This is a genomic window from Pseudomonas sp. H1_F01, from assembly GCF_054681425.1.
The window spans coordinates 5330394-5388064 of sequence record NZ_CP162823.1 but is presented as its reverse complement, the minus strand read 5'-3'; the positions used below and the strand labels follow the sequence as shown (position 1 = coordinate 5388064).

Below are 57671 nucleotides of genomic sequence, written 5' to 3'. Positions count from 1 at the left end.
CGATGGTGCCACCGGTGGGCTGGTAGAAGCCGGTCAGGCAGTTGAACACGGTGGTCTTGCCCGCGCCGTTCGGCCCGATCAGCGCAACGACCTGTTTCTCTTTCACGGTCAGGGCTACGCCATTGACCGCCAGCAAGCCGCCGAAGCGCATGCTTAAATTTTCAACTTTCAGGATCTCGCGGCTCATTTGCGCAGCTCCATGTGGGGGCGTTGCATAGGCAGCAGACCTTGAGGACGCCAGATCATCATCAGCACCATCAAGGCGCCGAACATCAACATGCGGTATTCGCTGAATTCACGCATCATTTCGGGCAGCAGGATCATCACGATGGCTGCCAGGATCACGCCCAGCTGCGAGCCCATCCCGCCCAGCACCACGATGGCGAGGATGATCGCCGACTCGATGAAGGTGAAGGATTCCGGCGTCACCAGGCCCTGGCGTGCGGCGAAGAAACTGCCGGCAAAACCGGCAAACGCAGCACCGAGGGTGAAGGCCGACAGCTTGATGATCGTCGGGTTGAGACCCAGGGCACGGCAGGCGATTTCGTCTTCACGCAATGCCTCCCAGGCGCGGCCGATCGGCATGCGCAGCAGGCGGTTGATGACGAACAGCGCGGCCAGGGCCAGCAACAGGGCAACCAGGTAGAGGAAGATCACCTTGTTGATCGAGTTGTATTCCAGGCCGAAGTACTCGTGGAAGGTCTGCAGGCCTTCGGCGGCTTTACGTTCGAAGGTCAGGCCGAAGAACGTCGGTTTCTCGATGTTGCTGATGCCGTTCGGGCCACCGGTGATGTCGGTCAGGTTGCGCAGGAACAGACGGATGATCTCGCCAAAACCCAGGGTCACGATGGCCAGGTAGTCACCGCGCAAGCGCAGGACCGGGAACCCCAGCAGGAAACCGAAGGTGGCGGCCATCATCCCGGCGATCGGCAGGCAGATCCAGAAGCTCAGGCCGAAGTAGTGGGACAGCAGCGCATAGCTGTAGGCGCCGACGGCGTAAAAGCCGACATAACCCAGGTCCAGCAGGCCGGCCAGGCCTACCACGATGTTCAGGCCAAGGCCGAGCATCACGTAGATCAGGATCAGCGTGGCGATGTCCACGGCGCCGCGGGAGCCGAAGAACGGCCAGACCAGTGCCACGACGATCAGGCCCAGCACGATCCAGCGCTGGGTCGATGGCAGGGTGAGGAAGTTGCTGGCCTTGGCGGGGATCACCGGCAGGCCGGGCGACGACTTCCACATGGCGCTGATCTGCGTGCTGAACAGCACCCGCAGGAACATCAGCAGCGAACACACGGCGATGGTCGCCAGGATGGCCGGGCTGGTGCCATGCACTTCCAGGTTGATGCCGACGATGGTCAGTTTAAGACCCAGTACCGGGTAGGCCACGGCCCAGACCAGCAGGGCGCTGAAGAGCGCCGATTTGAGATGCCTAGTCATACTTTCTCAACCTCCGGGCGGCCCAGGATGCCGGTCGGCCGGAATAACAGAACCAGAACCAACAAGCCGAATGCCACGACGTCCTTGTACTGGTCGCCGAAGATGTCGGCGCCAAAGGCTTCCGCCACGCCCAGCACCAGCCCGCCGAGCATCGCGCCGGGAATGCTGCCGATGCCGCCCAGTACCGCGGCGGTGAAGGCTTTCAGGCCGACGAGGAAGCCGGCGTTGGGGTTGATCACGCCGTATTGCATGCTCAACAGCACCGCGGCGATGGCCGCCAGGGCCGCACCGATGACGAAGGTCAGGGCGATGATGTTGTTGGTGTTGATGCCCAGCAGGTTGGCCATCTTGATGTCCTCGGCACAGGCGCGGCAGGCGCGGCCCAGGCGGGAACGGGAGATGAACAGCGTCAGGCCGAGCATGGCGACCAGGGTCACCACGAACACCACGATTTGCATGTAGGAAATCAGCACTTCATGTGCCCCACCTGGCCCGATGGCAAAGTTGCCCGGAATCAGGTTGGGTATGGATTTGTCCTTGGAGTCTTGCGAAAGCAGTACCGTGTTCTGCAGGAAGATCGACATGCCGATGGCGGAAATCAGCGGGATCAGACGGTTGCTGCCGCGCAGGGGGCGGTAGGCGATCCGTTCGATGCTGTAGCCATAGGAGCTGGTGACGACGATGCTCGCGATGAAAGCCGCGGTCATCAACAGCGGGACACTGTCGAGTCCCATCATGCTCAGCCCGGCGATGGCGATGAACGCCACGTAGGAGCCGATCATGTACACCTCGCCGTGGGCGAAGTTGATCATTCCAATGATGCCGTAAACCATCGTATAGCCGATGGCGATCAGGGCATACGTGCTGCCAACGGTCAGGCCGTTAACCAGCTGCTGGAAGAAGTGATAGATGTCAGGCATTACAGCGCTCCTAAAAACCTGATACGCATTTCACTGGTGGAGTCATTTTCCCGCCCGGGTCCCGTGGATCTGCATCCACTTCGAACACGAGGTTTGCCAGCGAACCGCTGATGACGGTTTTGAGATTTTCAGGTGGGGAGACTGGCGGATCACGCCAGCGCGGCCCAATACATTTAAAACAAAGCCCACGGCACGCCGTGGGCTTTATTGGCAGTCAGTCAGACCAGGCCTTACTGAGGCGAAGCTTCGGTTTTAGGTTTGCCGAAGTGCCACTCGTAGACCACGAACTTGAAGTCCTTCAGGTCGCCCTTCGCGTCGAAGCTCAGGTCACCGGTTGGGGTCTTGAAGGTGCCGGCGTGGATGGCTTCAGCCACTTTGGCCGCGTCTTCGCTCTTGGCTGTGGTGATGGCCTGGGCAATCACCTGGACAGCGGAGTAGGACGGGAACACGAACGGACCGCTCGGGTCTTCTTTCTTGGCCTTGAACGCGTCAGCCAGGGCGACGTTGGCCGGATCCTGGTCGAAGGATTTCGGCAGGGTCACCAGCAGGCCTTCGGAAGCGTCCTTGGCGATTTGCGAGATGGAGTCGTTACCCACGCCTTCCGGACCCATGAACTTGGCCTTCAGGCCTTTTTCCTGGGATTGACGCAGGATCAGGCCCAGCTCCGGGTGGTAGCCGCCGTAGTAGACGAAGTCGACGTTGGCTTGCTTGAGCTTGGCGATCATCGAGGAGAAGTCTTTGTCGCCGGCGTTCACGCCTTCGAAGACGGCAACCTTGACGCCTTTGCCTTCGAGGGTTTTCTTCACGGCGCTGGCGATGCCTTCACCGTACTGCTGCTTGTCGTGCAGGACCGCAACGATCTTCGGCTTGACGTGGTCGGCGATGTAGTTGCCGGCCGCAGGGCCTTGGGCGCTGTCCAGGCCGATGGTGCGGAAGATCATCTTGTAGCCGCGAGCGGTGATGTCCGGGCTGGTAGCGGCCGGGGTGATCATGACCACGCCTTCGTCTTCATAGATGTCCGAAGCCGGCTGGGTGGAGCTGGAGCACAGGTGGCCGACCACGAACTTGACGCCGTCGTTGACGACTTTGTTCGCGACCGCGACCGCTTGTTTTGGATCGCAGGCGTCATCGTATTCAACGGCGACGAGTTGCTTGCCGTTGACGCCGCCCTTGGCGTTGATCTGTTCGATGGCCATTTTGGAGCCACTGAACTGCATGTCGCCGTATTGGGCTACAGGGCCGGTTTTTGGGCCGGCGATGCCGATCTTGATGGTGTCGGCGGCGAACGAATGGCTGGCAACCCCGGCCAGAACCATAGCGGCAAACAGTTTGGAAATCTGCTTAGTAGCCTTAGTCATAGTGCTCCACTCATGCTGTTGTAGTTTTTATAGTCCTGGCGCCGTAGCAGCAGAACCGGGTCAGATATCTTGGATATCCTCGCGGAAAATGCCCCCGGCAACTGTACCGGTACAGTGTAGAGCGCCGATTGTTGGCAAGGGAAGCTGGCGCTTGGGGGCAAAACCTGAGGGTGTCGCTTAATTGAAAGAAAAAGACAGAATAGCGGCGGGGTTTTGTCCGGTCATATCGGCAATCCTTGGCTTTCCTGCGCTTTTCAATCGGTACTGCAGTTACTACCGGGTTTTTCTGCCAGAGCACCGACGTTATCATTCGCGCCGATTTCTTTTCCGGACAGGTCCCATGAGTCAAGAACCTAGCACCCTCTATGCCAAGCTGCTTGGTGAAACCGCATCCATCACCTGGAAAGAGCTGGAGCCGTTCTTTGCCAAGGGTGCCCTATTGTGGGTCGATCCGGCACTGGATTTGATCGCAGCCGCCGAGGCCGTCGCCCAGGACGAAGGTACCAAAGTCGCCGCCTGGCTGGCCGCCGACCAGCTCGCCAAGCTGTCTGAAACGCGGGCGCTGGATTTTCTGGAACGCGATCCGCAGCTTTGGGCGGTGGTGGTTTCGCCCTGGATTATGATCCAGGAAAGGGCGTCGAACTGATCGATGCACCAAGTTGGTTCGTGTTCGGGTGGGCAAGAAAGTGTGTAGGTGAGTAGCGTGATGGCGTCCTGCCGTGGCGAAACGCCACAGGGGAGGGTGACGTATACGTAACGGGAACAGTTTATGGAGCAGCCTTTGGGCTGCTCAATTGTTTCTGGATGTTGTCCAGGTGCGGGATTCAGGACCGCTATCGCGAGCAGGCTCGCTCCCACATTGGGTCTGTGTTCACAAATCCCTGTGGGAGCGAGCAGGCTCGCGATTGGAGGCAACACGGTGCTGCGCCGGCCTCAGTAAGTCCTGCCAGTATGGTTATTAAGGGAAATAACCTTGGTCTTGCCAATGCGGTGACGGTAGATCTCGCGCAGGTACTTGATGGCTTTTTTCACGCAGTCGCGGGACAGGCGGATGTCGTTGATCGAGACGAACTTGTCCTTGTCGTTGATCAGCTCGCGATACTTCTTCTCGTACATCGGCTTGATCGCGTACCAGTTGGTGTCGAGGATCTTCGCCGGGTTTTCGAATTCGTTGAGCAGGTCGTCGATCCGTTCTTCGTCGAAGTCTTCATTGATGATGAAGTCCAGGATCGAGTTGTCCAGGGTGTCGTCGAAGCGGTACGGGGTGCGGGCGAAGCAGCGTTTGATGAAGGCCACGATCAGGGTCAGGAAATCATCCGACAGGCACGGGCTCTTGGCGATCAGGGTGGTCAGCGACAGGTTGGCCGACGCGCCGATCACCAACGCGTAACGCTTGAGCGTGGTGTTGGGGAACAGGCTGTTGAGGTGGGTCTTGAGCCGGTTCAGGTCCATGTAGGACAGCTTGTAGTCCTTGGGCAGGGAGACGATGGACACCACCGACGAGCAGTTCTTGAAGAAGTGCAGGTCATGCAGGGCCGCGGCGTCGTAGCCGGAATTCTTGTACTGCTCCAGCGACGCCCGGTAGCGCTTGGATTCGATCGGCAACAGACTGATGCCTTCGATGGCCTGGGTGACTTTGTTGAAGTGCGGCAGGTCGATGGAACGGAAGAACAGGTCGTCGATGTTCAGGCGCGGCGGTTCTTTCTCGAACACCTTGAATTTGTCGCCGCTCGGCGCCGGGGTTTCCGGGACGACGGACTCGGCGTAGGCAATCGCCACCGGGCCGGCCAGACTCATGAACAGGTCGTTGGCGTCCAGGCGGATGGTTTCGCCAATGTCGATGCCGGCACGGCGGAAGTAGTTCTGATCGTAGTCGGTGGTAACCGCCTGGGCCGTCAGGATGTTGAAGATCTGCTGGGAGATGTACTGGTTGGCGTGCTTCTCCATGGCATTGACATCAATGTTCTGGATGTTGCCGTCATCGCTTTCTTCGGCATAGCGCATGATGTCGTTGGAGATCAGCATCATCGCGTTCCATGGGCGGATACGGCCCATCACGCTGGCTTCGCTGCTGTCTTCGTTGGCGAAGTTGTACGAGAAATCCCATTCTTCCGACAGGTACTTGCACAGCAGGCGTCCGGCGTTGATGTGCAAGGCCTCGGACATTTCGCTGCGATGGTCGGAAATATTCGGCAGTACGCAGATGCCGCTGGTGAAAATCGGTTCGAAGACGAAGGAGTGACCGCTCTTGCTGTCGTGTTCGTCCATCGGCTTGGTGTCGAACGTCTTGTTCATGTACGAGTATTGCTGGGCCAGGCCGAACTCCGAGGCCATGCCTGAACCGGTACCGCCGCCAGCACTGAAGATCGAGAAGTACAGGCGCGACTGGTTGGCCTTGATGCCGCAGCTGTCGATCAGGTACGAGTGGATCATTTTCCAGTCGGGGCTGGAGAAGCGCTGGGTGTCCTTGTTCAGGATGATCTTGGCCAGATACTGGCCCAGGATCGGCGCGTTACCGGCGCCACCGGCATGGACTTCCGACAAGTCCATGATCTTCATCTTGCTGTAGTCGCGCAAAAAGCCGCTTTTCTCGCCCTTGCGCGAAAAACGGATACGCCCGGCGATGTCCTTGTCCAGGTCGCCGAGCATCACCAGCGGTTCCACCAGGAACACCGGTTTGCTGGCCTTGCTGGTGCCAAGACGCAGGTTGTTGCGGATCCACTGCGCGGGGCTGTAGCCCTTGTCGCTGTAAGCCTTGTCTTCAGCATTGAATTCGTTGAGGTAGAACTTGCGGGCGTTGTACACCAGCTCCGCCACGTCCAGGGCGATGTTGGAACCGCAGCGCCCCAGGCCGATCAGGCACACCGACGGGAATTCCTGCTGGGCGCGGTCGCTCTCGTCTTCCACCAGATGGGGCGGTCGCGGGAACACCGCGTCGCGCAGGCCATCGAGGTTGTCGAGGATCCGGTCGGTGTTGGTTTCGGTGAAATACAGATACTGCTGAGTCGACAGGGGACGCGAGCTGCTCGATGGTTTCGAGACTTCAGGGCCGTTGGCGGCCGGGCTCAGGGTCAGATCGGATACCGCAGTGGCTGTTTTTTTGGAAGTCATTGTGCGCCATATGCCTGAACTGGTTGGCTCGACGAGCGCTGTCATCGAGCCATCGCGGATGGGAGCTCGCGTCCTGGATGGCGCGAAGGTCGGCCCCGAGCGTCCAGGGCTATAGCCTGGGCGCCGCTCGAGAGATTCTTTCCTGATAGGTTGAATCGGCCATCGGCAGGCGATCTTTAATCAAGAATGGGCGAAATGATGGCAATTGTTACAGGAAATTGACCGTTATCAAGAAACGCGCCGCTCGCCATGGGTGGGTATCAGCCTTGCGAATGATTGGAGACAGTCCGCGCACCGCTGTCTAGATTGCAGATTCCGCTAATGCTCCATAACAATAAAAGAGACGGACCCATGCAGAACTCGACCCAAGCGGCGAATGCCTGGCGCATTCTGTTCCTGTTGTTCCTGGCCAACCTGTTCAACTTCTTCGACCGCACCATCCCGGCGATCATCATCGAGCCGATCCGCATGGAGTGGAGCCTCAGCGACTTCCAGATCGGCATCATCGGCACCGCTTTCACCATCGTCTACGCCATTGCCGGGTTGCCATTGGGACGCATGGCCGATACCGGTTCGCGCAGCAAGTTGATGGGCTGGGGCCTGGCGATCTGGAGCGCGCTGACGGCGGTCAACGGTCTGGTGGGCAGTTTCTGGGCGTTCCTGCTGGTGCGCATGGGCGTCGGGATCGGCGAGGCGAGTTATGCGCCGGCGGCCAACTCACTGATTGGCGATCTGTTCCCGGCCCATCGCCGGGCGCGGGCCATGGGCATCTTCATGCTGGGCCTGCCGATTGGCTTGCTGCTGGCGTTCTTCACCATCGGCGCGATGGTCAAGGCCTTCGACAGCTGGCGCGCGCCGTTCTTTATCGCGGCTGTGCCAGGCTTGGTGCTGGCGCTATTCATGTTCTTCATCAAGGAACCCAAGCGCGGCGCGGCGGAAACCGTGCAGGTGTCCCAGGAAAAGATCGACCGGCCAATCCGTCGGGTATTGGCAATTCCCACTTTCCTGTGGCTGGTGCTGGCCGGGTTGTGCTTCAACTTCGCAACCTATGCCTGCAACTCCTTCCTGGTGCCGATGCTGCAACGCTATTTCCTGATGCCGTTGCACGAGGCGGCGGTGGCGACCGGGATCATGGTGGGTGTGACCGGGCTGTTCGGCTTGACCCTCGGCGGCTGGATCGCCGACAAGATTCATCAGCGCGTGCCCAGTGGTCGCTTGCTGTTCGCCGCGTTCAGCCTGGTGATCTCGACGCTCACCACTGCCTGGGCATTGCATGCCGGGCGGATTGAAATCGGTGTGTTCGTCGCGGTGTTCAGTGTCGGCTGGTTGTTCGCCTATACCTTTTATACCTGCGTGTACACGGCGATCCAGGACGTGGTCGAGCCGCGCCTGCGGGCCACGGCGATGGCGCTGTTCTTCGCTGGCCTGTACTTGCTCGGTGGCGGCCTGGGGCCGGTGGTGGTGGGTGGCTTGTCCGACTACTTCGCCCGCACGGCCATGGCCGCGGCCGGGGTCGACCAGATGACCGAAGCGTTCAAGGCCATCGGCCTGCATGACGCGATGTACCTGATTCCGGTGGCACTGTTCCTGACCATGGTGTTCCTGTTCCTGGCGTCACGTTGCTTTGTGCGCGATGCCAAGCGGATGAAGGACGGGATGAGCGCGGTGGTGCTGCCCGAAGGTGTCGTGGCGACTGCCTGATATCCATCTGTGGGAGCAAGGCTTGCCCGCGATGAAGGCGATGCGGTCTTTCAGAAAACCGAGGCGCCTGTTTCGCGAGCAAGCTTTGCTCCCACAAATCCCTCGCCACAGGTTCTTGTGCATTCTTGCTAGCGGACCTTCTCATCTCGCCCGCGCAGCAAGCGATTGGGCATCGCCAGCGCCGCGGCCAACCCCAGCAGCGACACCGCCGCGCTGATCGCCAGCAAATGCCGGAACGTCGCCTGCAACTCCTGGCGCAAGGCATTTTGTGCCTCGCCCGGGGCGGCGTTCAGGCCGTCCAGCAAGACGCTGCCGGAATGCCCTTCACCGATCATCGACGAGCTGGCGAGCTGGGCGAAGCTTGAATCCTGCAGCAAGGCCAGCAGCAACGCGGACATCAGTGCCACGCCCACCGCGCCGCCAAGGGAGCGGAACAGGTTGGTGGTGCTGGTGGCGACGCCGATGTCCTGTTGGTGCACGGCGTTCTGCGCACCCACCAGTGAAGTGGGAAACTGCATGCCGGAGGCGATGCCGCTGAGCAGCATGAACAGGCTGCTCAGCCAGAGCGCGGCGGGCGGGGTGAAAGCCATGCCCAGGATAGCGAATGGGAAGAGCAGGGCGCCGCTCAGGATCATCGGCTTGTAGCGCCCCGAGACCGAGGTCCGGCGTCCGGCGAAATACGCGCCGATCGGCAGCCCGATTGCCAGCGGCAACAAGTGCAACGCCGCACTGTCGGCACCGGCGCCGGTCACGCTCTGGAAGCGTAACGGCACCAGCACCGTCAGGGAGATCGCCTGGAAGCTGGTGAAGAACACCGTGCACCAACACAGCACCGCATCGCGGTTGGCGAACAGGTGCATCGGCAACAACGGCTCCCGCGCCCGGCGCTCGTGCCAGGCGAACACCCCCAGCGCTGCTCCTGCGCAACCCAGCAATCCCAGCACTTCACGGCTGTGCCAGGCATGACCCTGGCCGACCTGGGTGATCCCCAGCAGCAGCGCCGTCAGGCCGATGATCAGCAACACGGTGCCCAGGTAATCGATGATCGGCGTGCGTTGCGGCACCGGCAACCCGACCAGGCTGCGTCGGGCCACCCACCAGGCCACCAGTCCCAGCGGCAGGTTGATCCAGAACACCCAGCGCCACGACAGGTACTCGGTCATGTAGCCGCCGAGCACCGGCCCGGCGACGCTGGCCACCGCGTACATGCTGCTGAAATAACCCTGGTAGCGACCGCGTTCGCGGGGCGGGATAATGTCGCCGATGATCGCCTGGCTCACCGAAATCATCCCGCCGGCGCCGATGCCCTGGAAAATCCGCGCCAGCACCAGTTGCTCCATGTTTTGGGCCAGGCCGCAGAACAGCGAGGCCAGGGTGAACAGGCCCATGCCGAACAGCATCAGTGGCCGGCGACCGTAGAGGTCACCGAGCTTGCCGTAGATCGGCACCGCCACGGTCATGGCGACCATGTAGCCGGAAATCACCCAGGCCAGCAGGCTGACGTCGGCAAACTGTGCGGAGATGGCCGGCATCGAGACGGCGACGATGGTCTGGTCCAGCGCACCCAGGAAAATCGCCAGCATCAGGGCTGCCAGCACGCTGCGGATGGCCGGTTTTGGGGCTTGGAGCGTATTGAACTGAGTCAAGGCAGAACCTGCGGGCATCGCGCCGGAGAGGCAAAATGGACGAAACCCGCAGTTTAAGTCGATAGGCGACTATTCGATAGCCTCGTAAGGAAGTCCGACGTAATTTTCCGCGATGGTCTTGCGACCGGCCTCGGAGTCGACGAAATATTCCAGCTCGGCTTCGCTGATGCGCTGGTTGAAGGCATCGTCGTCGAAGCGGTGCAGCATCGAAGTCATCCACCAGGAGAACCGTTCGGCTTTCCAGACGCGCCGCAGGCAGATGGCTGAATACTTCTCCAGCAGATCCACACGGCCGTCGCGATAGACCTTGAGCAGGATGTTGAACAGCGTGCTGACATCGCTGGCCGCCAGGTTCAGCCCTTTGGCGCCGGTGGGCGGGACGATGTGGGCCGCATCGCCTACCAGGAACATCCGCCCATACTGCATCGGCTCGACCACGAAGCTGCGCAGCGGGGCGATGCTTTTCTCGATGGACGGGCCGGTCACCAGGGCTTCGGCCAGGTCGGCGGGCAGGCGGTTTTTCAGTTCATCCCAGAAACGCTCGTCCGGCCAGTCGGCCACTTGTTCCTCGGCGGGCACTTGCAGGTAATAACGGGTGCGGGTCTTGGAGCGCATGCTGCACAAGGCAAAGCCGCGTGCGTGGCGAGCGTAGACCAGTTCTTCGTGGACCGGTGGGGTGTCGGCCAGCACGCCGAGCCAGCCAAACGGGTAGACGCGTTCGAAGACCTTGAGTTTTTCCGCAGGAATGGACTGTCGCGCCACGCCGTGGAAACCGTCGCAACCGGCAATGTAGTCGCAGTCCAGGCGCCAGGTTTCCCCTTCATGCTCGAAGGTCACGAAAGGGGTTTCGGTTTGCATGTCGTGGGGCTGGGCATTGCTGGCCAGGTACAGGGTCCGGGCGCCGGCGGCTTCGCGGGCGGCCATCAAGTCGCGGGTCACTTCGGTCTGGCCGTAGACCATGACATTTTTACCACCGGTCAGGCCCTTGAGGTCGATGTGCACCCGCCGATCGTTGAGCACCAGTTCAAAACCGTCATGGGGCAGGCCTTCGGTGTCCATGCGCTGGCCAACGCCAGCCTGGCGCAGCAGCTCGACCATGCCTTGCTCCAGCACACCGGCGCGGATGCGGCTCAGTACGTATTCCGGGGTCTGGCGTTCGAGGATGACAGTGTCGATTCCTGCGTTGTGCAGCAACTGGCCGAGCAGCAGGCCAGAGGGGCCGGCACCGATAATAGCGACTTGGGTCTTGAGGGTTTTCATTGTTGTTATGACTCGCACGAAGCACGCGACCAGGGTCGGTGTTGATTATTAGAAATCGAGTGCCTACATTTTTCGCTTGCGGACCTGTCAGTTGAAGGGGAAAACTGAGCCGATACCTGTTCTTTTTACCAATTGGTGCGATTATCGCCCGCAACCCCAGGCCCGGATCCACGTTATGAAAAAACCTGACCTGCCTTCGATCCCGGTGTTCAAGCTCTATGGCGAGAGCCAGGAATGGCCGACGCCGGACTTGTTGCACTGCGAGACCATCTCCAAGCGCAGTCGCGAGCATCAATGGGAAATCAAGCCTCATCGGCATGCCGATCTGTGCCAGTTGTTGTTTGTCTTCAAGGGCCAGGCGGAACTGGAAATCGAGGGCCGGCGCACGCTACTCACCGAACCGGCCGTGCAGATCCTGCCGCCGCTGTCGGTCCACGGCTTTCGTTTTTCCGAGGATGTGGAAGGTTACGTGGTGACCCTGGCGGCGCCGCTGGTCACGCACCTGCAAGCGCAACTGGGGCATTCGGTCAACGTCCTGGCCCAGGCCGAAAGCTACCCCGCCCTTGAGAATGCCGAGTACCTCAACAGCCTGTTCAGCGCCTTGCAGAATGAGTACGTGGGGCATCAACCGGCGCGGGAAATGCTGATGCATGCGCTGGTCAGCGTGATCATGGTCTGGGTCAGCCGCCAGGTGATGCAGCGACACACCCAGGCCCAGCGCCCGCAACGGGCCCGGGAATACCTCAACGGCTTCATTCAGTTGGTGGAAGAAACCTATCGCGAGCACGTCAAGGTCGAAGACCTGGCCCACCGCCTGGGCATTTCCGTGTCGCACCTCAACGGCACTTGCCGGGAACTGGCGGGGCAACCGGCGTTGCAGATCATGCATGAGCGCCAGTTGCTGGAAGCCAAGCGTCTGCTGACCTACACCGGCATGACCATCTACGAGATTTCCGAAATGCTCGGGTTTTCCGACCCGACCAACTTCACCCGGCTGTTCCGCCGACGCGTCGGCATCTCGCCCAAGGCGTTCCGGGACCGGCTCAAGACCGATCAACAGGACGACTGACCACGCCTCAGCGCAGGGCGTTCAGGGTTGCGCTGTGGGGGATGCACCGTTCGAAGTTGCAACTGGCGTATTCACGGGGCAGTTGCCTGGCCTGCTCGACCCGGTAGGCCGCGGTGCCGTACAGCGCAAGCGTGGCGGCGCAGGTGACGAAAATGGCGAGGCGTCTTTTTATTTTAATGTTCATGGCGGTGACCTCTGAACGAATACCCGGGGGTACTACTTTCAGAATAGGTCAGCCGTGGCGAGTTGCCAGCCTGGCAGTGAGTGTGTTTAACCCGATATTCAGAGCACTGATAACCCTTGTGGGAGCGAGCTTGTGGGAGCAAGGCTTGCCTGCGATGCAAACACCTCGGTGTAACTGATAGACCGAGGCGATGCCATCGCGGGCAAGCCTTGCTCCCACAGGTCTGCTCCCACAAACAGGGGTAGGGGGTTTCGGGCGGTTATGCCAGGTGTTCTGGTTTCATCGGGTCGCCCGGCTTGACGTCCAGTTGCTTGCGCACGTCCTCGAACATTTCGTCGTAGTACTTGTGCATCGAGCCGATGCTCGCGGTCTTGGGCAAGCCATACTTCTGGGCGACGCGCGTGGCATGGCGGGCGAAGTCGAAGGCCTGGTCCTTGGCCAGGAAGAACGTCTCGTCCAGGGACTTGTCTTCGACGGTGCCATGCACCCGGAATGACATGCCCGTGCCCTCCTTGCCGTCCTGATCGACCTTGTAGTCGATGAACAGGTTGTAGCTGAAGTCATCCTTGTTCAGCGCATGGCGCTCCATGTGCAGGTGTCCGGGTTCGAACATGGCCATAAGCAACTCTCCTTTGAAGGCATGGGGAGTAGGGCAGACCCTGGATCCGCCCCGCAAGTTTCCTGTTATCGATAAGCGATGCCAGGTGTCGCCGTGCTGATGCGGGTGCCGGCCTTGCCCTGGACGATCGCTTCGATGTCCGAGAGTGAACCGATCACCGCAACCTTGCCAGTGTTGCGCGCGAATTCGCAGGCGGCCTGTACCTTCGGCCCCATGGAGCCGGCAGCGAAGCCGAGCTTTTCCATTTCGTCGGGGTGGGCCTGGGCGATGGCTTTCTGGGTCGGCTTGCCGAAGTCGATGAACGCGGCGTTGACGTCGGTGGCGATCACCAGCAGATCGCTTTCCAGCTGTTCGGCCAGCAGCGCCGAGCACAGGTCCTTGTCGATCACCGCTTCCACGCCTTGCAGCTTGCCGTCGGCGTCGTACATCGTCGGGATGCCGCCACCGCCGGCGCAGATCACGATGCTGCCCTTTTCCAGCAGCCATTTGATCGGGCGGATTTCAAAGATGCGCTTGGGCCTGGGGCTTGCGACCACGCGGCGGAACTTGTCGCCGTCGGGGGCGATGGACCAGCCCTTTTCGGCCGCGAGCTTTTGCGCCTCGCTTTTGCTGTAGACCGGGCCGATGGGCTTGCTGGGCTTCTGGAAGGCCGGGTCGTTGCCATCCACTTCGACCTGGGTCAGGAGCGTGGCGAAGGGGACTTCGAAGTCCAGCAGATTGCCCAGTTCCTGTTCGATGATGTAGCCGATCATGCCTTCGGTTTCGGCGCCGAGCACGTCCAGCGGATACGGCGTGACCGAGGTGTAGGCCGCCGCCTGCAACGACAGCAGGCCGACCTGCGGGCCGTTGCCGTGGGCGATGACCAGTTGGTTGCCAGGGTGGATTTTCGCGATCTGTTCGGTCGCGGTGCGGATGTTGATGCGTTGATTGTCTGCGGTCATGGGTTCACCCCGACGCAGGAGGGCGTTACCGCCCAGGGCAACGACGATACGCATGGTGCTGTCCTTTCAAAAATGGAACGAGAACGCAGTGATGATCGTTCCCACGCTCTGCGTGGGAACTCCGCCCGGGACGCTCCGCGTCCCCTGTGACGCAGAGCGTCACCGGATGCATTCCCACGCAGAGCGTGGGAACGATCACTCTTCAAGCGCCTAGATATCCGCCAACGCCGACACCAGGATCGCCTTGATGGTGTGCATGCGGTTTTCCGCTTGCTCGAAGGCGATGTTGGCCGGCGATTCGAACACTTCCTCGGTCACTTCCACGCCATTGGCCAGGTTCGGATAACGGGCGGCGATGTCCTTGCCGACCTTGGTTTCGCTGTTATGGAACGCCGGCAGGCAGTGCATGAACTTCACCCGCGGGTTGCCCGAGGCTTTCATCATTTGCGCATTGACCTGGTAGGGCAGCAATTGCTCGATGCGCTCGTCCCAGGCTTCCACCGGCTCGCCCATGGACACCCAGATGTCGGTGTGGATGAAGTCCACGCCCTTGACGGCTTCCTTCGGGTCTTCGGTGATGGTGAGGCGGGCGCCACTTTCGGCGGCGAAGGCCTGGCACTGGTCGATGAAGTCCTGATGCGGCCACAAGGCTTTCGGCGCGCCGATGCGCACGTCCATGCCCAGTTTGGCGCCGATCATCAGCAGCGAATTGCCCATGTTGTAGCGGGCATCGCCCAGGTAGGCGTAGCTGATGTCATGCAGCGGCTTGTCGCTGTGTTCGCGCATGGTCAGGGTGTCGGCAATCATTTGGGTGGGGTGGAATTCAGCGGTCAGGCCGTTGAACACCGGCACCCCGGCGAACTTGGCCAGTTCCTCGACGATCTCCTGTTCGAAGCCTCGGTATTCGATGGCGTCGAACATCCGCCCCAGGACCCGGGCGGTGTCTTTCATGCTTTCCTTGTGACCGATCTGCGATGACACCGGGTCGATGTAGGTGACGTGGGCGCCCTGGTCATGGGCCGCGACTTCGAAGGCGCAGCGGGTGCGGGTCGAGGTCTTTTCGAAGATCAGCGCGATGTTTTTGCCTTGCAGGTGTGGACGCTCGGTGCCGGTGTATTTGGCACGTTTGAGGTCGCGGGACAGGTCCAGCAAGTAGTGCAGCTCGCGGTTGGTGTGGTGCATCAGACTCAGCAGGCTGCGGTTGCGCATGTTGAACGCCATGATGTGGATCTCCTCAGGTGTAGGTTATCCCCGGGGCCGGTCTCTGCCGTTGGATGCAGAGCAGTGCCGGCCCAGGCTCAAAGGTTAGTAATCGATCGGGTCGCGGATGATCGGGCAGGTCATGCAGTGACCGCCGCCCCGGCCCCGGCCCAGTTCGCTGGCACTGATGGTGATGACTTCCACACCGGCCTTGCGCAGCAGCGTGTTGGTGTAGGTGTTGCGGTCGTAGCCGATCACCACGCCCGGCTCCACGGCCACCACGTTGTTGCCGTCGTCCCATTGCTCGCGTTCGGCGGCGAAGCTGTTGCCGCCGGTTTCCACCACTCGCAGCGCTGGCAGCTTGAGGGCCGCGGCCACGGTGTCGAGGAAACTGCTGTCCTCGCGGCGCACGTCGATGCCGCCGGGTTTGCTCTCGTCAGGGCGCAGGGAGAAGGCGACGATCTGGCTCACCACTTCCGGGAAAATCGTGACCAGGTCGCGGTCGCAGAAGCTGAACACGGTGTCCAGGTGCATGGCGGCGCGGGATTTCGGCAAGCCGGCGACGATCACCCGCTCCACGGCTTTGTGCTTGAACAGGTTCAGCGCCAATTGGCCGATGGCCTGGCGGGACGAGCGTTCGCCCATGCCGATCAGCACCACGCCGTTGCCGATGGGCATCACGTCGCCGCCTTCGAGGGTGGCGTTGCCGTGCTCCTGGTCCGGGTCGCCGTACCAGACCTGGAAGTCAGCCTGGGTGAACTCGGGGTGGAATTTGTAGATGGCGCTGGCCAGCAGGGTTTCCTGGCGGCGCGCCGGCCAATACATCGGGTTCAGGGTCACGCCGCCGTAGATCCAGCAGGTGGTGTCGCGGGTGAACTGGGTGTTGGGCAGCGGCGGCAGGATGAAGCTGGAGTGCCCGAGGAAGTCGCGGAACATCTGGATGGTCTTGCCACCGAAGCTGTCCGGCAGGTCATCGGCCGAGACGCCACCGATCAGGAATTCGGCGATATGGCGCGGCTCCAGGCTGCGCAGCCACGAACCGACTTCGTTCACCAGGCCCAGGCCCACCGAGTTGGCGGTGATCTTGCGCTGCAGGATCCAGTCCAGGGCTTCGGGGATGGCGACGATGTCGGTCAGCAGGTTGTGCATCTCCAGCACGTCGATGTCGCGCTCGCGCATCTTGGTGACGAAATCGAAATGGTCGCGCTTGGCCTGGTTGACCCAGATCACATCGTCGAACAGCAGTTCGTCGCAGTTGTTCGGGGTCAGCCGCTGGTGGGCCAGGCCTGGGGAGCACACCATGACTTTACGTAATTTGCCGGCTTCGGAATGCACGCCGTATTTCACTTTTTCCGTGGTCATTACAAATCCTCCAGTTAGAACAATCAGCCAACTACAAGGTCAGGAAGCCGTCGTAGAGTCCGTAGGCCGCCACCAGGGCGCCTGCGATCACTGCGGCAAAAATCAGCTTCTCGACAGAGGTGAAAATCGGTTTGCCCAGCTCGTGCTTGGCCTTGGCGAACAGGATCGCGCCGGGGGCATAGAGCAGGGCGGAGAGCAGCAGGTACTTGATGCCGCCGGCATACAGCAGCCACACCGCGTAGATCAGGGCGATGGCACCGATGGCCAGGTCTTTGCGGCGCTCGGCCAGGGCGTTCTCATAGGTCTCGCCGCGCACCGCCAGCAGCACTGCGTAGGCCGCCGACCACAGGTACGGCACCAGGATCATCGAGGTGGCGAGGTAGATCAGTGACAGGTAGGTGCTGGCCGAGAACAGGGTGATGACCAAAAACAGCTGGACCATTGCATTGGTCAGCCACAGGGCGTTGGCCGGTACGTGGTTGGCGTTCTCCCGGCGCAGGAACTCGGGCATGGTGTGGTCTTTGGCGGCGGCGAACATGATCTCGGCGCACAGCAACACCCAGGACAGCAGGGCGCCGAGCAGCGAGATAATCAGGCCGACGCTGATCAGCACCGCGCCCCAATGCCCCACGACATGCTCCAGAACGGCGGCCATGGACGGATTCTGCAACTTCGCCAGTTCAGGCTGGGTCATGATGCCCAGGGACAGCACGTTCACCAGTACCAGGAACAGCAGCACGGTGATGAAGCCGATGACGGTGGCCTTGCCCACGTCGGTGCGTTTCTCGGCGCGGGCGGAAAAAATACTCGCGCCCTCGATGCCGATGAACACCCACACGGTGACCAGCATCATGTTGCGCACCTGGTTCAGCACGCTGCCCAGGTCTGGGTTCTTCAGGCCCCAGATATCAGCGGTGAAAATATCGAGCTTGAACGCGAATACGGCGATCAGCACAAACAATACAAGCGGTACGACCTTGGCGATGGTGGTCACCAGGTTGATGAATGCCGCTTCCTTGATGCCTCGCAATACCAGGAAGTGCACGGCCCATAGCAGGACCGATGAGCCGATCACCGCTGCGACGGTATTACCTTCACCAAACACCGGGAAGAAGTAGCCCAAGGTGCTGAACAGCAGCACGAAGTAGCCGACGTTGCCCAGCCAGGCGCTGATCCAGTAACCCCAGGCGGATGAGAAACCCATGTAGTCGCCGAACCCGGCCTTGGCGTAGGCGTACACCCCGCCATCCAGATCGGGTTTGCGGTTGGCCAGGGTCTGGAACACGAAGGCCAGGGTCAGCATGCCGACGGCGGTAATCGCCCAGCCGATCAGCACTGCACCGACATCGGCACTGGCCGCCATGTTTTGTGGCAAGGAAAAGATTCCCCCGCCGATCATTGAGCCGACCACCAGTGCAACCAGCGCACCCAATCGAAGTTTTCCGGGCGTATCAGACATTTGCGAGACTCCAGTGCAGGAGAAGAGAGTCAATAGACTAAGTCGATTTGAAAGTTGAATATCTGATCTGGATCAGTGCATGACAACATTCCATTGTTAATGAAGGAGTTAACACCGTCCGTTGGCGTCTTGAAGTTGCTCGAAAGGCCCGTTTCAGGGCATTTGGCAAAGGGTTTGTGAAGGTTTTCTTGCCGCAGGATTATTCACGCTAGTTGATTTCCGTTGAGTCGCAACTATTTTGTAGGCTGCATTCGTGACAAAAAAATAACGGGCGTCATGGTCTTTTTAATTACGCTCTTGGAGAATGGTCGAGTCATAAGCCTTTGGACTTTGTGTGGATGACGTTATTCAAAAACGTTATGTCGCTTTATTTACTTAATTTAATAGTGAGAAAAAATGCCGCAGCCGATTGAAAAGTTGCCACTGGGCGCACTGATCGCCCTGGTGGTGGGGTCAATGATCGGCGGCGGGATTTTTTCCCTGCCGCAAAACATGGCGGCTCGGGCCGATGTCGGTGCGGTGCTGATCGGCTGGTCGATTACTGCCGTCGGCATGCTGACCCTGGCCTTCGTGTTCCAGACCCTGGCCAATCGCAAGCCGGAATTGGACTCGGGCGTGTACGCCTATGCCAAGGCCGGGTTCGGCGACTACATGGGCTTCTCGTCTGCCTGGGGCTACTGGATCAGCGCCTGGATGGGCAATGTCGGCTACTTCGTCTTGCTGTTCAGCACCTTGGGCTACTTCTTCCCGGTGTTCGGCCAAGGCAACACGCCGGTGGCCATCGGCTGTGCGTCGTTATTGCTGTGGGCGGTGCATTTCCTGGTGCTGCGCGGGATCAAGGAGGCGGCGCTCATCAACCTGGTGACCACCGTGGCCAAGGTCGTGCCGCTGTTGATGTTCGTCGTCATGGCCGCCGTGGCCTTCAAGGCCGAGATTTTCACCCGCGATATCTGGGGCGCGATGAGCCCGGACCTGGGCAGTGTGATGGACCAGGTGCGGCACATGATGCTGGTGACGGTGTTCGTGTTCATCGGCATCGAAGGCGCCAGCGTCTATTCGGCACGGGCAGAGAGACGTGTGGACGTAGGGCGTGCGACGGTGATCGGGTTCCTCGGGGTATTGGCGCTGCTGGTGCTGGTGAATGTGTTGTCCCTGGGGGTCATGAGCCAGCCGGAACTGGCGCAGTTGCAGAACCCGTCCCTGGCCGGTGTCCTGGAGCACATTGTCGGGCCTTGGGGTGCGTTGCTGATCAGCCTGGGGCTGGCGGTTTCACTGTTGGGAGCCTTGCTGTCCTGGGCGCTGTTGTGCGCTGAAATCCTCTACGCCACCGCCCGGGACAAGACCATGCCGGCGTTCCTGACCAAGGAAAATGCCAACCACGCGCCGGTCAACGCGCTGTGGCTGACCAATGGCATGATCCAGCTGTTTTTGCTGATCACTCTGTTTTCCGCAGGCACCTACACCAGCCTGATCTACCTCGCCTCGTCGATGATCCTGGTGCCATACCTGTGGTCGGCGGCCTATGCGGTGCTGCTTTGCGCCCGGGGGGAAACCTACGAACAGGGCTCGGCCCGGCGCATGAAAGACCTGTTCATCGGTGGTGTGGCGCTGTGCTACGCGGTGTGGTTGCTGTACGCCGGCGGCGTGAAATACCTGCTGCTGTCGGCGTTGTTGTATGCGCCCGGGGTGATCCTGTTTGCCCAGGCCAAGCGCGAGCAGCGCCAACCCTTGTTCACCCATGTGGAAAAGGGGATTTTTGCTTGCGTGATGTCAGGGGCGGGCATGGCGGCGTATGGGTTGTACAGTGGGTTTTTGGAATTGTGAGGCTTACCGCGATGTTGAGGTGTCTCCTGTGGCGAGGGGGGTTATGTGGGAGCAAAGCTTGCTCGCGAAACAGGCACCTCGATTTCTGAGAGACCGCATCGCTTCCATCGCGGGCAAGCCTTGCTCCCACATCAACGCGTCACCAACGTGCTCTATGCGCGCCCAGCTCCGCCGCTGGCAAGGTCCATTGCAGCGGCGTCCCGGTGATTTTCAAGGGCACCTGCAGGCGATGGGCCGGTCCCCATGGGGTCTGTTCGACCACCAGGCCCTGATCATCCTCGGCCTCGGCTCGCAATGGGCTCGAATCCCCGACGCCACGCTCGATCAACAGCTTTGCCGTGCGTGCCAGTGACAAGCGTGCCGAGCCGCCGTGACCGCTTGCCAGGCGCCGGGACAACAACACCAGGGCGCTGGTCGCCAGCAGATAGCCGGTGCCGTGATCCAGCGCTTGCACCGGCAGTGGTGTCGGTTTGTCGGTGTGTTTCCAGCCCATGCCGGCTTCGGCGATGCCGCTGCTCATTTGCACCAGGCTGTCGAAGCCGCGCCGGTTCAGCCACGGACCGCTCCAGCCATAGGCATTGAGGCTGACGTCGATCAGGCCGGGGGCCATCTGCCGGCGCTGCTCGGCGCCGTAGCCCAGGCGTTCCAGGGCGTCGGCACGGTAGCCGTGCAAGAGGATGTCGGTGTCCTTGAGCAATGCCTCGAACGCCGCGCGATCTTCGGCCCGATGCAAGTCGAGGCGGGCGCAGCGTTTGCCCAGGGTGACTTCCGGCACCACGCCGGGTTCGTTCCAGGTCGGCGGGTCGATGCGCAGCACGTCGGCCCCCAGGCCGGCGAGGAAGCGGCTGGCGACGGGGCCGGCCAGCACGCGGGTCAGGTCCAGCACCTTGAGCCCCGCCAGTGGCTGGGTCACGGAGCCGAGCCAGGGTTTGCGCTGCTCTCCAGTCGTCTCACTCAGGTGCACCAGCGGCTCGGCATTGACCGCCAGGCCTTGGGGATGGGCCTGCCACGCTTGCCACGAACGCATCTCGGCGGCGCAACCGCCAGCGTCGACCACGGCCTGCTCCAGCTCGGCCTTGTTCCATCGGGCCACCCTGGCCGCCATGTCGGCGCGGTCGGTACAGGTGCCGAGAACTTTTTCCGCCGCAAGGCGATGATGCGGTGCGTTGGTGTGCAGGCGAATCCAGCCGTCGGCGCTGGCGTAGTCGCCGGCCACCGGGTCCCACATCGGCGGCACGCTCCAGCCGATGGGGCGCAGGGAGGTGGAGAACCAGAACGACGCCAGGCGCCGGTCGACCTCGACAGGCGCCTGGCGAGCGGTTTGTTGCTGGATGAGTTCGGCGGTCGCCTGCCCGGCCACGGCGATGCAGGCGCTGGCCAGCTCCGTGACGGCGAAGGCCGAGGGCAGCGCGCCGTCGCCAGTGAAGGTGATCGGGGTCGTGGGCAAACCGAGTGCGGTTTGCATGGACGTGAGCAGATCTGACATCGAAAGCCCTCCAGTACGAGAGGGCGATCATAGTTCAAAAATCCGTTGGGGGCCGCTTTGCGGCCCAGCGGGAACAAGCTCCCTCGCCACGAGAGCCCTTTGCCTGTTCCGGGCGCGACCAGATCCACAGATTGCCCAGGCCCATGCCGGCGAGTGCGAGGTAAACCGGCCAGGCGTGGTCGAGCAGCACCAGCATCAAGCCCGCGCAGAGCAGCATGCTGGTGGTGGCACCGACCTTGGCCCGGCGCGGGATGACCTTGCCGTTGCGCCAGTTGTGCAGCATCGACCCGAACAGACGATGGTTCTCCAGCCAGGCGCTCAGGCGCGGCGAACTGCGGGTCGCGGCCCAGGCGGCCAACAGGATGAACTCGGTCGTCGGCAAGCCGGGCACGACGATGGCGACCAGGCCGATGGCCAGGCTGGTGTAGGCGAGCAGGGCGAAGAGCAGTTGGGTGAGTTTTGAGGGGCGGTTCATCAGCTTGCGTTCTGGCATGCGAATTTGCGGTGTGATCACTGATTGTTATTCGCTGATATCCCTGTGGGAGCGAGCCTGCTCGCGATAGCGGTATGTCAGTCACATTGATGCTGACTGATCCAACGCCATCGCGAGCAGGCTCGCTCCCACAATGGAAAGTACGGACACTTCAGGCCAGTTCGGCCGCATAAGCGCGTTCCAGGAGCACCGTAAACCGGTTGAAGGCGTCCAGTGCGCCTTGGTCCGCCTCGGCTTCCTGTTGTTCGCTGAAGGCCAGGCCGTCGAGGGTGCGGGTGAAGGATTTCCAGCCTTCGGCGCGCCCTCCGGCAGGTTCTGCCAGGTGCCGGGCGCCGAAGGTCTCGCTCAATCCCAGGCCCACGGCACGCTTGATCAAGAACGCGGCGCCGAGCTTGGAGCCCTCGGAGACGAACAGCCAGCCCAGGGCTTCGGCCTGGGTCGGGTTTTTCACCGCACCGGCCACTGGCGCAGGGACTTCGGTGTCCAGGTCTGCCAGATCCGCCTTGGCCGCCTCTGCCCGGCACCGGGCCGGGAGGTCGGGGATCAGGGCGGACAGTTCGGCGTCGTTGTACAGCGCCACCAGTTCCGACTGGAACAGGTACTGAGCGACGACGAAACGGGCGAAGCTGGCCGGGGTTTCGAACGGGGCGTGGGCCTTGACCAGCGCGTCGAGCCGGCTGTGGGGCTCGTGGGTGATCTGGTTCAGACGTTGGGAGCGTGAAGCGGGATGTTGTGTGGTCATGAAAAAAATCCTTCGAATTAGACCGGTGTGGCAAGGGGTGTGGGAGCAAAGCTTGCCCGCGAAACAGGCGCCTCGATCTCTGAAAGACCGCATCGCCTGCATCGCGGGCAAGCCTTGCTCCCACATGACTCTCCTCATCACAGGTATTTGTTTTGCCTGGCAAATCGAGTCAGATATCCCAGATCAGGTTCACCGCGAAGTTACGCCCTGGTGCCGTCAGGCGATCGAGATTGGCGGGGCTCAGCACCGCCGCTTCGCCGACGCTGTCGTAGCCGCGCACGTCGTCCCACAGCCAGTACTTCTTGTCGGTGAGGTTGTAGAGGCCGCCGCTGACGGTTACGTCGTCGGTCACCTTGTAGAAACCGCTCAGGTCGAGGATGCCGAAGCCCGGTGTCTTGAACTGGCTGCTCACGCCATCGGGCGAGTTGAAGTTGCTGTCGTCGACGCGGTCCTTTTTCTTGACCAAGGTCCAACTGAGCAACGTGCCGTAGCGGTCCTGGTCGTAGCCCAGGCCGAACACGCCGGTCAGCGGGTTGACGCTGTTGAGCGGCTCGCCGGTGTCGTTGTTGCGACCGTACGCGTAGGCCACCGAGCCTTGGGTGTACAAGCCCTTCGGTGCGCCAAACACGTCCAGTTCCAGGCGTCCCCTGGCCTCGGCGCCCTTGATGGTGGCGTGCTGGATGTTGTTGCTCTGGAAGGTCAACTGGTCGGCGCCGGGGGTGATGGCATCTTCGTTGATGAAGTCGCGGTACTTGTTGTAGAACACCGCCACGTCGAACGAGCCGGAATCGAAACGGCCGCGCAGGCCGGTCTCGTAGCTCTTGCTTTTTTCCGGTTCCAGATCGGGGTTGGGTTCTACGCTATAGCCGGCGCCGGGGTTGTCGAAACGACCGTACAGGGCCTTGGCGGTCGGGGTGCGAAAGCCTTCGGCGTACTGGCCGTACCAGGTGTACTCATCGCTCAGGGCGTAGGTCACGCCGAACTTCGGTGAGACGCGGTGCCAGGTCTTGTTCTTGCCGCTGACGTCACCGCCGCCGCTGGGGTCCACGGTGTTGAGGAATTCCTCGGTCAGGTGCGGCTTGAGCCGGGTGTAGTCGTAGCGCAGGCCAGGTGTGAAGGTCCATTTGTCCCAACTGATCTGGTCCTGGGCGAACAGGCTGTAGGTGTTGATGGTCGGGTCCGGGAAATCGCTGGCTTTTGCCAGCACGTCCCGGGTGCTGATGGCGCCTACCGCGGAGCAACCGACGCCGACCGCCAGGCACACGCCATTGCCGCTGCGCGAGCCGGTGACTTTCTGCTGCTTGAGGGTGGTGCCGTAAGTCAGCGCGTGATCGGTGTCGGCGACGCTGAAGGCCTTTTCCAGTTGCGCGTCGAAGACCCACTGTTTCTCTTCATAGAGGGTCTCCCGGGTGCGCAGGACCCGGCGGGTGATGGGGAAGTAGAATTCGGCGGTGCTCTGGTCGGTCTTGGCGACCTGGTGATTCAGGCTCCACTTCATGTGATCGGCCAGCAGGCTGTCGAGGGCGAAGCTGTGCTCCAGGCCGAAACGCTCGCGGGTGATGGTGTCGTTGCCGGTGCGCCACTGGTACATGCCGCCGGGCAGCACAGAGGCGGGGATGGCCGGTTGACCGTTGGCGTAGGGGCCGCCGTAGGCGCTTTTCAGGTCGCTGTCGCGGTCGTCCTTGTATTTCTCGTAGACCAGGCCAAGGCGTGATTCATCGCTGTAGTTCCAGCCGAGCTTGGCCAGCACGTTGTTGGCGCGCACGTCTTCGGGGTTGGCGGCGGTGCGGTCCAGGCCCGTGCCGTTGTGGCTGCCGTAGGATTCGGTTTCATGACCGTCGCGTTGGCTGTAGTGCAACAGGCCGTCGAACTGCCCGCTGCGGCCAGCGACGGTGGCGGACTTGAGCCAGCTTTCGTCGGCGGAGCTGTAGCCGGTCTTCAGGCGGGCGCCAACGTCTTGGCCCGGCTTGATGATGTCATCTGGATCGAGAGTGAAATAGCTGACGGCACCACCAATGGCATTGCTGCCGTACAGCACCGAGGCCGGGCCGCGCAGGATTTCCACGCGCTTGATGATTTCCGGGTCGACGTAGTTGCGCTGGGTCTTGGCGTAGGGGCCGTTGAAGAAGCCGCCGGGGATCTCCACGCCGTCGACCTGGGTCAGGATCCGGTTGCCGTCGATGCCGCGGATATTGTAGCCGCTGATACCGCCGCGCTGGCCCGCGCCGCCCACCGATACACCCGGCTCATAGCGCACCAGGTCCTTGAGGGTATTGACGTTGTTGCGGTCCAGTTCCTGGCGGTCGTGGACGGTGACCGTGCTCGGCACGCTGGTGATGTCCTGTTCCTGGCGGGTGGCGCTGATGGTCACCTGTTGCAACTCCAGCGCGCTGCCGGCACTGCGTTTTTCCAGGACGATGCTGTTGTCGCCCAGCTTGCGGTAGCTCAGGTTGGTCCCCACCAACAGGCGCTCCAGGGCTTTTTCAGGTGGCAGCGAGCCGTTCACCCCAGGCGAGGCTACGCCTGCAGCCAGTTCCGCCGGCATGCCGACTTGCCAGCCGGTGACCGCAGTGAATGCATTCAGGGCCGAGACCAGTGGCTGCCGGGCGATGGCAAAGCTGTAGTCGCCCATGTTGCGTGCAGCGGGTTGCACGGTGGTGGCGGCCAGGGCGAGCGGCGCGGCGCCGGCCATCAGCAGGGCGGCGGTGAGCAGTGACAGCGTGCAAGAGGGGGCAAGGAACCGGCAAGTAAGACGAGAGGACATCGATAGCGCTCCGTGTCGCATCTGTTATAGGTGCAGATTCACATCGTTGGATGCGAATCAATTGCATTGGCTATAACGAGACGAATCAACGGAGCCTATCGAGTAAAAATAATTCTCATTTAGTTCAGGATCACCAGCGCCGGGAACTCCTGGAGCCGAGCCGAGGTGATATGGGCCAGCGAACGGACCACCTCCAGCGGCTGGTCGAGGCGGTAATTGCCAGTCACAGCAACGTTGGCCAATTGTTCGTTACCGTTGATGATCCAGCCAGGGTAATAGCGTCGCAGCTCGGCCAGTACCTGGTTTAATGGCCGGTTTTCGAACACCAGCCGACCCTGGACCCAGGCCAGGTCGGTGTTGGCATCGAGCCGGGCCGGACGGTCGAAGCCGTTGGGGCCGATGCGGATGCTTTCGCCGGCTGACAGCCGCACATGGGTGTCGTTGCGGGTGGCCCGCAGGTCCACGTCGCCGCGCTGCACCTGGACCTGGGCCACGCCGTCGAGGTAACGCACGGCGAACGTGGTGTCGCTGACGCTGGCCATGACCGGGCCGGCATCGATTTCCAGCGGCAGGCTACGGTTGCCCGGGACTTCGAAAAACGCCTCGCCCTTGTACAGACGCGCCACCTGCCGCTGCTCGTTGAACGTGCTGGAGAAGGCCGAATCGGTGTTGAGCAGGACCTTGGAGCCGTCCTCCAACTGCAAGCGCTGGCGCTCACCGACCACGGTCAGGTGGTCGGCCTGCAAGCGCAGGGGCAGGTCGCTGAAGTTGAACAGGCCGAGAAACAGCACTGCGGCAGTGGCCAGGGGCTTCCAGTGGGCGCGCAGGCGCGACAGCGCGGTGACCTTGGGCGTGGCTTCAAGTTGGCGGGCACTTTCCATCACCTGCGGGCCGTTCCAGATCGCCTGGGCCCGGGCGAACGCCTCGCCATGGCGTGGATCGGCCGCCAGCCAGGCGTGGAACTGCCGCGTCTGTTCCTCGCTGGGGTTGTCCAGCAGGATCAGCCAGTCCAGCGCCTGTTCCATGGCATGGGCGGTTTGCTGTGTCGCAGTGGGCTCGGCAGAGCGGTGATTGTCCGTCACAGTCGGTTCTCGGTATTTAGCGGCACGGGCTCAAGCTACAAGCTGTACGCAGCAAGTGGCAAGCGTGTGCGCAGCTTATGGCCTGAAGCGTGGAGCGGGTCACTGCTCGCCGTGGCTACGTTCAGCCACACCCACACAGATCGCCATGATCAATTTCAGTTCCTTTTGCACGGTGCTCAGGGACACGCCCAGGCGTTCGGCGATTTGCTGGTAACTGTGGCCATGCAGGCGGCTGAGAATGAAGATCTGCTGCTGTCGCGAACTCAGGGCCTGGAGGCTGACGTTCAGGCGCTCGAGCAGTTGTTGGGCATGGGCGGCGTCCTCGGCGCTGCTCTGGGGGGCGACGACGTTGTGGACGACCTCCGGCGGTACGTCATCCAGCAAGGTTCGCGACTGGATGCGTCGGGCACGCAGATGGTCCAGCGCCAGGTTGCGGGCGGTCTGGAAAACAAAGGGTTCGAGGTGCTCGACCGTGCGTTCGCCCAGTGCGCGGGTGACGCGCAGGTAGGTTTCCTGGAGCAGGTCTTCGGCGGTACTGGGGTTGCTGACCATGCGCTCGAGGGTGCGCAGCAGCGGCGTGCGCTGGGCGAGGAAGACGTGATGAAAGCGCGATTGACTCACGGTAGGGCCCGATCTGGTTCGAGTAGATGATAATGCTTATCATCTGCTGGGCAGGTCAAGCCTTCATTTCATCACGCCGAAACCCTGTGTGGAGCGCAAACCTGTGGGAGCAAAGCTTGCTCGCGATAGCGATTTCAAAGCCAGCACAGATGCTGCATGTGACGGTGTCATCGCGAGCAAGCTTTGCTCCCACAGGCCTGCTCCCAGGGTTTGCTCTTACAGGCCCGCTCCACATTGGCCAGCAATGAGTTACTCGGCGTTACACAACGCCAGGCAGTTATCCAGCATGCGGTTGGAGAAGCCCCATTCGTTGTCATACCAGGCCAGTACCTTGAGCAGCTTGCCGCTGGCCTTGGTGTGGTTGGCGTCGAAGATCGACGACAGCGGGTTGTGGTTGAAGTCACTGGAGACCAGCGGCAGGGTGTTGTAGCCGAGGATCTTCGAATGCTGGCTGGCATGGCGCAGCAGTTCGTTGACTTCTTCGGCCGACGCTTCGCGCTTGAGCTGTACGGTCAGGTCGACCAGGGACACGTTGATCACCGGTACACGCACCGCCATGCCGGTCAGCTTGCCCGCCAGTTCCGGCAGCACCAGGCCCACCGCCTCGGCGGCGCCGGTCTTGCTCGGGATCATGTTCTGCGTGGCCGAGCGGGCGCGGTACGGGTCGCTGTGGTAGACGTCGGTCAGGTTCTGGTCGTTGGTGTAGGCATGGATGGTGGTCATCAGGCCGCTTTCGATGCCCAGCTCGCGGTGCAGTACCTGGGCCACTGGGGCCAGGCAGTTGGTGGTGCACGAAGCGTTGGAGATGATCTGGTGGGACTGGCGCAGGATATCGTGGTTCACACCGTACACGACGGTGGCATCGGCGCCCTTGGCCGGGGCCGAGATGATCACCTTGCGGGCGCCGGCGCTGATATGCGCGGCTGCCTTGGAGCGATCGGTGAACAGGCCGGTGCATTCGAACACGACGTCGATTTTTTCAGCCGCCCAAGGCAGTTCGGCCGGGTTGCGGATGGCGCTGACCGAGATGCGGTCGCCATTGACCGTCAGGCTTTCGTGATCGTGCTGCACGTCGGCATCGAACGTGCCGTGGACGGTGTCGAACTTGAGCAGATGAGCATTGATTGCACTGTCACCCAGGTCGTTGATGGCGACGATCTGCAGGTCGCGACGATAGCCTTGGGTATACAGTGCACGGAGGACGTTGCGGCCGATGCGGCCAAAACCATTGATTGCGATTCTAAGAGTCATTAACTGCGCCGCCGTCGATTTGTTGTTGGAATTACAAGATTATTCGCATAAAAATAGAAAACAAGCCTTTTTAGTGGCAATATTTTGTTTTATCTACAACGAGTGACCTGAATCAACTGGTCCGAATGGTCAAAAATCGTCTGTCGCCTCGCCTTTTACACAGCGTGCAGCGGGCTTTTGATCAGCATAGACAATCAGGTCGCCACACCCGTTAGCCTGGAGTTCTACACATGCATCCCCGCGTTCTTGAGGTCACCGAACGGCTTATCGCCCGCAGCCGCGCCACGCGTCAGGCTTACCTTGCATTGATCCATGGTGCTGCCAGCGACGGTCCGATGCGCGGCAAGCTGCAGTGCGCCAACTTCGCTCACGGCGTGGCTGGTTGCGGCACCGAAGACAAGCATCACCTACGGATGATGAACGCCGCCAACATCGCCATCGTGTCGTCCTATAACGACATGCTCTCGGCCCACCAGCCCTACGAAACCTTCCCGGAACAGATCAAGAAAGCCCTGCGCGAAATCGGCTCGGTCGGCCAGTTCGCCGGTGGCACGCCAGCGATGTGCGATGGCGTGACCCAGGGCGAGGCGGGGATGGAACTGAGCCTGCCGAGCCGCGAAGTGATCGCCCTCTCAACGGCGGTGGCGCTGTCCCACAACATGTTTGACGGCGCACTGATGCTCGGCATCTGCGACAAGATCGTCCCGGGCCTGATGATGGGCGCGCTGCGCTTCGGTCACTTGCCGACGATCTTCGTGCCAGGCGGGCCTATGGTCTCGGGCATTTCCAACAAGGAAAAAGCCGACGTCCGCCAGCGCTACGCCGAAGGCAAGGCCACCCGCGAAGAGCTGCTGGAATCGGAGATGAAGTCCTACCACAGCCCCGGCACCTGCACCTTCTACGGCACCGCCAACACCAACCAGTTGTTGATGGAGGTGATGGGCCTGCACTTGCCGGGCGCCTCGTTCGTCAATCCGAACACGCCATTGCGCGATGCCCTGACCCGTGAAGCGGCGTTCCAGGTCACGCGCATGACCAAGCAAAGCGGCAACTTCATGCCCATCGGCGAAATCGTCGACGAACGCTCGCTGGTCAACTCCATCGTTGCGCTGCACGCCACTGGCGGCTCTACCAACCACACCCTGCACATGCCGGCCATCGCCATGGCGGCGGGCATCCAGCTGACCTGGCAGGACATGGCCGACCTCTCCGAGGTGGTGCCAACCCTGAGTCACGTCTACCCGAACGGCAAGGCCGACATCAACCACTTCCAGGCGGCGGGCGGGATGTCGTTCCTGATCCGTGAATTGCTGGAAGCCGGTTTGCTCCACGAAAACGTCAACACCGTGCTCGGTCACGGCCTGAGCCGCTACACCCAGGAACCGTTCCTCGAGGACGGCGAGCTGGTGTGGCGCGACGGCCCGATCGAAAGCCTCGACGAAAACATCCTGCGCCCGGTGGCTCGCGCGTTCTCGTCTGAAGGCGGCCTGCGGGTGATGGAAGGCAACTTGGGCCGTGGGGTGATGAAGGTCTCCGCCGTGGCCTTGGAAAACCAGGTTGTCGAAGCGCCTGCGATGGTGTTCCAGGATCAACAGGACCTGGCCGACGCGTTCAAGGCCGGCCTGCTGGAGAAAGACTTCGTCGCGGTGATGCGTTTCCAGGGCCCGCGCTCCAACGGCATGCCGGAGTTGCACAAGATGACGCCGTTCCTCGGCGTATTGCAGGACCGTGGCTTCAAAGTGGCGCTGGTGACCGACGGGCGCATGTCTGGCGCATCGGGGAAAATCCCGGCGGCCATTCATGTCAGCCCCGAAGCTTATGTCGGTGGTGCGTTGGCCCGGGTGCAGGAGGGCGATATCATCCGTGTCGATGGCGTCAAAGGCACCTTGGAATTGAAGGTGGACGCCGAGGAATTCGCCGCGCGCACGCCGGCCAAGGGCCTGTTGGGCAACAACATCGGCACTGGTCGCGAGCTGTTCGGTTTCATGCGCATGGCCTTCAGCTCGGCGGAGCAGGGCGCCAGCGCCTTCACCTCTGCCCTGGAGACGCTTAATTGAAACTGGCTTTGGTCGGTGATATCGGTGGGACCAACGCACGCTTTGCGCTGTGGAAAAACCACACCCTGGAAAACATCCAGGTGCTGGCAACGGCGGATTATGCCTGCCCGGAAGATGCAATTCAGGTGTACCTCAGTGGCCTGGGCCTGAAGCCGGGCGCCATCGGTTCGGTGTGCCTGTCGGTGGCCGGTCCCGTGAGCGGCGATGAGTTTCGCTTTACCAACAATCACTGGCGCCTGAGCAACCTGGCGTTCTGCCAGACCTTGCAGGTGGAGAAGCTGTTGCTGGTCAACGACTTCTCGGCCATGGCCCTGGGCATGACTTGCTTGCGTCCCGATGAGTACCGGGTCGTGTGCGAAGGCACCCCGGAGCCGTTGCGCCCGGCAGTGGTGATCGGCCCGGGCACCGGGCTGGGCGTCGGTACGCTGCTGGACCTGGGCGAGGGGCGTTTCGCGGCGTTGCCGGGGGAGGGCGGCCATGTCGACCTGCCCATGAGCAGCCCGCGGGAAACCCAGCTGTGGCAGCACATCTACAACGAAATCGGCCACGTCAGCGCCGAAACCGCCCTGAGTGGCAGCGGCTTGCCTCGGGTGTACCGGGCCATTTGCGCAGTGGACGGCCATGTGCCGGTGCTCGACACCCCCGAATCCATCACTGCCGCTGGCCTGGCTGGCGACCCGATTGCCCTGGAAGTGCTCGAGCAGTTCTGCCGCTGGCTGGGGCGCGTGGCCGGCAACAATGTGTTGACGCTGGGCGGGCGTGGCGGTGTCTATATCGTCGGGGGCGTGGTCCCGCGGTTTGCCGATTTCTTCCTCGAAAGTGGTTTCGCCCGTTGCTTCGCCGACAAGGGCTGCATGAGCGATTACTTCAAGGGCATTCCGGTCTGGCTGGTGACCGCGCCGTACTCGGGCCTGATGGGCGCGGGTGTGGCGTTGGAGCAAAGTTAAGACCGCGTCGCTTGCATCGCGGGCAAGCCTTGCTCCCACAAGATGTGCTTGATCTTGCGGGGAGCACTGTGGGAGCAAAGCTTGCTCGCGATAAGGTCCGAACAGGCGATAAAAAACTCGATGTCCATCAGGCATAATCGCCCCCATCCAAACAACAAGGACGAGGCCCGTGAGTTCAGTGAACAAATCGATTTTGTTGGTCGACGACGACCAGGAGATTCGCGAACTGCTGGACACCTACCTCAGCCGTGCGGGGTTCCAGGTGCGGACCACACCCGACGGTGCCGGGTTTCGCCAGGCGCTGAACGATGCACCGAGCGACCTGGTGATCCTTGATGTGATGCTGCCCGATGAAGACGGCTTCAGCCTTTGCCGCTGGGTTCGCCAGCACCCACGCCAGGCCCATGTGCCGATCATCATGCTCACCGCCAGTTCCGACGAGGCCGACCGGGTCATTGGTCTTGAACTGGGCGCCGATGATTACTTGGGCAAGCCTTTCAGCCCACGGGAATTGCAGGCGCGCATCAAGGCGCTGCTGCGTCGGGCGCAATTCGGCCAGGAACGCTCCGGCGGTGAAGTGCTGGCCTTCGATGAATGGCGGCTGGACATGGTCAGTCATCGGTTGTTTCACACCGACGGTGAAGAAGTGATTCTCTCCGGTGCCGATTTCGCCCTGCTCAAGTTGTTTCTCGATCATCCCCAGGAAATCCTCGATCGCGACACCATCGGCAATGCGACCCGTGGTCGTGAGCTGATGCCCCTGGACCGAATCGTCGACATGGCAGTCAGTCGCCTGCGCCAGCGCCTGCGTGATACCGACAAGCCGCCACGGCTGATTCGCACGGTGCGTGGCAGCGGTTATCAGCTGGCGGCCAGTGTGGTTGCCAGCAATGGTCATTGACTGGATCAAAAAAGTCGCCCGACGGGTACCGGTACCGCGCTCGTTGCTGGGGCGGATGCTGTTGCTGACCTTGCTGGTGGTGCTGTTCGCCCAGACCCTGTCCAGCCTGATCTGGGTCTCGCAACTGCGCGCCACCCAGCTCGAAGGTCTGGTCACCAGTGCCCGCAGCCTGGCTCATTCGATGACCGCCAGCGTCAGTTATTTGCGTTCGCTGCCAGTGGCGTATCGGCCATTGGTGCTGGACCAGTTGCGCAGCATGGGCGGCACGCGGTTTGTCGTGACGCTCAACGATAAGCCCCTGGGTATGGATGTGCTGCCGATCACGCCGCGCAAACTGGCGGTGCTCAAGGCAGTGGACGACGTGCTGCGCCGGTCCCTGGGCAATAGCGCCGACATCTCGGTGAATTTTGTCAGCCCCGACGACCTGCGGATCTTCAATGCCGGGCTCAAGCTCGATGAGCTGCCCCGTTCGTGGGCTCACTACGCCTTGACCCTGGAACCGGTGAACCCGCCGGTGCTGGTCACGCAGATCCAGATGGCGCCGGGGGAGTGGCTGTACATCGCCTCGCTGCTGCCCGAACCCTACACCAGCCTCGAAGAGCAGGACCTGCCCAAGCAACAGGTCGGTTTCATCGTGCTCACCAGCAGCTTGTTGTTGCTGTTCATCGGTTTGCTGGTGCACTGGCAGAGCCGACCGCTCAAGCGTTTGGCCCGGGCCGCGCGGGACATGTCCCTGGGCGCCGAAGTGGAGCCGGTGGCCGAGGGCGGTGGTAGCGAAGTGGTGGAGGTGGGGCGTGCGTTCAATGCCATGCGCGAACGCATCAGCCGTTACCTGACGGAGCGCAGTCAATTGTTCAGCGCGATCTCCCACGACTTGCGCACACCGATCACCCGATTGCGGCTGCGAGTCGAGCTGCTGGAAGACGAGAGCCTGCAGGCCAAGTTCGGTCGTGACCTGGATGAGCTGGAACTGCTGGTCAAAGGCGCGCTGCAATGCGTCAAGGACACCGACATCCACGAAAACATCGAGCCGGTGGACCTCAACCATGTGCTCGATTGCCTGGTCGAACCTTACCTGGCGCCCAACGGCAACGGCCGGGTGACCCAGGATGGCCGGGCGCTGGCGCCATATCCCGGCAAGCCGCTGGCCCTCAAGCGCTGCATCGGCAACCTGATCGACAACGCCTTGAAATACGGCCAGAACGCCCACCTGCACATCGATGACGATGAAACTGCCTTCATCCTGCACGTCGACGACGAAGGCCCCGGCGTGCCGGAACAGCGCCTGGAGCAGGTCTTCGAACCGCACTTCCGCCTCGCCGGGCAGCAGCAAGGCTATGGCCTGGGCCTGGGCATCGCCCGCAACATCGCCCACAGCCATGGCGGGGAAGTGAGCCTGCAGAACCTTCGCGAGGGCGGATTGCGGGTGACGTTGCAGTTGCCCCGCAGTGTGGAGTAGCCAGCCGTGTTGACTGATCGTTCCCACGCTCTGCGTGGGAATGCAGCCCGGGACGCTCTGCGTCCCATCTAAAGCCGAACGCGGAGCGTCCGTTGATGCATTCCCACGCAGAGCGTGGGAACGATCATCAAAGTAAATGTCACAGCTTGGTGACATAACTCGCCCCTTTCGTTACCTGCCCCTCGCCATCCCTTGTTTAGACTCCCTGCGTCAAAACAACAAAAAAGGTACCACCCAATGGACACCTTCCAACCGGCCTTCAGCAGTTGGCTGAACGCCCCTGGCCACCAGCAATGGCTTGCCGACGAAGGCTTGCGGCTGCTGGCGTTCGCCAAGGCGTCGAAGCTGGCGGACGGCTTCGGCAACCTGGACGAGCGCGGCCACCTGCCGGCCGATGCCCGGGCCGAGACCATGAACACTGCGCGCATGACCCACAGCTTCGCCATGGCCCACATCCAGGGCCTGCCGGGGTTTGCCGAGCTGGTGGACCACGGCGTCCAGGCGCTGAGCGGCTCCTTGCGCGACGCCGAGCACGGTGGCTGGTTTGCCACGACGCGGCCTGATGAAGACGGCGCGGGCAAGGCGGCCTACCTGCATGCCTTCGTTGCCCTGGCGGCCAGTTCCGCGGTGGTGGCCCAGCGTCCCGGCGCCCAGGCGTTGCTGGACGAAGCGGTGCGGATCATCGATGAGCATTTCTGGAGCGAGGAAGAGGGGGCACTGCGCGAATCCTTCAACCGCGACTGGAGCGAGGAAGAGGCCTATCGTGGCGCCAACAGCAACATGCACGCCACCGAAGCCTTCCTCGCCCTGGCCGATGCCACCGACGACCCACGCTGGCTGGCTCGCGCCCTGCACATCGTCGAACGGGTGATCCACACCCATGCCGCCGCCAACGACTACCTGGTGGTGGAGCATTTCGATCGCCACTGGCAGCCGCTGCGCGAATACAACCAGGACAACCCTGCCGATGGTTTTCGTCCCTACGGCACCACCCCAGGCCACGGTTTCGAATGGGCGCGATTGCTGCTGCACCTTGAAGCGGCGCGCGTCCAGATCGGCATGCTGACCCCGGGCTGGCTGGCCCAGGATGCGCAAAAGCTCTTCGACCATAACTGTCGTCACGGCTGGGACGTCGATGGTGCGCCGGGCATTGTCTACACCCTGGATTGGGACAACCGCGCCGTGGTTCGCCATCGCCTGCACTGGGTTCACGCCGAAGCGGCGGCCGCTGCCAGCGCCTTGCTCAAGCGCACCGACGAGGCGAAGTACGAAGCCTGGTACCGGCGCTTCTGGGAGTTCTGTGACAAACATTTCATCGACCGCTGCAACGGCAGTTGGCATCACGAACTCGATCCGCAAAATTGCCCCAGCGCCGATATCTGGCCGGGCAAGCCGGACCTGTATCACGCCTGGCAGGCGGTCCTGATTCCGCGCCTGCCCTTGGCACCAAGCATGGCCTCAGCCCTGGCGCGGTTATCCAGTCCTTCGCCTGTGTAACCATGTCGTGACATTTGCACGTCCCTTCGTTACCTGCGAAGGGATTCCCTCTGATTAGAATCCATGCAGCGCAAGCACCAGACTTGCATGCATAACAACAAGAAAGGTAATTCTAGATGAATGCGATTTCTCGCCTCGCTACTGTCATTTCTCTTGCTTCCTTGCTTCCCGTCGCAGCATTCCCTGTCACTACCCTTGCCGCCGAATCCAAAGGTTCCGTGGAAGTCGTCCACTGGTGGACGTCGGGTGGCGAAAAAGCCGCGGTCGATGTGCTCAAGGCCCAGGTAGAAAAAGACGGCTTTACCTGGAAGGACGGCGCTGTCGCCGGTGGTGGCGGTTCCACTGCCATGACCGTGCTCAAGAGCCGTGCCGTGGCCGGCAACCCACCGGGCGTCGCCCAGATCAAGGGCCCGGACATCCAGGAATGGGCGTCCACCGGGCTGCTCGACACCGACATCCTCAAAGATGTTGCCAAAGCCGAGAAGTGGGACGGCCTGCTCGACAAGAAAGTCTCCGATACCGTGAAGTACGAAGGTGACTACGTCGCCGTGCCGGTGAACATCCACCGCGTCAACTGGCTGTGGATCAACCCGGAAGTCTTCAAGAAAGCCGGCATCACCAAGAACCCGACCACCCTCGAAGAATTCTACGCGGCCGGCGACAAGCTCAAGGCAGCGGGCTTTATTGCGCTCGCCCACGGTGGCCAGCCTTGGCAGGACAGCACCGTATTCGAAGCCGTGGTGCTCTCGGTCATGGGCGCTGATGGCTACAAGAAAGCCCTGGTCGACCTGGACAGCAAGGCGCTGACGGGGCCGGAAATGGTCAAGGCGCTGACCGAACTGAAGAAAGTCGCGACCTACATGGACGCCGACGGCAAGGGCCAGGACTGGAACCTTGAAGCGGCCAAGGTCATCAACGGCAAGGCCGGCATGCAGATCATGGGTGACTGGGCCAAGAGCGAGTGGACCGCGGCGAAGAAAGTCGCCGGCAAGGACTACGAGTGCGTGGCCTTCCCGGGCACCGACAAGGCCTTCACCTACAACATCGACTCCCTGGCGGTGTTCAAGCAGAAGGACAAGGGCACTGCGGCTGGCCAGCAGGACATCGCCAAAGTCGTGTTGGGCGAGAACTTCCAGAAAGTCTTCAGCATCAACAAAGGCTCGATCCCGGTTCGTAACGACATGCTCGGCGACATGGCCAAGTACGGTTTCGATTCCTGTGCCCAGACCGCTGCCAAGGACTTCCTGACAGACGCCAAGTCCGGCGGCCTGCAGCCAAGCATGGCGCACAACATGGCGACCACGCTGGCCGTACAGGGTGCGTTCTTCGATGTGGTGACCAACTACATCAACGACCCGAAAGCCGACCCTGCCGATGCCGCCAAGAAACTCGGCGCAGCGGTTCAGTCTGCGAAGTAATTAGCGCCGCTTCCCTTATGGGAGCGAGCCTGTGGGAGCAAAGCCTGCTCGCGATGAACGATAACGCGGTCATTGGAAAGACCGAGGTGCCTTCATCGCGAGCAAGCTCAGCTCCCACACAAGCCCGCTCCCACACAGGGAATGTTTTGTAGTCCTTTTCTCTTGTACTGGATCTTCCCATGAGTTCTGTTGCTGTGTTCAGCAAGGCCTCGCCGTTCGATGCATTGCAGCGCTGGCTCCCGAAACTGGTGCTGGCGCCGAGCATGTTCATCGTCCTGGTGGGCTTCTATGGCTATATCTTGTGGACGTTCGTCCTGTCGTTCACCACGTCGACGTTCCTGCCGAACTACAAATGGGCAGGCCTGGCGCAATACGCGCGGCTGATGGACAACGACCGCTGGTGGGTGGCGAGCAAGAACCTGGCGCTGTTCGGCGGCCTGTTCATCGGTATCACCCTGGTGATCGGCGTGTTGCTGGCGGTGTTCCTTGACCAGCGCATTCGTCGCGAAGGTTTCATCCGCACCATTTACCTGTACCCGATGGCGCTCTCGATGATCGTCACCGGTACGGCCTGGAAATGGCTGCTCAACCCGGGCATGGGCCTGGACAAATTGTTGCGTGACTGGGGTTGGGAAGGCTTCCGCCTGGATTGGCTGATCGACCCGGATCGCGTGGTGTACTGTCTGGTGATCGCCGCGGTATGGCAGGCCTCGGGTTTCATCATGGCGATGTTCCTGGCCGGCCTGCGGGGTGTCGATCAATCGATCATCCGTGCCGCGCAGATCGATGGCGCGAGCATGCCGCGCATCTACTGGAAAGTGGTGCTGCCGAGCCTGCGCCCGGTGTTCTTCAGCGCCGTGATGATCCTGGCGCACATCGCGATCAAGAGCTTCGACCTGGTGGCCGCGATGACGGCCGGCGGCCCGGGCTACTCCTCCGACCTGCCAGCCATGTTCATGTATTCCTTCACGTTCAGTCGCGGTCAGATGGGCATGGGCTCGGCCAGTGCAATCCTGATGCTCGGTGCGATTCTCGCAATCATCGTGCCTTACCTGTACTCCGAGCTGAGGACCAAGCGTCATGACTAGTCTCGCTGCCAAACCTTCCATCAGCCTGAGTCGCATCGCCATCTACGCGGTGCTGATCCTCGCCGTACTGCTTTACCTGGTGCCGTTGGTGGTCATGCTGTTGACCAGCTTCAAGACGCCGGAAGACATCAGCACCGGCAACCTGCTGAGCTGGCCGACCGTGGTCAGTGGCATCGGCTGGGTCAAGGCCTGGGCCACCGTCGACGGCTACTTCTGGAACTCGATCAAGATCACCGTCCCGGCGGTGCTGATCTCTACCGCCATCGGTGCCTTGAACGGCTACGTGCTGTCGATGTGGCGTTTTCGCGGTTCGCAGTTGTTCTTCGGCCTGTTGCTGTTCGGGTGCTTCCTGCCGTTCCAGACCGTCCTGCTGCCGGCCTCGTTCACCCTCGGCAAAATGGGCCTGGCCAGCACCACCACAGGCCTGGTGTTCGTGCACGTGGTCTACGGCCTGGCATTCACCACGCTGTTCTTCCGCAACTACTACGTCAGCATTCCCGATGCATTGGTGAAGGCGGCGCGACTGGACGGTGCGGGGTTCTTCACCATTTTCCGGCGGATCATCCTGCCAATGTCCACCCCGATCATCATGGTCTGCCTGATCTGGCAGTTCACGCAGATCTGGAACGACTTCCTGTTCGGCGTGGTGTTCTCCAGCGGTGACTCGCAGCCCATCACGGTGGCGCTGAACAACTTGGTCAACACCAGTACCGGGGCCAAGGAATACAACGTGGACATGGCGGCGGCGATGATCGCCGGGCTGCCGACCCTGCTGGTCTATGTGGTCGCAGGCAAGTATTTCGTGCGCGGTCTGACGGCCGGCGCAGTCAAGGGGTAATCATGGCAACGCTTGAACTTCGCAACGTAAACAAGACCTATGGTGCCGGCCTGCCGGACACCCTGAAGAACATCGAGTTGTCGATCAAGGACGGTGAGTTCCTGATCCTGGTCGGACCTTCGGGCTGTGGCAAGTCGACACTGATGAACTGCATCGCCGGCCTTGAGACCATCACCGGCGGCGCGATCATGATCGGCGATCAGGATGTCAGCGGCATGAGCCCGAAAGATCGCGACATCGCCATGGTGTTCCAGTCCTACGCGCTGTACCCGACCATGAGCGTGCGCGAGAACATCGAGTTCGGCCTGAAAATCCGCAAGATGAAACAGTCGGACATCGACGAAGAGGTCAACCGCGTGGCCAAGCTGCTGCAGATCGAGCACCTGCTCAATCGCAAGCCCGGCCAACTTTCCGGCGGCCAGCAACAGCGTGTGGCCATGGGCCGGGCACTGGCGCGGCGGCCGAAGATCTACCTGTTCGACGAACCGCTGTCCAACCTCGACGCCAAGTTGCGGGTCGAGATGCGTACCGAAATGAAGCTGATGCACCAGCGCTTGAAGACCACCACGGTCTACGTGACCCACGACCAGATCGAAGCGATGACCCTGGGCGACAAGGTGGCGGTGATGAAGGACGGGATCATCCAGCAGTTCGGTACGCCGAAAGACATCTACACCAACCCGGCCAACCTGTTCGTGGCGAGTTTCATCGGTTCGCCACCGATGAACTTCATCCCGCTGCGCCTGCAACGCAAGGACGGTCGCCTGCTGGCGCTGCTCGACAGCGGCCAGGCTCGTTGCGAACTGCCGATGGGCATGCAGGACGCCGGCCTGGAAGACCGCGAAGTGATCCTGGGCATGCGCCCGGAGCAGATCATGCTGGCGGGCAGCGAGGCCAATGGCTTGCCGACCATTCGCGCCGAAGTCCAGGTCACCGAACCTACCGGGCCGGACACCCTGGTGTTCGTCAATCTCAACGACACCAAGGTCTGCTGCCGCCTGGCGCCGGACGTTGCACCGCAGCCGGGGGAAACCCTGACACTGCAGTTCGATCCGTCGAAAGTGCTGCTGTTCGACGCGCAGTCCGGCGAGCGCCTGGGCGTGGCTGGCCAGCCGCAAGCCGATGCCCGGTCGGCGAACGTGGCGCAGTTCAAAGGCCGATGAAGAACAAATGGGGGAGCAGGCCTGCTCCCACAGCAAGGAGTATGCGGTGGATGGGGACATCCGCCGCAATCGTTGTAAACCGCGTTAGATAAAAACAGTTAATAACAATAAAGACGAGGATGTAGGGATGAAGAAGAAAAATAACGCCCAGCTTATCTGCCAGTTGTCAGCCGTTGCGGCGATGATGCTGGCCGGTAGCGCACACGCTGCCGACGCGTTCAGCGCCGATTCGCAGTGGATGACGGGTGACTGGGGTGGCGAGCGGACCAAGCTGATCGAGCAAGGTATCGATATCAAGGCTGACTACGTCGGTGAAGTGGGCGCCAACTTGCATGGCGGCTACAACAACGACAAGACGGCGCGTTACTCCGACCAGTTCGGTCTGGGTGTGGCGCTGGACCTGGAAAAACTGATGGGCTGGGATAACACCCAGGCCAAGGTCCAGCTCACCAACCGTAACGGTGAAAACATTTCAAATGACCGTGTCGGCGACCCGCGTGCCGGCACCTTGAGTTCTTCCCAGGAAGTCTACGGCCGTGGCCACATGGTCCGTCTGACCCAATTGTGGATCAAGCACCAGTTCCTCGATGGCAAGCTGGACGTCAAGGCCGGTTACTTCGGCGAAGGCGAAGACTTCAACACCTTCCCTTGCGAGTTCCAGAACCTGGCATTCTGCGGGTCCCAAGCGGGTAACTGGGCGACCGGCATCTGGTACAACTGGCCGGTCATGCAGGCGGCGATTCGCGTAAAGTACAACATCACGCCTGAGTTCTATGCGCAGATCGGTGCATACAACCAGAACCCCTCGCAACTGGAGCACGGTAACGGCTTCAAGCTCAGCGGCAGTGGCACCAAGGGTACTGTCATCCCAGTCGAGCTGGTCTGGTCGCCGAAGGTCAACAACCTGCCGGGCGAATACCGTGTCGGTTACTACAAGAGCACGGCCGATGCCAATGACGTCCGTGAAGATGACAATGGCGATGATGCCGCGACCACCCGCAACGCCTATCGCAGTCACGACAGCAAGCACGGCTACTGGTTTGTCGCGCAACAACAACTCACCACTCACAACGGTGACGCTTCCCGCGGTCTGAACATCGCGGCCAACGCGACCTTCCACGACAAGGACACCAACTTCGTCGACAACTACCAGTCGCTGATGTTTGTGTACAAGGGGCCGTTTGATGCGCGTCCTAAAGATGACATCGGGATTGGCTTCTCCCGTATCCATGTCAACGATGACGTGAAGAAAAACGCCGAGCTGACCAACATTGCCAATGGTGTTAGCGACTACAACGACCCACTGTTCGCACCGCTGCGTAGCACTGAGTACAACTACGAACTCAACTACGGCGTCCACGTCACCAACTGGCTGACCGTGCGTCCCAACCTGCAATACATCACTCACCCAGGTGGTGTGGATGAAGTCGACAACGCGCTGGTGGCCGGCCTGAAAATTCAGTCGGTGTTCTAACGCTGTTGCGATAAGCTCCTCTCTATGTGCGCATATTTGCGGACGGCCAAGGCTGTCCGCTTTTTTTTGGGGCGCGTGTTTGGTTGCGCGCAGACCTGTGGGAGCAAGCTTAGCTCCCACAGATAAATCGCCTTGCCACAACAAGCGTTGCAAACAGATGAGCAATTCAATGATTTCCAGGACCGCGGCCCATGCATGAGCATCCGCTACAACGCTTTTTCAGATCCTTGCGCGAACGCCCGGTGTTCGCGTGGGAGCGCTATCGGCAGCGCGATGTGTTGGTGATCGACCACCCGTTGTGCCAGGCGGTGTTCAGTCGCCAGGGCGCACAGTTGCTGCATTTCCAACCGCGAGGCCAAAAGCCGTGGTTGTGGTGCGCGGCCAAGTGGCCACACGTCGGGGCGATCCGCGGCGGGGTGCCGGTGTGTTGGCCTTGGTATGGTCGTCATCCCAGCGAAAACGCCTGGCCATCCCATGGCTGGGCGCGGTTGATCGACTGGAAGTTGCTCGACAGCCGCAGTGATGAAGACGGTGTGCATTTGCACTGGCAACTGCAGCTGTGCGACTGGCAAGTGGACCTGCATGCAGACTTGGGTGAACGCATGGAACTGCGCCTGAGCACCGAGCACCAGGACAGCCTGCCGTGCCAGCTGAGCCAGGCTTTGCATGCGTATTGGCGTATTGGTGACGTCGGTGAGGTAGCGCTGTCTGGGCTCGAGGGCGCACAGGGTTACGATCAGTTGAACCGTGCGGTTTGTCAGCAGGAAGGCGAGTTGCGGGTCGAGGGCGGCTGCCAGCGGGTGTTCCAGCATGAGGGGGAATTGCAGCTCAAGGACCACGCCTGGCAGCGCGAATTGTGCATCGACACCGGCGACAGCGCCGACACCGTGGTCTGGCATCCCGGCGCACGGCCGTTGCTGGGGGTGAGTTGGGATGAGGTTAGCGAATTCGTCTGCGTCGAAGCGGCCAGTGGCGGCACCGACAGCCTGTGCCTGGCGCCGGGGGAGCGGGCGCATCTGAGTTTGCAGGCGTGGGTGGGGGCTTAGCTCTGGATCTGCGGTGAGGCGGCTGGCCCCATCGTCGGATCGCTCCCCGGAGCAAGCTCGCTCCCACAGGGGGGCTTGTGAACGCCGAAGATCCAGTGTGGGAGCGAGCCTGCTCGCGAAGACGGACTATCAGGCACCGAAGATTCTGGACCGAATCAGTTGAACTCATCCCCCACCGGATACCGGCTGGCATTCAAGCTTTCCTTGATCTTGCGCAGATGTGGCTGGAAGTCCACGCCCCGACGCAGGGTCATGCCGGTGGCGAGCACGTCCAGTACGGTGAGCTGGATGATCCGTGAGGTCATCGGCATGTAGATATCGGTGTCTTCGGGCAGCGGAATGTTCAGGCTCAGGGTACTGGCCTTGGCCAATGGCGAGCCTTCGGCGGTCAGGCCAAGCACCGACGCGCCGTTTTCCCGGGCGATGCGCGCCACTTCCACCAGCTCGCGGGTACGACCGGTGTAGGAAATGATCACGAACAGTTCACCGGTATGGGCCACCGACGCGATCATGCGCTGCATCAGTACGTCGGCATGAGCGGTCACTGCCAGGTTGAAGCGGAAAAACTTGTGCTGGGCATCCAGCGCCACGGGAGCGGAGGCGCCGAGGCCGAAGAAGTGGATCTGCCGGGCCTGGATCAGCAGGTCCACGGCGCGACTGATCAAATTGGGATCAAGGGCCTGGCAGGCGCTGTCCAATGAGGCAATGGCACTGCCAAAGATTTTCCGGGTGTAGGCTTCCGGGTTGTCGTCGGCCTCCACCGCACGGCTCACATAAGCAGCGCCGCTGGCCAGGCTTTGGGCCAGTTGCAGCTTGAGTTCCGGGTAACCGCTGACGCCGAACGAGCGGCAGAAACGGTTGACGGTCGGTTCACTGACCGAAGCCGCCTGGGCGAGGGCGGCGATGCTGAAGCGGGTCGCCTGCTGCGGGTTGAGCAGGATGATCTCGGCCACTTTGCGTTCGGCCTTGTTCAGGTCTTCAAGGCGACTCTGGATCTGTTCCAGTAAATTTCGCACGCGGTCCATACAAGATTCCTAGGAAGACGGGTCTTTGATACGACCCTTTGCGGTGGCCTATCCTACTGATGGCTCCGACGGACCACCACTCGGAATCGGTATTTTCGAAAAATGTTGTGGTTATTACTACATTTTTCCTTGAGTGATACCTTGAAAAAAGGTATTTGTAGTTTAACTTGATAAAAGAACAAACATCATGCCTTCGATTACGGTTGAACCGTGCACCTTTGCCTTGTTCGGCGCGTTGGGCGATCTGGCCTTGCGCAAGCTCTTTCCTGCCCTGTATCAGCTCGATGGCGCCCAGTTGTTGCACGAGGACACGCGAATCATTGCGCTGGCCCGTGAACCCGGCGGCGAGCAGCAGCACCTGGCATTCATCACCGCCGAACTGCGTCGCTACGTCGGTGAAAAAGACCTGGATGAAGGCGTACTCGAGCGTTTCTTGGCACGGTTGACCTACCTGCACGTGGACTTCCTCAAGGCCGACGATTACGTCGCCTTGGCCGAAGCAGCCGGTTCGACCCAGCAGGTCATTGCCTATTTCGCCACCCCAGCGGCGGTGTATGGGGCGATCTGCGAGAACCTGGCGAAGGTTGGCTTGAGCGAAAACACCCGTGTCGTGCTGGAGAAGCCCATCGGCTCGGACCTGGAGTCTTCGCGCAAGGTCAACGACGCCGTGGCGCAGTTCTTCCCGGAAAACCGTACCTATCGCATCGACCATTACCTGGGTAAAGAGACGGTCCAGAACCTGATCGCGCTGCGGTTCGCCAACAGCCTGTTCGAAACCCAGTGGAACCAGAACTACATTTCCCACGTGGAAATCACCGTGGCCGAGAAGGTCGGTATCGAAGGCCGCTGGGGCTATTTCGACAAGGCCGGTCAACTGCGGGACATGATCCAGAACCACCTGTTGCAGCTGCTGTGCCTGATCGCCATGGACCCACCGGCCGACTTGTCCGCCGACAGCATCCGTGACGAGAAGGTCAAGGTGCTCAAGGCCCTGGCGCCAATCAGCCCGGAAGGCCTGACTACCCAGGTGGTGCGCGGCCAGTACATCGCCGGCCACAGCGAGGGCAAGGCAGTGCCTGGCTACCTCGAAGAACCCAACTCCAACACCCAGAGCGACACCGAGACGTTCGTCGCCCTGCGCGCCGACATCCGCAACTGGCGTTGGGCCGGGGTGCCGTTTTACCTGCGTACCGGCAAGCGCATGCCGCAAAAGCTGTCGCAGATCGTCATCCACTTCAAGGAACCGTCCCACTACATCTTCGCGCCCGAGCAGCGCTTGCAGATCAGCAACAAGCTGATCATCCGCCTGCAACCGGACGAAGGGATTTCCTTGCGAGTGATGACCAAGGAGCAGGGCCTGGACAAGGGCATGCAATTGCGCAGCGGTCCGTTGCAACTCAACTTCTCCGACACCTATCGCAGCGCACGTATTCCCGATGCCTACGAGCGGTTGTTGCTGGAAGTCATGAACGGCAATCAGAACCTGTTTGTCCGTAAAGATGAAATTGAAGCCGCGTGGACGTGGTGTGACCAGTTGATCGCCGGGTGGAAGAAATCCGGCGATGCACCCAAGCCGTATGCGGCTGGGTCCTGGGGGCCGATGAGCTCCATTGCACTGATCACGCGGGATGGGAGGTCATGGTATGGCGATATCTGAATTGAAACTGCCGCAGGGCGTTAGCGCCCATGAATTCAAGAACCCGGTGGTGCTGGCCGAAGGCCTGGCGCTGAAAGTGGCCGAGCAGTTGCGCAATGCAATCGAGGCGCGCGGTGCGGCGACCCTGGTGGTCTCCGGTGGCCGCAGCCCGGTGGCGTTTTTCCAGTACCTGGCCAAGCAAGCGCTGGATTGGTCCAAAGTGGTGGTCAGCCTGGCCGATGAGCGCTGGGTACCGGTTGAACATGCCGACAGCAACGCCGGCCTGCTCAAGCGTTACCTGCTGCAAGGCGCGGCGGCCAAGGCCCAGTTCCTGAGCCTCTATAGCGCCAGCGCCAACCTGGAAGCGGCTGCCGCGCAGGCCGATCGCCTGTTGGCCGAGCTGCCGCCGATCGATGTGCTGGTATTGGGCATGGGCGATGACGGGCACACTGCCTCGCTGTTCCCAGGCAGCCCGAACCTGGCCCAGGCCCTGGACGCCAATGGCACACGTCGCTGCTGGCCGATGCTGGCGCCGACCGTGCCGCACCAGCGCTTGACCATGAGCCGCGCCTTGCTGGCTTCGGCGCAACACAAAGTGCTGTCGATTTCCGGTCAGTCGAAATTGACCACCTTGAACGCTGCGGTGGCCGGTGACGATGTCGCCAAAATGCCGATCCGCGCGTTTCTGCAATCTACGTTAGAGATTTACTGGTGCCCATGAACCAAGGATCAGCCGCTATGACAAACCCATCCCCGACCGTTTCCATGGCGGACAAAGTTGCCCTGATCGACAGCCTCTGCGCCAAGGCGCGGATCCTGCCGGTGATCACCATTGCCCGTGAACAGGACATCCTGCCGCTGGCCGATGCCCTGGCCGCCGGTGGCCTGACGGCGCTGGAAGTGACGCTGCGTTCCCAATACGGCCTCAAGGCCATCCAGGTGCTGCGCGAGCAACGTCCGGAGCTGGTGACCGGTGCCGGCACGGTGCTCGACCGCCACATGCTGGACGCCGCCGAGGCGGCCGGTTCGCAGTTCATCGTCACCCCGGGCATCACCCGTGATCTGCTTGAGGCCAGCGTCTACAGCCCTATCCCGTTACTGCCAGGTATCAGTAACGCTTCGGGCATCATGGAAGGCTACAGCTTGGGCTATCGCCGCTTCAAATTGTTCCCGGCCGAAGTCAGTGGCGGCGTCGCGGCCATCAAGGCCTTGGGTGGCCCGTTCGGCGAAGTGAAATTCTGCCCGACCGGCGGCGTGAGCCCGGCCAACATCAAGAGCTACATGGCGTTGAAAAACGTGATGTGCGTGGGCGGAAGCTGGATGCTTGATCCTGAGTGGATCAAGAACGGCGACTGGGCCCGCATTCAGGAATGCACCGCCGAGGCCTTGGCGCTGCTGGACTGATTGTTTTACCGAACCTCGTTGGGTGTTCTACGGTTTTACGGTGCGCTTGGTCGGCGCGCCGTTTTTTTTGCCTGGGTTTTTATGGCAGCACAAATTTCCTGTGGCGAGGGATCTAGGTACGGCTCAGTTCAAGTAGCGCTTGGGTCAACCGCTCGATATCACTCGCCAAGGTAATCAGCCCCGGGGTAATGCGAATGCACGGCCCGACGCTGGTATGGCGCACCACGGTGAAGATTCCATGCTCATTGAGCAATCGATCGGCCATCGCTTGTTGATCGGTTCGGGCGGTGAAGCGCATTGCGGTGATCCCGCAATAGAGACGCCGGTCATCCGGGGTCATGACCTCGATGCCCGGCACATCGCGCACGGCGCTCACCCACAGGTCACGCAGATAACAGAGGCGCGCGCCTTTGGCCGAAGCGCCACCCAGGGCCTGGTGTTCTTCGAAGACCAGCGGCAGGGTGAGCAAGGCAGGGATGTTGGGCGTGCTGTGGGGCGTGCGCGAGCGGACGTCGGTGGCGGGGTAACTGTCTTCGTCCATGTCCGGGTCGATGTCGGCCAAGCGCTGCGGGGCGATGTACAGGAAGCCCTGGGAGAGGGGCCCGCCAATCCACTTCTGCAGGTTGAACCCGGCGAATTCGATCCCGAGCTTCTTCAGGTCGAAATCGATCTGGCCCAGGGCGTGGGCACCGTCGAGGATGATGTCGACGGCAAACTCGCGGGCACTCTCGGCGATGGCCTGGACCGGCATCACCAGCCCGGTGAGGTGGTTGACGTAGGTCAGCGCCATCAACTTGAGGCGAGGGTAGCGAATGAACGCTTCGCGGTAAGTGCCCACCAGGCTTTCGAAACTGGCCGGGTGCTGGTGGACGATTTCGATCACCTCCACGCCACGTTGGCGGGCCAGCCAGCGCATTGCACTCTTGACCGAGGCATATTCCAGATCACTGATCAGTACTTGATCGCCTGGTTTGAGGCCGTTGTAGTTGCGAATCAGCGTCTGCAAGGCATCCACCGCGCTGCCGGCCAACCCCACGCTCTGGGGTGAAGCGTGGATAAGCTGGGCCACCTGTCGACGAATGGCTTCGCCGTGTTCACGGTCGAAATGCTGGCGCACGTACACCGAGTTGCCTCGGTTGATGAACTCGATGTTGCGCTGGTACTCCTCCACCACGGTGCGGGACATGCGTGCGAAGTAACCGTTTTCCAGGTTGAGCGGCCCGACGGGATCGACGTCATAGCGGCCGACAAACGTCTGCCAGAAAGCTTCATCGTGGGCGCGTAGCGTGTTTTCGGGCATACGGGGGCTCAACTGGTCAGGGGCGAGGCTTGGGCTTGCCGTGTTTGGCACGCAATGGATCGAGCAGGTCCGACAGCCCGTTGTGATCGATTTCCTGCATCAGTGCCAGCAAACCACCCAGTTCACCGTGAGGAAAACCCTCGCGGGCGAACCAGTTCAGGTATTGACCGGGCAGGTCAGCCAGGATTCGACCCTTGTATTTGCCGAACGGCATTTGACGCGTGACGAGCAATTCGAGCTTTTCCGGGTTCATGGCAATCGTCTGATTCAAGTCTGCCTCGAAAATACAGGCATTCTGCATGCAGGCCAAATGACAGATCATGCAAATAACGCGGATACAGTTTTCTTGTTTTTTTGTAACTAACTGATTTTAAAGAAAATTAAATGGGTTCTTTGACTGGCATGGCCGATGCAACATCCCTTGCAGGTTTTTTATTCACCAAGCAAAGGAACTGAAAAATGACTGACATCAACAAAGAATCCATCTCCGTCTTGAACGACCTGATCGAGACCAGCAAAGATGGCCAGGAAGGCTTCAAGACCTGCGCTGAAGACATCAAGCACCCACAACTCAAGGCGCTGTTCGTTCAACGTGCTGCCGATTGCGCGACTGCTGCGGCTGAACTGCAAGCGGCGGTTCGCTCCCTGGGCGGCGATCCGGAAACCTCCACCAGCGTCGCCGGTGACCTGCACCGTCGTTGGGTGGACGTGAAATCCATGTTCACCGGCAAGGACGAAGAAGCGGTGCTCAACGAAGCCGAGCGTGGCGAAGACCATGCGCTCAAGGCCTACAAGGAAGCGCTCGAGAAAATCACCAAGCACAACCTGGTCGGCATTCGTGACCTGGTTGAGCGTCAGTACCACGGTGTGCAACGCAACCACGACCAGGTCAAGGCCCTGCGCAACCAGGCGCGCGCCAGCTAACAACGCGTCCTGATCGAAAAAAAACGCCAGCATGCTGGCGTTTTTTTGTGGCGACGACTCAGATTTAAGGTGAACACTGTTGTGGCGAGTGAGGGCGATGGCATTTCAACTCGCTCAGCATCAAACAGAAAAGTGTGTTGTTGAATCCATCAATAATCAGCTCTGGACTCGGATAGATAGCTAGCTAATAATTGCGTCGTCTATCCCCCTGCATTGCATCTATTGTTACTGGCGTCCCCCAAAGAGTTTTTCGCGTGCCCATTACCTTCCAGGCCTTGTTTGCCCCTGACCGCCTCGCTTTGCAGTTCGCCATCAAGACGGTGCTTGGTGCTGGGCTGGCGTTGTGGCTGGCGCTGCGCTGGGGGCTGGAGCAGCCGTCATGGGCGCTGATGACCGCGATCATCGTCGCCCAGCCACTGTCCGGGATGGTGGTGCAGAAGGGGTTGGCGCGATTGGTCGGCACGCTGGCGGGCACCGTCATGTCGGTGGTGTTCATGGGCCTGTTTGCCCAGGCGCCCTGGTTGTTCCTGCTGGCCTTGGCGCTCTGGCTGGGGTTGTGCACAGCGTGTTCGACGCTGCTGCGCAGTGCCTGGTCGTATTCGTTCGTGCTGGCCGGTTACACGGTGGCGATCATTGCCTTGCCAGCCATTTCCCATCCGCTGGGTGTGTTCGAGCAGGCGGTGGCGCGCTGCACCGAGATCAGCCTGGGCATTGTCTGCGCCACGGCGGCCAGTGCCTTGCTCTGGCCGTTGCGGGTCGAGCGGCAACTGGCCGGTCAGGCCCTTGCGGCCTGGCAGAGCGGCATGCTGGCCGCCCGCGTGACCCTGGCTGGCGATGTCCAGGCGCGAAAAGGGTTGCTGGAAATTCTGGGCAGGATCGTCGCGGTGGATGCCCAGCGCGAACATGCCTGGTTCGAAGGCAGCCGTGGTCGACAGCGAGCCCGAGCCATCAGCGGCTTGAGCCAGAAATTGCTGATGTTGCTGCGCCTTTCGCGCTCGGTGCGGCGGCAGTGGAAACAGCTCGACCCCGAGGAGGCCGAGGCCCTCCAACCCTGGATGAACGAGGTACAGCAGGCCCTCGATGCCGACAGTGCGACCTTGCAGGCCTTACGCCCCCGGGTATGGGATGCGTCTCACGACCCGCAGATCAGCTCGGCGCAAAGTTACTGCCTGGCGCGGTTCGCCCTGTTGCTCGATACCGCCCTGGCCGCCTGCGCAGCCTTGACGGCGGTACGGGAGGGCAGGGAGGCGGCGGATCCACCGCGAACCCTGGCGCCTCATCGTGATCTGTCCCTGGCCATGGTCTTTGGTGCTCGCAGCGCCCTGGCGTTCCTGGCGGTTGCCTGTTTCTGGCTGGCGACTGCCTGGCCCGCCGCTTCGGGTGCGCTGGTGCTGACGTGCGTGGTGTGCAGCCTGTTTGCCAGTCGCGAAAACGGCGCGCAGATCGGCATGAGTTTTCTGCGGGGCATCCTGTTGGCCGTGCCGACGGCGTTCGTGATCGGTGAACTCGTACTCCCGCAATGGAGCAGTTTTGCGATGCTCTGCATGGCCATGGGCGTGCCGTTGTTTTTCGGCGCGCTGGGTATGGCCAAGCCGCAGATCTTCGCCACGGCGACCTCGTTCTGCCTGCATTTCGTGGTGTTGATTTCACCGCTCAATGCCATGAAGTACGACGTCGCGGCGTTCTTCAACAACGCCCAGGCCATGATGATTGGCGTGGGCGCGGCGGTGCTGGCCTTCAATCTGCTGATTTTGCGCAACCCGGCCTGGCACAGCCGCCGCCTGCTGGCCGCGACCCTCCACGATCTGGTGCGCCTGACCCATCGCAGTCTGCGTGGCGCCGAGAGCTGGTTCGGCGGGCGCATGGCCGACCGGCTGTTGCAGTTGGCGCGGCATTACCCCGAATTGCCGGTGCAGGCGCGCAGCCGTTGGGATGATGGTTTGCTTGGGTTGGACATTGGCGATGAACTGTTGCATTTGCGCCTGAGCCTGGCCGTCGCCCAGGTGCCCGATACCCGGGCGCAGCGCCGTTATTTCGAAGCGCTGGAGCAGGTGCTCGAACACGGCCCGACCGGTGACCAGGCCGATGCGCTGGCCCCGGCAAGCGCCGAGCTCCTGAAGGTGTTGTCGAGCCAGCCGCCCGGTGACGCATTGAAGCTGGCCCAGGGCGCGGTGGTGCAATTGCAAAACAGCTGGCGCGCCTGGTGCCACCAGCACGAACCTGAACGACGGGAGCACAGCCATGGGCTTGCGTGAGTGGTCGATTGGCGGGGTGTTGCTCAGCCCGTTCCTGATTTATGTGGTGCTGGCGTTGCTGGTGACCGGTGCGTTGCGCCTGTTGCTCAGCCTGGTGCCGGCCGGGCGCTGGATCTGGCATGAAGCCTTGTTCGACTGCGCCCTGTATGTCTGTGTCCTGACCGTTATTACCGTGGTCCTCGGGCCGCTATAGGAGTTGAACATGCGTACATCCGTACGTGTCGCCGTCACGCTGTGCATGGTGGCCGTGGCGATCTTCGCCGGGTTTCACCTGTGGCAGTACTACATGCTCACACCCTGGACCCGCGATGCGCGGATCCGCGCCGACGTGGTGGTGATTGCACCCGATGTGTCGGGTTGGGTGCGCGAGCTCAAGGCGGTGGATAACCAACAGGTCAAGGCCGGCGATGTGTTGCTGAGTATCGACCGCGAGCGTTTCGAGGCGGCGGTGGAGAAGGCTCGGGCGGTGGTGCAGACGCGCCAGCAGCAACTGAGCCTGCGTGAACACGAAGCCAGCCGTCGTGCGGCCCTTGGACCCCAGGCCATCAGCGCCGAACTGCGGGAAAACGCCCAGATCAACGCCGGCATCGCCCGCGGCGAACTGCGCGAAGCCCAGGCCGAGGCCAAGGTGGCCGAGCTCAACCTGGCCCGCAGCCAGGTCCTGGCCCCACGCAACGGCCACATCACCAACCTGCGCCTGGCCGAAGGCAACTACGTGAATGCCGGGCAGCCAGTGATGGCGTTGATCGACGACTCGACGTTCTATGTGCAGGCCTATTTCGAAGAAACCAAGTTGCCGAGGATCCGCGTGGGCGATCCGGTCAAGATCTGGCTGATGAGCGCCGGCCATGCGCTGGAGGGTCATGTCGAGAGCATCAGCCGTGGCATTACCGACCGCAACACCAATCCCGATGCGCAGTTACTGGCGGAGGTCGAGCCGACCTTCAACTGGGTGCGCCTGGCCCAACGGATACCGGTGCGGATCAAGTTGGACAAGTTACCGGAGGGGGTGAACCTGAGCGCGGGGATGACGGCGAGCGTGCAGGTGCGCGAAGACCAGCCATAACTTGCCGCGTAACCGTCATTGTGGCGAAGGCCTGCTGTGTGGGAGCAAGGCTTGCCCGCGATGAAGATAACTAGGTCTCTCAGGGAACCGAGGTGCCTGCATCGCGAGCAAGCTTTGCTCCCACACAACGGCTCGCCACAAGTCACTCACCGTAGGCGCCTGTGAATCAACCGACGGTGATCACCGGCAACGTCGGCAAGGTCACGGTCTGCTGCTTGCGCGGTGCGAGGATTTCGGCTTCGCCGTCCACCACCAGCTCGTCGCGCTGGTTGAACACGCGCGTGGCGATGCGCACACGGAATTTCGGCAGTTTTTCCAGGATCTCCAAGCGCACGGTCAGGGTGTCGCCGATTTTCACCGGCTTCTGGAAGCTCATCTGCTGGCCGATATAGATAGTGCCCGGCCCAGGCAACTCGCAGGCCACCGCGGCGCTGATCAGCGCACCGCTGAACATGCCATGGGCGATGCGCTCCTTGAACATGCTCGCGGCGGCGAACTCGGCGTCCAGGTGCACCGGGTTGTGATCGCCCGACATCGCCGCGAACAGCTGGATGTCACGCTCTTCGACGGTCTTGCTGTAGCTGGCGGTCTGGCCTACTTCGAGGGCTTCGTAAGGAGTGTTGGTAACCTGGGTCATCTGTTTCAAATCCTGTGAAGGAGTAAAGGAAAAATGCTGCAAGCCTACTCGCTGCGTGGCGGCCGCTTGTGGCTCAGGGCCTGGGCAATCCAGGCCAGTACGTCGGCGGTCACTTCATCGCGGTTGGTTTCATTGAACAGTTCGTGCCGGGCCTGCGGGTAAATCGTCAATTGCAGGTGCCGGATGCCGGCGTCACGCAAGGCGTCGGCCAGATCCTTCAGACGCTTGCCTTCGCTCACCGGATCACATTCGCCACCGATCACCAGCACGGGCAGGCCCGGATCGATCTGGGCGAGATTGGACGCTTTGCTGATTTGCTGCAACCCGCCGAGCAGGTCGACCCACAGTTGATTGGTGCAGCGAAAGCCACACAGCGGGTCGTGGACATACTGGTCGACTTCGGCCGGGTCGCGGCTGAGCCAGTCGAAGGGGGTACGCGTGGGTTTGAATTTCTTGTTGAAACTGCCGAACGACAGCCACTCGATCAACGCGCTGCGCCCCGTGGCACCCTGGCGCCGACGTTCGAAGCGGGCGATCAGGCGAGCGCTGCGGTAGAGCGTCACCGGTTGAAAGTTCGATCCGCTGAGAATCGCCCCGTGCAGGCTGGCGCTGTGATGCAACAGGTAACCCTGGGCGATGTAGCTGCCCATGCTGTGGCCCAGCAGCAGGATCGGGGTATCGGGGTATTGCTGGACGATGTGGTGGTTGAGGCTGGCCAGATCGCCCACGACCTTGGCCCAGCCGTCCTCGTCGGCAAAATGGCCGAGAATCGCTTCCTCGCCGGTCTTGCCATGGCCGCGCAGGTCCATGGCGCAGACACCGTAGCCTTCGTCGCACAACGCCTGGGCCAGACGGGCGTAGCGGCCGCTGTGTTCGGCCATGCCGTGGGCCAGCATGATCACCGCCAAAGGGGCGGTTTCGGGCAGCCACTGGTTGACGAACAGGCGGCTATGGTCGGTCGCGGTCAGCCAGAACGTTTGGTGGATCATGGCGATTCCTTTGCACAAAGTCAGACGCAGCGTCGCTGCATTGTATAGCGCATCCGCTGCGTCTCGCCTGATCAGGCCACGCCATGGCAGGAAGATTCACACAATCTATGACGCAGGTTGCCATATTTGCCTGATTGGCCATAGCTGCTAGTGTCCCAGGAGCTCCGCCTCTGCAAGCGATACAGATGCGGCCCGGACATGCTCAGGTAAAGAGGACAAAAACAATGCAGCCTGATTTCTGGAATGACAAACGCCCGACCGGCGTGCCCCTGGATGTTGATCTTGGGGCCTACAAGTCGGTGATCGAGGTGTTCGAACGTTCCTGTAAGAAATTTGCCGACCGTCCGGCGTTCAGCAACATGGGGGTGACCCTCACCTATGCCGAGCTGGAGCGCTACAGCGCGGCTTTCGCCGGCTACCTGCAAGCCCATACCGACCTGGCGCCGGGTGATCGAATCGCGGTGCAGATGCCTAACATCCTGCAGTACCCGATCGCCGTGTTCGGTGCCTTGCGCGCCGGGCTGATCGTAGTCAACACCAACCCGTTGTACACCGCGCGGGAAATGCGTCATCAGTTCAAGGACTCCGGTGCCCGGGCGCTGGTGTACCTGAATATGTTCGGGCAGAAAGTCCAGGAGGTGTTGCCCGATACGGACCTGCAGTACCTGATCGAAGCGAAGATGGGTGACCTGATGCCCACCGCCAAGGGCTGGCTGGTCAACACGATGGTGAGCAAGGTCAAGAAAATGGTCCCGGCCTATTCGCTGCCCCAGGCCATTTCCTTCAAGAGCGCCTTGCGCCTGGGCCGCGGCCAGGGCATCAAGCCGCTGAAAGTCAGCCTCGACGATATTGCGGTGTTGCAATACACCGGCGGCACCACCGGATTGGCAAAGGGCGCGATGCTGACCCACGGCAACCTGGTGGCCAACATGCAACAGGCCCGGGCCTGCCTGGGGCAGCTCGGCGATGACGGCCATCCACTGTTGCGCGAAGGCCAGGAGGTCATGATCGCACCGCTGCCGCTGTACCATATCTATGCGTTCACGGCGAACTGCATGTGCATGATGGTGACCGGCAACCACAACGTGCTGATCACCAATCCGCGGGACATCGGTGGTTTCATCAAGGAACTGAAGAACTGGCGTTTCTCGTTGCTGCTGGGGCTCAACACGTTGTTCGTGGCATTGATGGACCATCCGGATTTCAAGACCCTGGATTTTTCCAACCTCAAGGTCACCAACTCGGGCGGCACGGCGCTGATCAAGGCCACTGCCGAGCGTTGGGAGCAGATCACCGGTTGTGGCATCACCGAAGGTTATGGCCTGACCGAAACTTCGCCAGTGGCCAGTGCCAACCCTTACGGCGGCAAGTCCCGGTTGGGCACGGTGGGGATGCCGGTGCCAGGCACGCTGATGAAAGTGATCAACGACGATGGCGTCGAGCAGCCCCTGGGCGAGCGCGGTGAGCTGTGCATCAAGGGCCCGCAGATCATGAAAGGCTACTGGAACAAGCCTGAGGCCACGGCCGAAGTGCTGGACCACGAGGGCTGGTTCAAGTCCGGCGATATCGCGGTGATCGACCCGGACGGTTTCGTGCGCATCGTCGATCGCAAGAAGGACATGATCATCGTCTCGGGCTTCAATGTGTACCCCAACGAGATCGAAGACGTGGTGATGGCCCATCCCAAGGTGGCCAACTGCGCGGTAATCGGTGTGCCGGACGAGCGTTCGGGGGAGGCGGTGAAGCTGTTCGTGGTGGCGCGGGAAACCGGCGTCAGCCTTGAAGAACTCAAGGCCTACTGCAAGGAGAACTTCACCGGCTACAAGGTACCCAAGCACATTGTGCTGCGGGAGTCGTTGCCCATGACGCCGGTGGGCAAGATTCTGCGGAGGGAGCTGCGCGATATTGCCTGAGGTCCGCCGGGGTATCTGTCCTGACGAAAACCTGTGGGAGCACATCTTGCTCGATAGCGGTGGAACAGCCTCATTTGTATTGGCTGACATATCCCTATCGCGAGCAAGCTGTGCTCCCACAGTTGTTTGATTCAGAGAGATTTAACAGGCTGTAGATTTTTTACTCTAAAAATGACCATAAAATATTCATGAGTCATGTTTGTGACTGTGGGGGCTGCTTTTGGCTCTAGTCGGCCCCTGGCAAAGCTGCTACTCTCGGCGCGCTTTTGTGACTTCTCGGCCTTGATTCAAGCCAGATTCACCAATAAACACACACCAATAATAATCGCATCAAATGCGGTGAGAATTCGCGTTGCTGAGGAGTGGGCTTCCATGATTGAAGACTTTTGGAAGGATAAGTACCCAGCTGGGATTGCTGCCGACATCAATCCAGACGAGTATCCGAATATTCAGGCGGTGTTGAAGCAGTCCTGCCAACGCTTTGCCAACAAGCCGGCATTCAGCAACCTCGGCAAGACGATCACCTACGGTGAACTCTACGAGTTGTCCGGTGCCTTTGCCGCGTACCTGCAACAGCATACCGATTTACAGCCCGGCGATCGAATCGCCGTGCAACTGCCCAACGTTCTCCAGTACCCGGTGGCCGTGTTCGGGGCGATCCGCGCCGGGCTGATCGTGGTCAACACCAACCCGCTGTATACCGCGCGGGAAATGGAACACCAGTTCAACGACTCCGGGGCCAAGGCGCTGGTGTGCCTGGCGAACATGGCGCACCTGGCCGAGACCGTGGTACCCAAGACGAGCGTCAAGCACGTCATCGTCACCGAAGTCGCCGACCTGCTGCCGCCGCTCAAGCGCCTGTTGATCAACAGCGTGATCAAGTACGTCAAGAAGATGGTCCCGGCCTATCACTTGCCCAAGGCCGTCAAGTTCAACGATGTGCTGAGCAAAGGCCACGGCCAACCCGTGAGCGAAGCGAACCCCACCAGTGACGATGTGGCCGTGCTGCAATACACCGGCGGCACTACTGGCGTGGCCAAGGGCGCGATGCTCACTCATCGCAACCTGGTGGCGAACATGCTGCAGTGCAAGGCGCTGATGGGCTCCAACCTCAATGAAGGTTGCGAGATTCTGATCACGCCGCTGCCGCTGTACCACATCTACGCCTTCACCTTTCATTGCATGGCGATGATGCTGATCGGCAACCACAACATCCTGATCAGCAACCCGCGTGACCTGCCGGCGATGGTCAAGGAGCTGTCGAAGTGGAAGTTCAGCGGTTTCGTCGGCCTCAATACGCTGTTCGTGGCCCTGTGCAACAACGAAGCCTTCCGCAAGCTGGATTTCTCTGCCCTGAAAGTCACCCTGTCTGGCGGCATGGCCCTGCAACTGGCAGCAGCCGAGCGCTGGAAAGCAGTGACCGGTTGCCCGATCTGCGAAGGCTACGGCATGACCGAAACCAGCCCGGTGGCCACCGTCAACCCGATCCAGCACATCCAGATCGGGACTATCGGCATTCCGGTGCCGTCGACGCTGTGCAAGGTGATCAATGACGCGGGTGTCGAACAGCCATTGGGCGAAATCGGCGAATTGTGTGTGAAAGGTCCGCAGGTCATGAAGGGCTACTGGCAGCGCCAGGAAGCCACCGACGAGATCCTCGACAGCGAAGGCTGGCTCAAGACCGGTGACATTGCGTTGATCCAGCCGGACGGCTACATGCGCATCGTCGATCGCAAGAAAGACATGATCCTGATCTCCGGTTTCAACGTGTACCCCAACGAACTGGAAGATGTGCTGGCAACCCTGCCGGGCGTGCTGCAGTGCGCGGCCATCGGCATACCGGACGAGAAGTCCGGCGAGGCGATCAAGATCTTCATCGTCGCCCGGCCGGGTGTCACGTTGACCAAGGAACAGGTGATGGAACACATGCGTGCCAACGTCACCGGCTACAAGGTGCCCAAGGCCGTGGAGTTCCGTGATGCCTTGCCGACGACCAATGTGGGCAAGATCCTGCGGCGCGAGTTGCGGGATGAAGAGCTCAGGAAACTGGGGCTGAAGAAGTAAGACCGTTGCCAATGAAAAGCCCCGCTGATGCGGTGAT

Annotated in this window: 49 protein-coding genes (1 of these 49 only partly in view); 24 read left to right on the top strand and 25 right to left on the bottom strand. The window is 61.3% G+C overall.

Annotated elements, in window-relative coordinates; genetic code table 11:
- From livG to AB4O09_RS24305, 4 genes are all read right to left on the bottom strand, one after another.
- A protein-coding gene (livG, locus tag AB4O09_RS24320; protein WP_003198476.1) for a high-affinity branched-chain amino acid ABC transporter ATP-binding protein LivG crosses the window boundary here: on the bottom strand, positions 1-187 show its 5' end (the start). 581 nt of this gene lie to the left of the window's left edge; the window shows 187 of its 768 coding nt (coding positions 1-187); its start codon is at positions 185-187; the stop codon falls past the left edge of the window.
- On the bottom strand, positions 184-1440 hold the full coding sequence (locus AB4O09_RS24315; protein WP_003198478.1) for a high-affinity branched-chain amino acid ABC transporter permease LivM: 1257 nt from the start codon (positions 1438-1440) through the stop codon (positions 184-186). Before AB4O09_RS24315 ends, livG begins: the two co-directional genes overlap by 4 nt.
- A complete protein-coding gene (gene livH, locus AB4O09_RS24310; RefSeq protein WP_003198480.1) occupies positions 1437-2360 on the bottom strand; it encodes a high-affinity branched-chain amino acid ABC transporter permease LivH in 924 nt (307 codons plus the stop codon). Before livH ends, AB4O09_RS24315 begins: the two co-directional genes overlap by 4 nt.
- A gap of 230 nt (positions 2361-2590) precedes the next feature.
- The gene (locus tag AB4O09_RS24305; RefSeq protein WP_003198482.1) at positions 2591-3718 is read right to left on the bottom strand and encodes a branched-chain amino acid ABC transporter substrate-binding protein; all 1128 of its coding nucleotides are present in this window, start codon (positions 3716-3718) and stop codon (positions 2591-2593) included.
- 340 nt (positions 3719-4058) lie between these two features.
- Here AB4O09_RS24305 and AB4O09_RS24300 point away from each other — a divergent pair, with 340 nt between their 5' ends.
- Complete coding sequence (locus tag AB4O09_RS24300; protein ID WP_003198483.1) at positions 4059-4364, top strand: DUF2288 domain-containing protein; 306 nt, start codon at positions 4059-4061, stop codon at positions 4362-4364.
- 287 nt (positions 4365-4651) lie between these two features.
- Here AB4O09_RS24300 and AB4O09_RS24295 read toward each other — a convergent pair whose 3' ends face one another.
- A complete protein-coding gene (locus AB4O09_RS24295; protein ID WP_003198485.1) occupies positions 4652-6829 on the bottom strand; it encodes a hypothetical protein in 2178 nt (725 codons plus the stop codon).
- Positions 6830-7180: 351 nt separating this feature from the next.
- Here AB4O09_RS24295 and AB4O09_RS24290 point away from each other — a divergent pair, with 351 nt between their 5' ends.
- Positions 7181-8530: a spinster family MFS transporter gene (locus AB4O09_RS24290; RefSeq protein WP_460107569.1), complete on the top strand. Its 1350-nt coding sequence runs from the start codon at positions 7181-7183 to the stop codon at positions 8528-8530.
- A gap of 128 nt (positions 8531-8658) precedes the next feature.
- Here the strand turns inward: AB4O09_RS24290 and AB4O09_RS24285 are convergent, their stop codons facing one another.
- The gene (locus AB4O09_RS24285) at positions 8659-10194 is read right to left on the bottom strand and encodes an MDR family MFS transporter (protein ID WP_085983249.1); all 1536 of its coding nucleotides are present in this window, start codon (positions 10192-10194) and stop codon (positions 8659-8661) included.
- Between the two features lie 51 nt (positions 10195-10245).
- Entirely contained in the window at positions 10246-11436 is a 1191-nt protein-coding gene (pobA, locus tag AB4O09_RS24280; protein ID WP_003198491.1) for a 4-hydroxybenzoate 3-monooxygenase, read from the bottom strand.
- Positions 11437-11611: 175 nt separating this feature from the next.
- Here pobA and AB4O09_RS24275 point away from each other — a divergent pair, with 175 nt between their 5' ends.
- Entirely contained in the window at positions 11612-12505 is an 894-nt protein-coding gene (locus AB4O09_RS24275) for a helix-turn-helix domain-containing protein (protein WP_003198494.1), read from the top strand.
- A 7-nt stretch (positions 12506-12512) separates the two neighbouring features.
- On the opposite strand, the gene AB4O09_RS24270 is transcribed toward AB4O09_RS24275, so the two are convergent.
- From AB4O09_RS24270 to arcD (AB4O09_RS24245), 6 genes are all read right to left on the bottom strand, one after another.
- A complete protein-coding gene (locus AB4O09_RS24270) occupies positions 12513-12689 on the bottom strand; it encodes a hypothetical protein (protein WP_003198496.1) in 177 nt (58 codons plus the stop codon).
- Positions 12690-12948: 259 nt separating this feature from the next.
- The gene (locus AB4O09_RS24265) at positions 12949-13308 is read right to left on the bottom strand and encodes a DUF5064 family protein (protein WP_003198498.1); all 360 of its coding nucleotides are present in this window, start codon (positions 13306-13308) and stop codon (positions 12949-12951) included.
- Between the two features lie 65 nt (positions 13309-13373).
- Positions 13374-14303, bottom strand: coding sequence for a carbamate kinase (arcC, locus tag AB4O09_RS24260; protein WP_003198500.1), 930 nt, complete (start codon positions 14301-14303; stop codon positions 13374-13376).
- A 156-nt stretch (positions 14304-14459) separates the two neighbouring features.
- The gene (locus tag AB4O09_RS24255; protein ID WP_003198502.1) at positions 14460-15470 is read right to left on the bottom strand and encodes an ornithine carbamoyltransferase; all 1011 of its coding nucleotides are present in this window, start codon (positions 15468-15470) and stop codon (positions 14460-14462) included.
- A gap of 84 nt (positions 15471-15554) precedes the next feature.
- On the bottom strand, positions 15555-16811 hold the full coding sequence (gene arcA / locus AB4O09_RS24250; protein ID WP_003198506.1) for an arginine deiminase: 1257 nt from the start codon (positions 16809-16811) through the stop codon (positions 15555-15557).
- A 31-nt stretch (positions 16812-16842) separates the two neighbouring features.
- Positions 16843-18270 carry an arginine-ornithine antiporter gene (gene arcD, locus AB4O09_RS24245; RefSeq protein WP_003198507.1) on the bottom strand — a complete coding sequence of 476 codons (1428 nt, stop codon included), beginning with the start codon at positions 18268-18270 and terminating at the stop codon, positions 16843-16845.
- A gap of 396 nt (positions 18271-18666) precedes the next feature.
- Here arcD (AB4O09_RS24245) and arcD (AB4O09_RS24240) point away from each other — a divergent pair, with 396 nt between their 5' ends.
- Positions 18667-20094 carry an arginine-ornithine antiporter gene (gene arcD / locus AB4O09_RS24240; RefSeq protein ID WP_013692427.1) on the top strand — a complete coding sequence of 476 codons (1428 nt, stop codon included), beginning with the start codon at positions 18667-18669 and terminating at the stop codon, positions 20092-20094.
- Positions 20095-20233: 139 nt separating this feature from the next.
- Here the strand turns inward: arcD (AB4O09_RS24240) and AB4O09_RS24235 are convergent, their stop codons facing one another.
- The 7 genes from AB4O09_RS24235 to gap form a co-directional block, all read right to left on the bottom strand.
- Entirely contained in the window at positions 20234-21580 is a 1347-nt protein-coding gene (locus tag AB4O09_RS24235) for a CoA transferase (protein WP_038858236.1), read from the bottom strand.
- Positions 21581-21614: 34 nt separating this feature from the next.
- Positions 21615-22055 (bottom strand): YbaN family protein, encoded by a 441-nt coding sequence (locus AB4O09_RS24230; protein ID WP_033028171.1) that lies wholly within the window; start codon positions 22053-22055, stop codon positions 21615-21617.
- A gap of 169 nt (positions 22056-22224) precedes the next feature.
- Entirely contained in the window at positions 22225-22815 is a 591-nt protein-coding gene (locus AB4O09_RS24225; protein ID WP_003198514.1) for a biliverdin-producing heme oxygenase, read from the bottom strand.
- 169 nt (positions 22816-22984) lie between these two features.
- Positions 22985-25579, bottom strand: a complete 2595-nt coding sequence (locus AB4O09_RS24220; RefSeq protein WP_038856181.1) for a TonB-dependent receptor — start codon at positions 25577-25579, stop codon at positions 22985-22987.
- Positions 25580-25698: 119 nt separating this feature from the next.
- Positions 25699-26661 carry a FecR family protein gene (locus AB4O09_RS24215; protein WP_013692432.1) on the bottom strand — a complete coding sequence of 321 codons (963 nt, stop codon included), beginning with the start codon at positions 26659-26661 and terminating at the stop codon, positions 25699-25701.
- 99 nt (positions 26662-26760) lie between these two features.
- Positions 26761-27282 (bottom strand): RNA polymerase sigma factor, encoded by a 522-nt coding sequence (locus tag AB4O09_RS24210; protein ID WP_003198520.1) that lies wholly within the window; start codon positions 27280-27282, stop codon positions 26761-26763.
- Between the two features lie 249 nt (positions 27283-27531).
- Positions 27532-28533 carry a type I glyceraldehyde-3-phosphate dehydrogenase gene (gap, locus tag AB4O09_RS24205; RefSeq protein ID WP_003198523.1) on the bottom strand — a complete coding sequence of 334 codons (1002 nt, stop codon included), beginning with the start codon at positions 28531-28533 and terminating at the stop codon, positions 27532-27534.
- Positions 28534-28763: 230 nt separating this feature from the next.
- On the opposite strand from gap, the gene edd reads away from it, so the two are divergent.
- From edd to AB4O09_RS24150, 11 genes are all read left to right on the top strand, one after another.
- Positions 28764-30590, top strand: a complete 1827-nt coding sequence (gene edd, locus AB4O09_RS24200) for a phosphogluconate dehydratase (RefSeq protein ID WP_003198525.1) — start codon at positions 28764-28766, stop codon at positions 30588-30590.
- Positions 30587-31537, top strand: coding sequence for a glucokinase (locus AB4O09_RS24195; protein WP_003198527.1), 951 nt, complete (start codon positions 30587-30589; stop codon positions 31535-31537). The genes edd and AB4O09_RS24195 overlap by 4 nt, the downstream gene beginning before the upstream one ends.
- A gap of 169 nt (positions 31538-31706) precedes the next feature.
- On the top strand, positions 31707-32438 hold the full coding sequence (locus tag AB4O09_RS24190) for a response regulator (RefSeq protein ID WP_003184616.1): 732 nt from the start codon (positions 31707-31709) through the stop codon (positions 32436-32438).
- Entirely contained in the window at positions 32428-33897 is a 1470-nt protein-coding gene (locus AB4O09_RS24185) for an ATP-binding protein (protein ID WP_038856212.1), read from the top strand. The genes AB4O09_RS24190 and AB4O09_RS24185 overlap by 11 nt, the downstream gene beginning before the upstream one ends.
- A 237-nt stretch (positions 33898-34134) precedes the next feature.
- On the top strand, positions 34135-35394 hold the full coding sequence (locus tag AB4O09_RS24180) for a D-mannose isomerase (RefSeq protein WP_223529197.1): 1260 nt from the start codon (positions 34135-34137) through the stop codon (positions 35392-35394).
- A gap of 116 nt (positions 35395-35510) precedes the next feature.
- On the top strand, positions 35511-36812 hold the full coding sequence (locus tag AB4O09_RS24175; RefSeq protein ID WP_003198532.1) for an ABC transporter substrate-binding protein: 1302 nt from the start codon (positions 35511-35513) through the stop codon (positions 36810-36812).
- A 179-nt stretch (positions 36813-36991) separates the two neighbouring features.
- The gene (locus tag AB4O09_RS24170; RefSeq protein ID WP_003198535.1) at positions 36992-37900 is read left to right on the top strand and encodes a carbohydrate ABC transporter permease; all 909 of its coding nucleotides are present in this window, start codon (positions 36992-36994) and stop codon (positions 37898-37900) included.
- On the top strand, positions 37893-38738 hold the full coding sequence (locus AB4O09_RS24165) for a carbohydrate ABC transporter permease (RefSeq protein WP_003198539.1): 846 nt from the start codon (positions 37893-37895) through the stop codon (positions 38736-38738). The genes AB4O09_RS24170 and AB4O09_RS24165 overlap by 8 nt, the downstream gene beginning before the upstream one ends.
- 2 nt (positions 38739-38740) lie before the next feature.
- The gene (locus AB4O09_RS24160) at positions 38741-39901 is read left to right on the top strand and encodes an ABC transporter ATP-binding protein (protein WP_223529194.1); all 1161 of its coding nucleotides are present in this window, start codon (positions 38741-38743) and stop codon (positions 39899-39901) included.
- A gap of 127 nt (positions 39902-40028) precedes the next feature.
- A complete protein-coding gene (locus tag AB4O09_RS24155) occupies positions 40029-41375 on the top strand; it encodes a carbohydrate porin (protein ID WP_027912040.1) in 1347 nt (448 codons plus the stop codon).
- Between the two features lie 191 nt (positions 41376-41566).
- Positions 41567-42421 carry a D-hexose-6-phosphate mutarotase gene (locus tag AB4O09_RS24150; RefSeq protein WP_027912039.1) on the top strand — a complete coding sequence of 285 codons (855 nt, stop codon included), beginning with the start codon at positions 41567-41569 and terminating at the stop codon, positions 42419-42421.
- A gap of 155 nt (positions 42422-42576) precedes the next feature.
- On the opposite strand, the gene AB4O09_RS24145 is transcribed toward AB4O09_RS24150, so the two are convergent.
- Positions 42577-43437, bottom strand: coding sequence for a MurR/RpiR family transcriptional regulator (locus AB4O09_RS24145; RefSeq protein ID WP_170842276.1), 861 nt, complete (start codon positions 43435-43437; stop codon positions 42577-42579).
- Between the two features lie 196 nt (positions 43438-43633).
- Between AB4O09_RS24145 and zwf the strand changes: the two genes are divergently transcribed.
- From zwf to AB4O09_RS24130, 3 genes are read left to right on the top strand one after another with little or no spacing between them, the layout of a single operon-like run.
- On the top strand, positions 43634-45103 hold the full coding sequence (gene zwf, locus AB4O09_RS24140; RefSeq protein WP_027912038.1) for a glucose-6-phosphate dehydrogenase: 1470 nt from the start codon (positions 43634-43636) through the stop codon (positions 45101-45103).
- The gene (gene pgl / locus AB4O09_RS24135; RefSeq protein WP_038856058.1) at positions 45090-45803 is read left to right on the top strand and encodes a 6-phosphogluconolactonase; all 714 of its coding nucleotides are present in this window, start codon (positions 45090-45092) and stop codon (positions 45801-45803) included. The genes zwf and pgl overlap by 14 nt, the downstream gene beginning before the upstream one ends.
- A gap of 17 nt (positions 45804-45820) precedes the next feature.
- Positions 45821-46486, top strand: coding sequence for a bifunctional 4-hydroxy-2-oxoglutarate aldolase/2-dehydro-3-deoxy-phosphogluconate aldolase (locus tag AB4O09_RS24130; RefSeq protein ID WP_013692437.1), 666 nt, complete (start codon positions 45821-45823; stop codon positions 46484-46486).
- Between the two features lie 112 nt (positions 46487-46598).
- Here the strand turns inward: AB4O09_RS24130 and AB4O09_RS24125 are convergent, their stop codons facing one another.
- Complete coding sequence (locus AB4O09_RS24125; RefSeq protein WP_038856057.1) at positions 46599-47786, bottom strand: aminotransferase class V-fold PLP-dependent enzyme; 1188 nt, start codon at positions 47784-47786, stop codon at positions 46599-46601.
- A 16-nt stretch (positions 47787-47802) separates the two neighbouring features.
- A complete protein-coding gene (locus AB4O09_RS24120; RefSeq protein ID WP_027912035.1) occupies positions 47803-48039 on the bottom strand; it encodes a DUF3820 family protein in 237 nt (78 codons plus the stop codon).
- 206 nt (positions 48040-48245) lie between these two features.
- Here AB4O09_RS24120 and AB4O09_RS24115 point away from each other — a divergent pair, with 206 nt between their 5' ends.
- The 4 genes from AB4O09_RS24115 to AB4O09_RS24100 all read left to right on the top strand — a co-directional run bounded on the left by AB4O09_RS24115 (position 48246) and on the right by AB4O09_RS24100 (position 52031).
- A complete protein-coding gene (locus AB4O09_RS24115) occupies positions 48246-48710 on the top strand; it encodes a ferritin-like domain-containing protein (protein ID WP_003198561.1) in 465 nt (154 codons plus the stop codon).
- 254 nt (positions 48711-48964) lie between these two features.
- The gene (locus tag AB4O09_RS24110; RefSeq protein ID WP_003198563.1) at positions 48965-50965 is read left to right on the top strand and encodes an FUSC family protein; all 2001 of its coding nucleotides are present in this window, start codon (positions 48965-48967) and stop codon (positions 50963-50965) included.
- Positions 50952-51158, top strand: a complete 207-nt coding sequence (locus AB4O09_RS24105) for a DUF1656 domain-containing protein (RefSeq protein ID WP_003198565.1) — start codon at positions 50952-50954, stop codon at positions 51156-51158. The genes AB4O09_RS24110 and AB4O09_RS24105 overlap by 14 nt, the downstream gene beginning before the upstream one ends.
- A gap of 9 nt (positions 51159-51167) precedes the next feature.
- The gene (locus AB4O09_RS24100) at positions 51168-52031 is read left to right on the top strand and encodes an efflux RND transporter periplasmic adaptor subunit (protein ID WP_003198567.1); all 864 of its coding nucleotides are present in this window, start codon (positions 51168-51170) and stop codon (positions 52029-52031) included.
- A 166-nt stretch (positions 52032-52197) separates the two neighbouring features.
- On the opposite strand, the gene AB4O09_RS24095 is transcribed toward AB4O09_RS24100, so the two are convergent.
- Positions 52198-52668 carry a MaoC family dehydratase gene (locus AB4O09_RS24095; protein WP_223529192.1) on the bottom strand — a complete coding sequence of 157 codons (471 nt, stop codon included), beginning with the start codon at positions 52666-52668 and terminating at the stop codon, positions 52198-52200.
- A 44-nt stretch (positions 52669-52712) separates the two neighbouring features.
- Positions 52713-53657, bottom strand: a complete 945-nt coding sequence (locus AB4O09_RS24090; protein WP_003198571.1) for an alpha/beta hydrolase — start codon at positions 53655-53657, stop codon at positions 52713-52715.
- Between the two features lie 224 nt (positions 53658-53881).
- On the opposite strand from AB4O09_RS24090, the gene fadD2 reads away from it, so the two are divergent.
- Both fadD2 and fadD1 read left to right on the top strand, forming a co-directional pair.
- Positions 53882-55570 (top strand): long-chain-fatty-acid--CoA ligase FadD2, encoded by a 1689-nt coding sequence (fadD2, locus tag AB4O09_RS24085; protein ID WP_223470150.1) that lies wholly within the window; start codon positions 53882-53884, stop codon positions 55568-55570.
- Between the two features lie 372 nt (positions 55571-55942).
- Positions 55943-57634, top strand: a complete 1692-nt coding sequence (gene fadD1, locus AB4O09_RS24080) for a long-chain-fatty-acid--CoA ligase FadD1 (RefSeq protein WP_003198575.1) — start codon at positions 55943-55945, stop codon at positions 57632-57634.
- Positions 57635-57671: the final 37 nt, after the last annotated feature.

Excerpts from the sequence above, each read along its gene's own strand:
- AB4O09_RS24315 (WP_003198478.1), bottom strand. The coding sequence starts at position 1,440 with ATGACTAGGCATCTCAAATCGGCGCTCTTCAGCGCCCTGCTGGTCTGG.
- livH (WP_003198480.1), bottom strand. The coding sequence starts at position 2,360 with ATGCCTGACATCTATCACTTCTTCCAGCAGCTGGTTAACGGCCTGACC.
- AB4O09_RS24305 (WP_003198482.1), bottom strand. The coding sequence starts at position 3,718 with ATGACTAAGGCTACTAAGCAGATTTCCAAACTGTTTGCCGCTATGGTT.
- AB4O09_RS24300 (WP_003198483.1), top strand. The coding sequence starts at position 4,059 with ATGAGTCAAGAACCTAGCACCCTCTATGCCAAGCTGCTTGGTGAAACC.
- AB4O09_RS24295 (WP_003198485.1), bottom strand. The coding sequence starts at position 6,829 with ATGACTTCCAAAAAAACAGCCACTGCGGTATCCGATCTGACCCTGAGC.
- AB4O09_RS24290 (WP_460107569.1), top strand. The coding sequence starts at position 7,181 with ATGCAGAACTCGACCCAAGCGGCGAATGCCTGGCGCATTCTGTTCCTG.
- AB4O09_RS24285 (WP_085983249.1), bottom strand. The coding sequence starts at position 10,194 with ATGCCCGCAGGTTCTGCCTTGACTCAGTTCAATACGCTCCAAGCCCCA.
- pobA (WP_003198491.1), bottom strand. The coding sequence starts at position 11,436 with ATGAAAACCCTCAAGACCCAAGTCGCTATTATCGGTGCCGGCCCCTCT.
- AB4O09_RS24275 (WP_003198494.1), top strand. The coding sequence starts at position 11,612 with ATGAAAAAACCTGACCTGCCTTCGATCCCGGTGTTCAAGCTCTATGGC.
- AB4O09_RS24270 (WP_003198496.1), bottom strand. The coding sequence starts at position 12,689 with ATGAACATTAAAATAAAAAGACGCCTCGCCATTTTCGTCACCTGCGCC.
- AB4O09_RS24265 (WP_003198498.1), bottom strand. The coding sequence starts at position 13,308 with ATGGCCATGTTCGAACCCGGACACCTGCACATGGAGCGCCATGCGCTG.
- arcC (WP_003198500.1), bottom strand. The coding sequence starts at position 14,303 with ATGCGTATCGTCGTTGCCCTGGGCGGTAACGCCCTCCTGCGTCGGGGT.
- AB4O09_RS24255 (WP_003198502.1), bottom strand. The coding sequence starts at position 15,470 with ATGGCGTTCAACATGCGCAACCGCAGCCTGCTGAGTCTGATGCACCAC.
- arcA (WP_003198506.1), bottom strand. The coding sequence starts at position 16,811 with ATGACCACGGAAAAAGTGAAATACGGCGTGCATTCCGAAGCCGGCAAA.
- arcD (WP_003198507.1), bottom strand. The coding sequence starts at position 18,270 with ATGTCTGATACGCCCGGAAAACTTCGATTGGGTGCGCTGGTTGCACTG.
- arcD (WP_013692427.1), top strand. The coding sequence starts at position 18,667 with ATGCCGCAGCCGATTGAAAAGTTGCCACTGGGCGCACTGATCGCCCTG.
- AB4O09_RS24235 (WP_038858236.1), bottom strand. The coding sequence starts at position 21,580 with ATGTCAGATCTGCTCACGTCCATGCAAACCGCACTCGGTTTGCCCACG.
- AB4O09_RS24230 (WP_033028171.1), bottom strand. The coding sequence starts at position 22,055 with ATGAACCGCCCCTCAAAACTCACCCAACTGCTCTTCGCCCTGCTCGCC.
- AB4O09_RS24225 (WP_003198514.1), bottom strand. The coding sequence starts at position 22,815 with ATGACCACACAACATCCCGCTTCACGCTCCCAACGTCTGAACCAGATC.
- AB4O09_RS24220 (WP_038856181.1), bottom strand. The coding sequence starts at position 25,579 with ATGTCCTCTCGTCTTACTTGCCGGTTCCTTGCCCCCTCTTGCACGCTG.
- gap (WP_003198523.1), bottom strand. The coding sequence starts at position 28,533 with ATGACTCTTAGAATCGCAATCAATGGTTTTGGCCGCATCGGCCGCAAC.
- edd (WP_003198525.1), top strand. The coding sequence starts at position 28,764 with ATGCATCCCCGCGTTCTTGAGGTCACCGAACGGCTTATCGCCCGCAGC.
- AB4O09_RS24185 (WP_038856212.1), top strand. The coding sequence starts at position 32,428 with ATGGTCATTGACTGGATCAAAAAAGTCGCCCGACGGGTACCGGTACCG.
- AB4O09_RS24180 (WP_223529197.1), top strand. The coding sequence starts at position 34,135 with ATGGACACCTTCCAACCGGCCTTCAGCAGTTGGCTGAACGCCCCTGGC.
- AB4O09_RS24175 (WP_003198532.1), top strand. The coding sequence starts at position 35,511 with ATGAATGCGATTTCTCGCCTCGCTACTGTCATTTCTCTTGCTTCCTTG.
- AB4O09_RS24170 (WP_003198535.1), top strand. The coding sequence starts at position 36,992 with ATGAGTTCTGTTGCTGTGTTCAGCAAGGCCTCGCCGTTCGATGCATTG.
- AB4O09_RS24165 (WP_003198539.1), top strand. The coding sequence starts at position 37,893 with ATGACTAGTCTCGCTGCCAAACCTTCCATCAGCCTGAGTCGCATCGCC.
- AB4O09_RS24160 (WP_223529194.1), top strand. The coding sequence starts at position 38,741 with ATGGCAACGCTTGAACTTCGCAACGTAAACAAGACCTATGGTGCCGGC.
- AB4O09_RS24155 (WP_027912040.1), top strand. The coding sequence starts at position 40,029 with ATGAAGAAGAAAAATAACGCCCAGCTTATCTGCCAGTTGTCAGCCGTT.
- AB4O09_RS24150 (WP_027912039.1), top strand. The coding sequence starts at position 41,567 with ATGCATGAGCATCCGCTACAACGCTTTTTCAGATCCTTGCGCGAACGC.
- zwf (WP_027912038.1), top strand. The coding sequence starts at position 43,634 with ATGCCTTCGATTACGGTTGAACCGTGCACCTTTGCCTTGTTCGGCGCG.
- pgl (WP_038856058.1), top strand. The coding sequence starts at position 45,090 with ATGGCGATATCTGAATTGAAACTGCCGCAGGGCGTTAGCGCCCATGAA.
- AB4O09_RS24130 (WP_013692437.1), top strand. The coding sequence starts at position 45,821 with ATGACAAACCCATCCCCGACCGTTTCCATGGCGGACAAAGTTGCCCTG.
- AB4O09_RS24125 (WP_038856057.1), bottom strand. The coding sequence starts at position 47,786 with ATGCCCGAAAACACGCTACGCGCCCACGATGAAGCTTTCTGGCAGACG.
- AB4O09_RS24120 (WP_027912035.1), bottom strand. The coding sequence starts at position 48,039 with ATGAACCCGGAAAAGCTCGAATTGCTCGTCACGCGTCAAATGCCGTTC.
- AB4O09_RS24115 (WP_003198561.1), top strand. The coding sequence starts at position 48,246 with ATGACTGACATCAACAAAGAATCCATCTCCGTCTTGAACGACCTGATC.
- AB4O09_RS24105 (WP_003198565.1), top strand. The coding sequence starts at position 50,952 with ATGGGCTTGCGTGAGTGGTCGATTGGCGGGGTGTTGCTCAGCCCGTTC.
- AB4O09_RS24100 (WP_003198567.1), top strand. The coding sequence starts at position 51,168 with ATGCGTACATCCGTACGTGTCGCCGTCACGCTGTGCATGGTGGCCGTG.
- AB4O09_RS24095 (WP_223529192.1), bottom strand. The coding sequence starts at position 52,668 with ATGACCCAGGTTACCAACACTCCTTACGAAGCCCTCGAAGTAGGCCAG.
- AB4O09_RS24090 (WP_003198571.1), bottom strand. The coding sequence starts at position 53,657 with ATGATCCACCAAACGTTCTGGCTGACCGCGACCGACCATAGCCGCCTG.
- fadD2 (WP_223470150.1), top strand. The coding sequence starts at position 53,882 with ATGCAGCCTGATTTCTGGAATGACAAACGCCCGACCGGCGTGCCCCTG.
- fadD1 (WP_003198575.1), top strand. The coding sequence starts at position 55,943 with ATGATTGAAGACTTTTGGAAGGATAAGTACCCAGCTGGGATTGCTGCC.